The following is a 57,671-nucleotide window of genomic DNA, read 5'->3' on the forward strand; positions in this document are numbered from 1 at the left end:
ACTGTGCCGGCGGGATGCAGACCCCCACCTCGTTGGCTGCGCGAACCAAACAAACCGCCGTCGACGGCGATACCGAAGTTGCCGACAAGATCGCAACGGCGCTCGGAAACGAGCAGTTCAAGCTCGTCTACCAACCCATCATCAGCCTGATGGGCGATAACCAGGAGAACTACAGCGTCCTCGTCCGCCTCCTCGACGAGAAGGGCGAGTTGCTGGAGGCCAAGGATTTCATCGGGGCGGCGATCCGACGGGGCCTGATCGAGGAGATCGACAAATGGGCGATTCGCGACGCAGTCCGCGTGCTCGCCGAGCAACGCCGGGCCGGTCACAACCTTCGATTCTTCATCAATCTCGCCGAAGATACCTTCCGCAACCCGAGCATCATCCTGCATATCTGCGACTGTCTGCGCGAACTCGACGTGCGCGGCAACTGGCTTGCCTTTCAGTTTCAGGAAGAGTTGGTTGCGGAGAATCTTGCCAGTCTCGGCAAGTTGATCGAGGCCCTCAAGCAGATCAAATGCCGGGTCGCGATCAATCGTTTCGGCGCGACCAATCGGTCCGAGATGATCCTGCAGGCGCTTCCGGTCGATTTCGTCGTTCTGATGCCGGATTTTGCGCGTGCTCTTGCCGAGGATCCGGTCAAACAGCAGCGCCTCATGACCATCGCCGATCTCGCACGCGAGTTCAACGTCAAGAGCGTGGTGACGGGGGTGGAGGACGCGCGAGCCCTCACCGTTCTCTGGACGGCGGGGGTCGATTATGTCCAAGGCAATTTCCTGCAGCGTCCGTCGCCGACGCTCGACATTCAGCCCTAAACTGCGCCCGACCAAATATGCAATGTTCGGGAGATTGGATCGGTCTCCGAGCGAGCGGCAACTGCGGGAGTCGGCGCAGTTTAGACGATTAAATAAAATGAGACTCTAAACCGCGTCACCGCCGCTGAGCGGGGTGCAGCAACCTTTGGCTCACTCGGAACAGAACGAGCCTCTTCGGATGCGGTTTAGCCGGGGTTTTCTGCGGCCTCGTCCGCTCGGATCGGCGGGTCACACTCCAGATTAGCGACCCCGTGCGGAACATGGCCGGTTGCCACATGACGGCTCGCCGCGTCGCAATGCACGCGCTGATCGTCGAAAAAGATATCCGCGTCGAATGCCGCGAGAAACCGCCCCTTCGCGAGCCCGCCCAGAAAAAGGGCCTCGTCGATGCGGATATCCCAAGCCCGCAACGTGCGGATCACGCGCTCGTGCGAGGGCGCGCCGCGCGAGGTCACGAGCGCGGTGCGCAGCGGCGATGCCTCGGGGGGAAAGAGTGCCTGAAGTTGATGGATCGCGACCAGCAAACCCTTGAAAGGACCGCCGGGTAAAGGTTCATGCGCAGAGGCCAGCTCGGTCGCGTTGAAGGCCTCGAGCCCCTCGCGACGGAAGAGTCGTTCGGCGTCGTCCGAGAACAGTACCGCATCGCCGTCGAATGCGATTCGAACCTGATCGTCCTCCTCCGGACCCGCCGGAAAGGCCGCCGGCAGAACCGTCGCTGCGGCACACCCCGCAGTCAGGGCCGAGCGAACGTCTCTGGGATCCGCAGACAAAAACAGATGGGCACCGAAGGCGGAGACGTAGCGGTAAGGACTCGCTCCGCCCGTAAAGGCGGCCCGGGCGATATCCAGGCCGTGATGATGTGCCGAGGTTAGGACTCGCAACCCCGTATCCGAGCTGTTGCGTGAAATCAGGATAACCTCGACGCGACCGCGATCGCCCAGGGCGGCATTGAGGCTCATGAGCTTCTTGGCAAGCGCGAAGGCGACGCCGGGCTCGAGGATGTCGTTCTCGTGTGCGACCTGATAGTCGCGATAGGCATCGACACCCTGAGTCTCGAACACCTGGTGAGACTCGCTGAGGTCGAAGAGTGCGCGCGAGGAGATCGCAACGATCAATCGCACGGATTCGGGGAGGCCCGGGTGCACGGTCAACTCCAACCGTGATGGGTCTAACCGCCGTTGCAGGGATCGCGATCGATCACCAGGGCATGAACCAATTCATGAACTGCAACGGACGGCCGATGTTTTGATTCATCCCGGCCATGTCGTTGCGCATGGACGAGGTCGACATCGTCATCGCCTGCATCGAACGATCCATGGTCTGAATACTCGTCAACATCGGCTCCAGCGTATTCACGTCCCGCGCCATCGAGTCCACGCTCACCGCCATGGTGCGGACGTTTGCACTCATTTGTCCCATATTGTCCGAGATCGACTGCATGTTGCTGGCGAGCACCGTCATATTGGTATCGACACTGATGGCCAGATAGTGGACGTCCTTGGCGAGACTGAAGACCAGGTAGAACCCGTAGGCCGCGAGGATGATGAAGGCAAACAGGCTGGGATAGACGATCAGTTCCCAGCGTTTTGCACTGGTCTCGAAGGCCTGGGATAGGCGGTCGATCGCAAAGGCATGGAGTTGTGTCTCGGTGACGCCCGCCGCCCGCGCGTCGGCCTCGGCTTTGTCTTGCGGTGCTCCGCTGTCCGAGGAATCGCCCGCCCTCGGGATCTCGTTCTGCGCCATGATTCGGGCCGATGCTTGATCAGTGATGAAAAATGTAGACGGGTTCGGCGAATCACCGCCCGCCTGCTCAAGAGCTTAACAGAATTGCGGCACGCGACAAGGAGGAGCGGCCGTTACCGGTCCATCGGACTCGAAATGTGGCCGCCGAGCTGCCGAACGAAACGGCGGGCGTAAATGAAGCGTCTGCGGCGACAGATCAGCTGACGAGGTGCGGATAGAGCGTTGCCGCCAGTCCGAGGAACTCACGCGCTGCCTTCCCGCGTGACTCAAGCTCGAACACCGCCAATCCCTCGCTGAACGAGCGCCGAAACACGGTCCGTTGAGACAGTCTCGGCTTGATGAAGCGGATACCGGGAAGCGAGACCAGGGCAGCAGCGGCCTCGTTGGTCTCTCTTACCGCATGATGGGTATCGCCTCGATTGATGAATCCGATAATATCGGGAGGCGTTTCACGCTCGACCGAGGCGATCAACTGGATAAAACGCTGGGTCGACCAAATGTCCGCCTGCGACGGCGGCACCGGGACCACGACCCGATCGCACAGGGCAAGGGCCATGCGCAGGCTCTCCATGTCCGAGGTCCCGACATCGATCAAGGTTTCGTCGGCCCCTTTCAGTTGCTCCTGCGTCAGGGCACGCTTATCGGACGTTTTCAGAACCGGATCGAATCCCTCCTCCTTGCGCACGTCGATGACGTCGGTGAGGGTCGCCTGAGGGTCGGCATCGATCAGCTGGATCTTCGCGCCAGCCATCGACAGCCAGACCCCCAGATTGAAGGTCAGGGTACTCTTGCCCGAACCGCCTTTCAGACTTCCGACGATCGTAATCATGACGTCCTTCCGCGTCCGCGTTCATCTCCCGATACCGACCCGAGGAATCATTGTCCGGGCTGGGCTCCGGGCTGAGGCGTCTCCATACGCGTGTAACCTGCGGGAACCGCAAACAGATGATCCGGTTGGGGGCCGATCCGAATCGACTTGAGCTCGCGCACCCCACCCCCAGGGAATTCCTCGCGCACGGACAGTTTCAGCTCCGGATCGTACCACTGGAGCACCCGAGTCGGCTGCCGGTCGGGTGCGGTCGTGGTCATTTCCCATTTCTCCACCTCGCGCCCGTCGATGGTATCGGTACCGACCATCAGGAGCTCCATCTTCTCTCCATTGGACATCTCGTGTTTCAACGGAATCGCGCGCTCGGCGTCGATCCAGAGGGTCCCGGTCATGGATTGGCCCTCGTGGGTCATAACCATCTCCCATTTGACCGCCTTACGCCCCCCGACATCCTCCTCCCCGACACGGCTACAGGTCAGGCCCGGCATGCCTGCACAGGGATCGGTCTCCGCGGTCGCGGGCGGCACGGGCCCGCCGCTCCCCTCCGCGGGCCCGCCCTGCTCCAGATAGGTCTGACGATCGGGGAAAAGCACCCACATCATTCCGCGATTCTGATCGATGATCTGAACGACCTCCTGACCCTGCTGCGTCATCTCCTTGCGCATGCGACCGTCACCGACAAACATCTTGACGGTTTCGACCTGCCCCTCCGGCGCTTGACTGACCATGTCCGCAGAGAACTGGACACCCGCGATCTCCGCATGCGCCATGCCCGCCAGGGCGGATGCGAGCGCCATACCCAACAAAGCCTGCGTTTGCGTTCTCATCTGGTTTTATCCTCCCGTCGATCGGTGATCAGTCAATTCGACACCCCGCCCCTCTCGATCAGGGCGTTTACGGCTTTACGCCGCAGCCCGCCTCTTCAAGGCTATGAACGACCGGCCCTTCTGTCATCCGCGTCACCCCGTGTACCTCGCAGACGCGGTTTCGGGAAATCAGGCCCGCATCAAGGCCCCGGGGTCGGCTCGAAGCCGAAGGTGCGCGGGGGCGGCGTCAGTGCGTCCATCAAGCCTGCCGGAGCCGAGGGACGCCCTCTGCGGTCGCCGCGAACGGGCTCCAGCGGACGCCAGCCCGGCGTCTGCACGCGCTGCTCCGCCTCCCGGTCGTTCAGGGGCCGAAAGCGGTATCCCTGCACCACGTCCGACCCGCCCCAGCGACCCGACGAAGGCTGCGGGTCGCCGCGAAATCGATACTCCGGCTGCAGACCTTCCGATCCGGAAACATCGTTCCGATACGTCGGAAGCGGGGTGACGTCGCGCCAACCTCCGCGCACGTCCCGATCGTCCGTCTCTAAACGGAAGTCGGGGGCACCCCTCCAGGACGAGCCCGGATAGCGACCCGCCTCGTCGATAGAGTGGCCGTCGCGGTCATACCCCGTCGGCTCTCGAGCGTATTCCATCCAACGACCGTCGCGATCGACAAAGCCGTCCAGGCCGCGACTCTGCGCCGGTGCGACACCGTAGTTTCCATAGCCTGTCCCTGACCAGCTCCCTTGCCGATCGCCGGCGCGGTGCGCGTCGGGATATCCCGGATCGCGATCCTGCGCGGCCGATTGCGGCTCGTATCCACGCCGATAGTCAGGCTCGTCGCCCCATATCGGCTGTCGAGCCTGCTCCCAAGGCTCGGCCCCGAAGGCCGGCTGATGTGTTGTCGCGTAGGTCAAGAGAAGTATCAGCCAGGTGACAAGCGCGGCAAGCGTCATGTATCGCTCTCGTCGTCGATCTTCAATCGAATACCGCGCCGCGGCGCCTTCTTCTGAACGGCTTGGCTCGGTTTCGGTTTCTCTGCCGCCGCGGGCTTTTTCGCGGACGTCTTGCGGGCCGCCGGCTTCGCATCCGACGCCGTCGTGGCGCGTTTCTTCTTGGCAACGGTCCGAGCAGGCTCGGACGCCGCGCTGTCGCCCTTGGCCGGCGCTGCAGTCTCATCGGAGCTAGGCTCGGCTGGCGCTCTCGTCTCGGCCGGAACTGTCTTCGCGGCGGGACGCTCGGCCGGTGCACGCGCAGTCCGAGTCGGCTTGGGCTTGAGGGCGGTCTTGGCGGCATCGAAAAGCAGGATGAAGATGCCGCGAACCGCATAGAGCGCGAGAATGAAGAACTCCACCACCTTCCCGAAAAACCGGCTGACTCCGCCTCCGGAGCTCTTGCGCGGGGCGCTTCGAGGCGCGGCATCCGTCATACAGGGGAGACTGGTTCCGGGCGGAGCCGTCGCGAGCGCCACTCGACACATGTCGTCACCCGCGGCGACGCAGCCGAGCGGGATGACGATCAGGGTCAGGACGGTCGAGACCAATACGCCGGAGAGCAACGAAATCGCCATACCCTGAAAGATCGGGTCGGTGATGATAACGCTCGAGCCCGCGACCAACGCCAAGGCCGTGATGACGATCGGGCGCGTGCGGATCTTGCAGGAACGGATCATCGCTTCGGCAACCGGAACTCCCTTCTGAATCTCGTGGATCGCGAAATCGACGAGCAGAATCGAATTTCGCACGATGATGCCGGCCAGCGCGATCCAGCCGATCATCGAGGTCGCCGTGAACTCGCCCCCCAGACCGAAGCTGAACATGAGTGCATGCGCCGGGATGATCCCGAGGAGGGTCAGTGGGATCGGTGCCATGATCACCAGCGGGATGCGGAAGTTGCCGAACTCCCAAACCACCAGGATATAGATCAGGATAAGCGCAACGCCGAAGGCGGCGCCCATATCGCGGAAGGTCTCGTAGGTCACGGTCCATTCGCCCGCCCAGGTCCAAGCCAAGCGACTGCTGTCGGGCGGCGCACCGAGCCAGTAGATCGCGTCTTCCATCCCCTCGCCGCCCTGCGGCTTGGTCCCGTCCGGTGCCGTGTAGTCCTGCTGTTTGAGGGCACGTTCGACCTGAAACATGGCGTATACGGGTGCTGCAAGGCGCCCGCCGACATCGGCTACCACATACTCGACAGGACGCAAGTCTTTGTTGTAGATGATGTCTTCTTCCGGCGTCAGCTGGAATTCACCGAGCTCGCGCAGCGGAACCGTGTACCCCTGACTCGACTGAATCGGAAGATCACCTAGGCGATCGACCTGAGAGCGCTCGGCAAGAGGCACCTGAAGCACGATCTGCACGGGCTCATGGCCCATCTGACGCCCCGCCTGGGGCTTGATGTCGCCGATCGGCGACCCGCCAAGGGCCATCGCGAGATTGCGGTTGATGGTGTCGACCGAGATCCCCCGACGCACCGCCTTTTCCGTATCGACATTGAAACGCCAGTAATCGAAGGCGCCGCGCAGATAATTGTCGACATCCCGCGTACTCTCGGCCTGCTCGAAGATCCCGGTGAGCTCTCGCGCGAACTGACGTCGCAGCTCCGGAGACGGTCCGTAGACCTCGGCAACGACGGATTGAAGCACCGGCGGGCCGGGCGGCATCTCCACTACGGCAAGCGTTGCACCCGTACCCTCGACCATCTTGTCGAGCAGTTCGCGCGCCTCGACGGCGATCTCGTGACTGCTTCGATCCCGATCGTGCTTGTCGGTCAACTGGACCTGAAGCTCACCCTGCCAAGGGTCGGAGCGCAGATAGTAGTGACGGACCATCCCGTTGAAGTCGAACGGTCGCGCGGTCCCGGCATAGAGCTGAATGGCCGTCACCTCCGGCATGGTGCGCAGCTTCTCGGCCATACGGTGCGCGAGGTTCGCCGTCACCGGCAGCGCCGTTCCCTCGGGCATGTCGAGCACGACCGAGAATTCTGGCTTGTTGTCCAGCGGCAGCATCTTCACCGCCACCAGATTGAAGTAGAAGAACGATAGGGTGACGAGGAAGGTGCCCCAGAGGGCCAGCTTGAAAACCAAGCGCTTGCCGCGGTTCTCGATCAGCGGCGTCAGGATGCGCCGATAGAGCTTTTCGAGACCCTCGGCCTCCTTATGCTCGCGCTTCTCCGCGGACTCGAGATACTTCATCGAGGGACGCAGCCATTTGGAGATCGCCAGATAGGGCGTGAAGACAAAGGCTGCAAACAGCGAGATAAACATCGCCACCGAGCCCAACACCGGGATCGGCGCCATGTACGGACCCATCATGCCGCTCACGAACCCCATCGGCAGCAAGGCAGCGATAACGGTGAAGGTGGCGAGGATGGTCGGGTTGCCGACCTCCCGCACGGCGTCTATGGCCGTATCCTCGTCGGTACGTCCCTCTTCGAGCCAGCGCCGATAGATGTTTTCGACGACCACGATGGCGTCGTCGACCAGGATACCGATCGAGAAGATCAACGCGAAGAGACTCACCCTGTCGATCGTGTAGTTGGTGACCCAGGCCACGAAGACGGTCATGAAGAGCACGACCGGGATAACCAGCATCACGACGATGGCCGGACGTACCGCTCGGAAGGCGAGTAGAACCAGAACGACCACGAACATGGTCGCCTTGATCAATTTGAGGATTAACTCCGAGACCTTCTGGTCGGCGGACTGCCCGTAGTTACGCGTGATACTGACCTCGACGTTGGCCGGAATTCGAGAGCCCTTGAGCTCCTCGACGCGCTCGATGATGTCGTTGGCCACCGTCACGCCGTTGGTCAATTCCTTCTTGGCGACCGCGATGGTCACCGCCGGGCGGCCATCCGCCGGGTCGTCGATCTCGGATGCGGGCCCCGTGTAGAAGGCGACCAGCTCCGAGGCATCCTCGGGACCCTGGCTCACGCGAGCCACGTCGTGGATATAGATCGGCAGGTTGTTGAAGGTGCCGACCACCAAGCGATTGATGTCCTCGACCCCCGTCAAAAAGGCGCCGGTGGTGACCGAGAAGCGTGCACCGCTTGCCTCCAAACCACCCGCGACCTGCTCGGCGTTGGCGCCGACGAGGGTTTGGGCAACCTGGTCCAGACTGATTTGATATCCGGAAAGACGCTCCGGAAGGACATCGACAGTCACCACCTCGCGGCGTCCGCCGACGATGAAGGCATTGCCGGTATCCTTGACCTGCTTGACGGCCTGCAGCACATCCTGCGCAAGCAGACGCAACTGACCGTCGTCCACATCCGGAATCCCGTTGCTGTCGAGATCTCTGGACCAGAGCGTCAGCGTGACGATCGGAACATCGTCGATGCCCTTGGTCTTGATCAGCGGCGGCATGACCCCGGGCGGGATTTTGTCCATGTTCGAGGCGACCTTGTCGTTCACCTTGAGCAGAGAGGGCCCCATCTCCTCCCCGACCACGAACTCGACGGTGACGATTCCCTGACCGCGTTGAGACGCGGAATACACATGCTTGACACCCGGAATCTCGCTCATCATCCGCTCGAGCGGCTGCATCGCCATATTGGCGACCTGCTGGGCCGATGCGCCCGGGTACTGCACCATGATGTCGATCATGGGCACCGAGATCTGGGGGTCTTCCTGGCGCGGCGTCATGACGAGGCCGAGCAGACCCATCAACAGCATCGCGACGTAGAAGAGTGGAGACAGCGGGGAGCGGATAAAGAATCGGGCGGTGCGCCCGGCAATTCCGAGATTGTCCTCTTCGTAAGCAGGTTCCTTGCGATCCTGCGGAGGAGATGTGACGTCTTGGCTCATGTCGAATCCAGATTAACCGGGCCTGCGCCGCATCGCTGCGACATGGGTTGCGCAGGCGATCGCGGGGGCGATCGCCGGGGCCGAAGGGAAGGCGCGTCAGCGATCGGCGGGTGCCCCGCTCGCCCAACCGGCCGTGACCCGAGGGCCGGGATTCGTCAGCACACTCTCGCCGGCACGCAGCCCGCTGAGCACGGTCACCATCCCGCCGGAGAGCTCCTCGCCGACGCGGATCAGTCGCAACTGAGGCTCGCCTCGCTCGTTCACGACATAGACGCCCGGCAGACTGCCGTTATAGCGCACCGCGCTGCTCGGGATCACCGGGTTGGCCCGCGCAGGTGCACTGAGGTCGGGGACCAAGACCTTGGCGTACATCCCTGGCTCGGACACGCCTTGCGGGAGATCGAACTTGATCTTGACGGTGTGGCGCTGTGGATCCGCCATCGGGAAGATCTGCGCCACGCGGACCGGGACACGTCGATTGTCCGGATCCAGCTCGGCCTGCACCATCATCCCTTCACGCAAGCCGGGACGCAGCCGGGCCGGCACATCGACCTCGACTTGAAGGTATTCCACATCCGCATAGTTGAGCATGGGCTGCCCCGGTTGGACCGTGTCCCCAACCTCGATGAGCTTGCGCACGATCACACCGTCGAAGGGCGCGATGCTGCGGGCATCGCGGATCTTGGAATCGAGTGCTTGCAGCTCCGCTTGGAGTCGGAGCAGCGCGTTTTGCGCTTCTTGGATCTGAATCCCGGATGCGAAGAGATCGGCCGAGCGCTCCGCGGTGCGGTCGCGCTCCCCGACGAAGCTTTCGACCGGTTGCGTAAACATCTGGTCGAACAGGTTCGGCAGTCCCATCCCGCCCATCGCGGAGCGCGACTGCGGAGAGTAGATTTCTCTGGAGTATTGAACGCCGGCATTGCGCAGTTGAGCGTCGGCGCTCGCCATCTGTGCGAGCAGTGCGCGCCGGTTCGCGAGAAGCTCCTCGTCGCCGATTGCCACAAGGAGATCCTTTTCCTTGAAGGTATCGCCTTCGCGCCCGGCGATGAAGGTGACGCGCCCCGGAAGCTGGGCTGCAAGCGTCACCTCTTTATAGGGGACGACGCTCCCTCCCAGCGACACCGTCGGGGCGCCTTGCGCCTGTTGAACGACGAAGGTATCGCCCGAAGTGGTCTGCATCTGGGCCTGGACCAGGCCGGACGACACAGCCGCCGCAACGGCGAGCGTGCACGCAAAACGGGCGGTTCGAAACTCTATTGACATCGGATCGCACACCAAACGCTGGGTTTTTTTGTCGCACGTCCGATTGGCGCATGGGCGGTCGGACCTGCCGTGGACACCGGACAGCCTCGTGGGTCCGGCGCTCATCCGTTGCGGATCCGCGGCATCCGAGCCCGGGCGCTTTTTGGCCTGCTCAGTGCCGCGTTGTCTTTTCATTCTCCGGACGGCGCAGTGGCCCAGTATGCCTTCGACAACGCTCGACATTCAAGCCGACGAAAGCAGGTTCGACGCGACGACCACGGCAACACCGCATATAAAGACCGAAAACGGCCCAATTGACCGACGCTCGAGACCCCGGCGCGATTCGATTAACCCTGAACCCTTAACCCTACAAGGTCGCCGGCTATCCATCCCGCTGAACTTCAGTGTAACATCGGGCGCCATTGCGGCCGGGGGCCGTGTCGACCTGACCGCAGCAATCGATGCGGCCGGCCGACGATCGGATTGAGCATCTCCGACCCCGGTGACCCGATTGCTTCGTCCCCTCGCCCGGAAGCGACTTGTCCCGAAGCGAAGCATCACGACCCAGATCCAGGAGCCGACCCTATGCCGTCCACCGCCGAGGCCGTTCAACAGCGCATGCAGGAGCTGGAATCTCATCTCGAGCAAGAGAACCCAGTCCTGCTCAGTGCCGTGCAGAGCTTCCGGGCGATCGACCGCGTTGCTTACGGGACGGGGCTGCTCGACACCAATCAGTCGTTCGCGACCCAGATCCCCTGGTGGCCGCTGATCTCGATCCTGGGCACCTTCTCGGCAGGAAAATCGACCTTCATCAACTACTTTCTCGGGCAGAAACTGCAACGCACCGGTAATCAGGCCGTCGATGACCGCTTCACCGTCATCGTCTACAGTCCGGAAAAGGTGAGTCATTCGCTTCCGGGTGTCTCGCTCGACTCGGATCCGCGCTTCCCCTTCTATCAGATGTCGCATGACATCGAGCAGGTCGCCGGCGGCGAAGGTAAACGCATCGACGCTTATCTTCAGCTCAAGACCTGCTGCAGCGAACGTCTGCGCGGCAAGATCCTGATCGACTCCCCCGGCTTCGACGCCGACGCCCAGCGCACGGCGATCCTGCGCATCAGCGACCACATGATCGGTCTGTCCGACCTGGTGCTGGTGTTCTTCGACGCGCGTCACCCGGAACCGGGCGCGATGCGCGACACCCTCAAACACCTGGTGAAGGACACCATTCACCGCGCCGATTCCGGGAAGTTTCTCTACATCCTCAATCAGCTCGATACCGCCGCCAACGAGGACAACCCGGAAGACGTCGTTGCAGCCTGGCTGCGCGCGATCGGCGAAGCCGGCCTGACCGCAGGCCGCTTCTATACCATCTACAATCCGGACGCCGCGAACACCATCCAGGACGAGCACAAACGCAAGCGCTTCGAGAAAAAGCGCGACGAAGATCTCGGCGAGATCTTCCTGCGCATGGAACGCGTCGAGATCGAGCGCGCCTATCGGATCATCGCGGCCTTGCGCGAGACCGCCAATGCCTTCGGCCACGAGGCCGTACCCTTGCTGCAAAGCGCCGTGCGGCGCTGGCGGGCCCGCACCCTGCTCGCCGACTCGGCCCTCGTCGCCCTCGTCGGCGCCCTGTTTCTCTATTGGAGCATCGGCGCAGGCCATTGGGTCGGACTCTCCTACGAACCCGCCTGGTTGGACGTGCTCACCAGTCAGATCCCCTGGGGCCGCGATGCACTCATCGGGGTACTGGTCGTGCTGGCGATCGGGACCCATTTCGCGATCCGCAAGATTGCCGCGATGAGTGTCGAGCCCTGGCTGAGAAAACAGGTTGCACGCAAGAACCCACCGGGAAATCTGATGTCTGCTTTCCGATGGAACACCCGCTTTTATCGCCCGGTCATCATCGGCCGCCCGATCGGCTGGAGCGGCAAGGCCCGCGCGCAGATCAACGAGGTTCTTCAGAACTGCGAGAACTTCGTGCAGACGCTCAACGAGCGCTATACCAACCCCAAAGGTTTGAAGGAATCGCCGCATAAGCCGCACACCGTGCGCCTCCCCGAGGATCCGGCGGGCGTCCACGAAAAGAAGGAACGCTCCGCGGCTTGATCCAACCGCGAATACAGGTCATACGATGAGCATCCGAACACCCGAGCACGCATCGAGACCCGCCATCGAGGTCCCGCCGCACCCGCAATGGCCAGTGCTGAGCACGCAGGAGAAGGACGCGCTCAGGGACCGGATCAAGGCACTGCTCAAGGCGCAGGATGCAGTCTTGGTCGCCCACTACTATACGGATGCCGATCTCCAGGCCCTCGCGGAAGAGACCGGCGGATGCGTTTCCGATTCCTTGGAGATGGCCCGGTTCGGGGCCGCCAGCAGCGCGCAGACGCTGATGGTCTGCGGCGTTCGCTTTATGGGCGAGACGGCAAAGATCCTCAATCCCGAGAAGCGGATCCTCATGCCGGATCTTCGGGCCACCTGCTCCCTCGACGAAGGCTGTCCGGCCGACGCCTTCGGTGCCTTCTGCGATGCCCACCCCGACCACACCGTCGTGGTCTATGCCAACACCAGCGCCGAGGTGAAGGCAAGATCGGACTGGGTCGTCACCTCCAGCATCGCCCTACCCGTGGTCGCCTATCTCGCCGAGCAGGGTCGCAAGATTCTCTGGGCGCCCGACAAGCATCTGGGCCACTACGTTCAGCGCATGACCGGGGCGGACATGCTGCTCTGGGATGGCGCGTGCGTGGTGCACGAAGAGTTCAAATCGTTCGCGTTGGAGCGTGTCCGCAAGCTCCACCCAGAGGCGGCCGTGCTGGTTCATCCCGAATCTCCGGACGAGGTCGTCGATCAGGCCGACGTGGTCGGCTCGACCACCCAGCTCATCAAGGCCGTGGTCGAGATGCCGAACCGGGAGTTCATCGTCGCGACCGACGCCGGCATTTTCTGGAAGATGCACCAGCTCGCGCCCGAAAAGACACTGATCCCGGCGCCGACAGCCGGCGAAGGGGCAACCTGCGAAAGCTGTGCACATTGTCCGTGGATGGCAATGAATGCATTACAAAATTTAGAGCAGACCCTACTCAAGGGCGACCAAGAGATCCTGATCGATCCTGACCTCGGCGAGCGCGCTTTGGTGCCGATTCGCCGGATGCTCGAGTTCGCGCGCGAGCGCGGGTTCGGCACGCGACGCGACGCGGACTGAGACCCGATCGATCGGCTTTGCGTGGCCCCGGGCCGGTCCGGCAGACTCGACACGGGAAGTGATTTACCCGATGCGTGACGACGTTGGCAAGCTGGGTCAGGATGCCTTACCATCAGTTGCGAATCGTCAAACAATAAACACCCGTCCGGCGTCCACAACAATAACAGCCGCGGCGTCCTACGATGCCCACATCCGTCGCCGTCAAGAGGATGTCTATGTCCGAAGCCCGCAAATCCAAACGCAGGACATCACTTGTCGTCCTGGCATTGGTGTTTCTCGCGGGGATCGGTTTTGCCGGCGCAATGACCGGCGGCCTAGCGTATTCGAACCGCATGGAGCTCTGCGTCTCCTGTCACAGCCTGCAAGTCCCCTATGCGGAATATCGCGAGAGCGTCCATTTCAAGAACGCCTCCGGGGTTCAGGCGACCTGTGCGGACTGTCATGTGCCTCGGGAATTCTTCCCGAAGCTCCACGCGAAGTTGATGGCCGCTAAAGACGTGTACCACGAGATCATCGGGACGATCGACACCCCGGAGAAGTTCGAGGCGCACCGATGGACGATGGCGAATCGCGTCTGGGACCGCATGAAGGCGAACGATTCGCGCACCTGCAGGTCCTGCCATGAATTCTCCAACATGGACCTATCGGCCCAGGGTCGCTCCGCCCGCAGCAGGCACGGGGCGGCGGAAGATCGCGGTCAGACCTGCATCGACTGCCACAAGGGAATCGTACACGAGTTACCCGATGAACCGCCCGAGGAATCGGCAACGGCACAGGAGAGCGCATCCGTTGATCCGGACGCCGCCTGAGCGCCGCACAGCGAATGCGTCGAGGTCCGTTATGAGTCAGACTCCCCGTGCAAGGCGACATCCGCGATGGATCGCACTGTTGTTGCTCACGGTCGCGATGCTGCTCGCTCCGGTTCTTGCTACCGCCGCGACGAGCGATGATCCGAGCCCGGATCTCGGCAAAGAGCTGCGGCTCGCCGCGATGATCGGCGACATCGAGGCCGTCTCGGACCTGCTCGATCAGGCTGTGCCGGTGGATGCCGCAAACGAGTTCGGTAAAACGGCCCTGATGATCGCCGTGGAATCCGGCGATCTCGAGACGGTCGCACTGCTGCTGAGCCGTGGGGCCAACGTGAATGCCCGCACCGTGGCGAGCTGCACGCCGCTCACCTTTGCCGCCGAGCACGGCAATATCGGCATCACCGCAATCCTGATCGAGCGCGGAGCCAACGTACACGACCGCACCCGCAGCGGATGGGATCCTTTGATGATCGCCTCGCGCTACGGAATCACGGACATGGCAGAGCAGCTGCTCTTCCGAGGCGCCGACCCCAAGGCCTCGGACCGTGACGGTCGGACCGCCCTCATGTTGGCCGCCGCGCACGGACAGGTCCAGGTCGTCGACCTCTTGATCGACGCCGGCGCGGAGCTCGAATCCAAAGACAAGGAGGGCGAGACGGCATTGTTGATCGCAGCGGACGCGGGATACTGGCATGTCGTGAAGGCTCTGCTCGATGCGGGTGCCGATGTCAACGCACGCGACGGCCTCGGGGCGACACCGCTGATCCTGGCCGTCAGTCAGGGGCATCCGGATGCGGCAAAGCTCCTGTTGGAGCGCGGGGCTAATCCGAATCTTCAGGACGAAGACGGTACGTCCGCATTGATGGAAGCGGTCGTCACGGACCACGCAGCATTGATTCGACTTCTGTTGAACTATCGCGCCAACCCCGCCTTGACCAACCGCGACGGGCGCACCGCGGCGGACCTGGCGGAGCAACGCGGAAATCAGGAGGCCACCGCACTGCTGGTGCAGCGGCCGGACTCCTGAGTACGGCGCCCGAGCGACGACGTCGAGCGCACCACCAATGCACTTAGGGGTGCAACGAGAACGCCCCTTCTGCATCGCGGCAGGTTTGCCGCATGTGAACGAAACGACCTTTCAAGACCACTCGGAGGAAGCATGGCCACGATATCACCAAGATTGGCCCTTATCGCCGGCGCGTTCGCGCTCGGCCTATCGTCGGGCGCGAATGCCGACGCTACCGCATCGATGCTTGCCAATACCTGTGCCGGCTGTCACGGCACCCACGGTCAAAGTGCCGGTCCGGCATCGCCCATCATCGCAGGGATCAACCAGATCGTGTTCGTCGATATGATGGAGGGCTATAAGAGCGGGGACATCTACTCCACGATCATGGGCCGGATCGCCAAGGGCTACACGGAGGACGAGATCGAGAAGATGGCGGAATTCTTCAACTCCCAGGAGTTCAAGCCCGCCCAGCAGGAGTACGACACGGCGCTGGTCGATCAGGGGGCGAAGCTGCACGACAAGTACTGCGAGAACTGCCATGCCGAGGGCGGTATCCCGCTTCGCGACGAAGAAACCGGCGAAGACGCCGAGGACTATTACCTCCTCGCCGGCCAGTGGACGCCCTATCTCGAATTCACCATGTCGGACTTCCGGGAGGACCGTCGCGAGATCCCCAAGAAGATGAGAAGCAAGCTGGATGACCTTCTCGAGAAGGACGGAGACGCGGGTCTCGCCGCCGTGTTTGCCTTTTACGCGAGCCAGCAGTAACGCCACCGGAGGAAAGAACAAGATGAAGATCAACAGACGTGATTTCGTAAAGGTTGCCGGTGCCGCGACAGCTGTCGGACTGGTCGGTGCGCCACACCTGGCATTGGGCGCGACGCAGAAGGTCGTGATCGTCGGCGGTGGAACGGGCGGAGCGACTGCCGCCAGGTACATCAAGATGGCCGATTCGAGTATCGACGTTACCGTCATCGAGCCCGACAAGGAATACATCACCTGCTATCTGAGCAACGAGGTGCTCGGCGGCGATCGCGCCTTCGATTCGCTCAAGGTCGGATACGACGGTCTCAAAGCGCTCGGGATCAACGTCGTCCATGACACGGCCAGCGGCATCGACGCCGAGAAGAAGACCGTCAAGACTTCGGGCGGCACCGAGTTCGGTTACGACCGTTGCATCGTCGCGCCGGGTATTCAGATCCTGTTCGACAAGGTCGAAGGCTACAGTGAAGAGGCCGCCCAAAAGGCGCCGCATGCGTGGAAGGCCGGCGAGCAAACCCTGATCCTACGTAAACAACTCGAGGACATGGCAGACGGTGGCGTCGTGGTCATCTCCGCACCGGCCAACCCCTTCCGCTGCCCGCCCGGACCTTACGAGCGCGCCAGCCAGATCGCCCACTACTTCAAGGCCAACAAGCCCAAGTCGAAGGTGATCATCCTCGACTCCAAGCAGGCGTTCTCCAAGCAGGCACTCTTCACCCAAGCGTGGGAGCGGCTCTACGGCTTCGGGACCGACGACTCCCTGATCGAGTGGCGTCCAGGTCCGGACGCAGCCGTTAGCCTGGTGAAGGTCGACGAGATGATGGTGGAGACCGGTTTCGGAGACGAGATCAAAGCCGACATCATCAACATCATCCCGCCGCAGCGGGCCGGCGAGATCGCGCAGACCGCGGGTCTCGCCGACGACAGCGGCTGGTGCCCGGTGGAAGCCATCTCCTTCGAGTCCAAACTGCAAAAGGGCATTCATGTGATCGGCGATGCCTGTATCGCCGGTGCGATGCCCAAGTCCGGCTATGCGGCCAACAGCCAGGCCAAGGTCGCGGCTGCTGCGGTGGTCGCCATGCTCAAGGGCGAGGAGCCGGGGACGCCGTCCTACGTCAACACCTGCTACTCGATCGTCGGCACGGACTACGGTATCTCGGTCGCCGGTGTCTACCGTATGTCCGCAGACGGCAGCACGATCGACAGTGTCGAGGGCTCCGGCGGTGTCACACCGATCGATGCCCCGGATTGGGCGCATGCGCGCGAGGTGCAGTACGCCTACAGTTGGTACAAGAACATCGTGAAAGACTCATTCGGTTGAGGATGTCCAAGACAAACGACCGATCGCTTCCAACGTTGGGGTGATCTCACCGTGATGGAGTTAAAAGGGGCCGAAAGGCCCCTTTTTCTGGCTTGTCGTTTCCTGAACCGCGTCGACTCCAACATGCCTTAAAGCACGCGACGCCGAGCCGGTGCGACGACAGCGCCTGTTCTCGTAAGGAACGCGGTTCAGCCCTGCTGCATGAGGATGCGAAGATCCAGCACGGCCGCATTGGCGCGCGAGATATAGGACGCCATCACCAGGGAGTGATTGGCCACGAAGCCGTAGCCGTGCCCGTTGAGCACGATCGGGCTGACCATCGGTTTGCTCGCGCCCTCGAGATCGCGAATGATCTGCTGCATAGACATATCCGCATTCTTGGACGCGAGGATATCGGCGAAATCGATAGAGATGGCCTTCATCATGTGCAACAAGGCCCAGGTATAGCCGCGCGCTTCGTAAAAGGTGTTGTCGACCAGGTGCCAAGGCGTCGCCGAATCGCCGGAGCGAACCTGCGTCGCCTCGGGCTCAACATTGGTTCCATCGACGTTTTGCACCAGGGCAGCGGTCAGCTCGTGATCGCCCACGCTCGCACTCAAGCGCAGCGCAAGGCTGCCGAGCCGCTTCTCGACGATCGAGAGGTAGGCCGCGAGATTGTCGGCACGGGCGTAGAAGCGCACGCTTCGGTCTTGACCGGTGGCAAGATCGCGCATGAACAGACGCAAGGAATCGACGGCTTGGCGATACTCCTCTTCGGCCGACGGGAGGAGCCAGGACGAGGCATCGATCGCGAGCTTCACGTCGGCCTGCTTTGCATGTTCGCTCTCGATGGACTGGGTCTGGGAGCGGCTGAAATCGTTGCGAAGCGCACGCACGGAATCACGAAGTTCCTTGAGCGCCCCGTATTCCCATTTCGGCATGTTGTCCAGATACAGCCCCGGCGGGGTGAGATCGTTGTAGAGAAACCCACCGGGCTTGTCCAAGAGTGTCTCCCCCACGCCGATCGCCGCGGCGACGACGGCCGTCCCGGGCAGCGCCTTGCCTCCATAGGTCTCGATCTCTTGGCTCTGGAGCGCTGCGACGTCGAATTTAGCAGGCTGACGAGACCAGACGACGCCAAGCGCAAGCACCACGACGGCATAGAGAACAAATCCGATCGCCAGGATCCGTAATGCGGAGAATCGCGAACGCTTCCGGGCGTGTGGTCGCGTCTCCGTCGGACTCGACTGATCGGCTGTACTCGAATCATGGCCGGGATTCCGCGCGGGATCCCTGCGCTCGTCTGGACCCAGCGGAACCGTTGCCGGTTTCTCGTTCATACTGTCACTCCTTTAGGTTGCAATGAATTCAGCGGTTTGCCGACCGCGCGCCGAGAGGGCACATGAGGCCCTCTGGCGTGACGGCGGCGGACGTCGCCGTCCTCGGATGCCCGCCCCGGCTCGCACCGGGACGGGTGAATCGTATCGTCTCGGGTGCTGTTGTGCCGCCCGAGACGACAAAGGTCATGGCCTCGTCGACCGTCCAGTCCTGCGGAATAATTCGATCGACGGGGACGATCTCAAGGTATCCGCCGGTTGGGTTCGGCGCGGTCGGAACATAGACTGCCGCCAATTCGATACCGCTTTCCCGATCGATCATGGTGTGCGTGTGAAAGCCCACTGCCTTCATCTCGCTGTGGGGGAATTCGATCAACACGACCCTCCGCGGCGTCTCGATCCCGTCGCTTCGAAATGCCTCGACGAGCCTCTTCGTTGCTCCGTAGATTGTCGTCACGAAGGGGATGCGCCTGAGCCATCCCTCCAGCCCCGACAGGATCCTGCGCCCGATGAGATGTGTGACGGCCCAACCGAGCAGATACAACATCAGCAGCGTGAGCGAGATTGCGAGCGCCGAGGACAGCCAAGGAACCTCCGAGATCCAACGAGCAAACTCCGGCGATAGCGGCCGCACGGCGTTGGCGAGGATGATGACCTTAGGTCGCCCGATCCCCGAGAGTAGGTCCAGAAAAAAAATGAAGACAAAGGAGGTCACCATGAGGGGGATCACGGTCACCACCCCGGTGAGTAGATTTCTCCGGATATGTGTCATCGGTCTCCTGAGGCCGTTGCCGAGGGGTTGCGGCCAATTCGACCGCCGGGACCCCTTGGAGATCCGATTGCGCGAACCGCCGCGCGGGCGTCGTTCTAAGCCGCTCTCAAACACGGTTTAGATAGTGTGGTTTTCCCGGTTAACAATTCGTCTTTCGGATCGCTTCACATCGCCTTATCCTTAGGCCTAACGAGTTTCCAACCGATCCCCATTGGAGTCATCCAATCACCCCTAATATCATACCTTCCGCCGCGAAAAACAGGCTTCCAACCTGCACGATTCCGGTGGAAAATTATCGCGATGTGCTCGCCGGTCTCGGGCCAGGCATCAGCAACGGAATACAACGACTCGACCCTTGGAACCATGCATCTTCGAACCGTCTTCGCACACCCTCGGGCGTTCCTGGTCAGGACGGTCGGCTTCGCGTTCGTCTGGGTGGTCCTGGTCGGGCCGGATCCCGCCTCATGGACGATCGGTGGGCCTTTCGTCGTCGCGGCGACGCTGGCAAGCTTGAGACTGTCCGAGCCGCGGGACCGGAAGCTGTCACTGATTCGCTTGGCGGGGTTCGTTCCCTATTTCTTGCGGGAGTCACTCCGCGGCGGACTCGACGTGGCCGCGCGTGTCCTGGTCCCGAGGCTGCGTGTTCAGCCCGGAAATCAGGAGTATTCGGTCCGCCTGAAGAGCCCGGAGGCACGTTTGATCTTCATCGACAGCATCAGCCTCTTGCCCGGAACCCTGAGCGCGGATCTACTCGGAGATCGGCTGACGGTGCACGCCCTCGACGTCCGTACGGACGTCGAGGGCGACTTGATTGCACTCGAGCGACGTATCGCCGCGGTGTTCGGCGAATCGCTCGAACCAAGTCCGGACACAGCGAAGGCGCACAGATCTCCGGCGCCTCCCGAGGCGCGCACGTGAGCGCACTCCTCCTCATCGTCGCTCTCGTGTTGATGGCCGGTATTGCGGCCGGTTTGATCCGCGTCGCCGTAGGTCCGACCCCGTCGGACCGCATGATGGCTGCGCAGTTGATGGGCACATCCGGAATCGGCGTGATCCTGCTCCTCGCCCCGGTTCTCGCGGTCCCGGCACTGATCGATGTCGCGCTGATCTTTTCGCTGCTCGCCGCCGTCGCCGTGACGGCCTTCACCCGGCGGCGTCGCGCGGACAACGGAGACTGATTCGATGGATCCGATCCAACTCGTCTCAGGCGCCTCGCTGATGGTCGGCGCCTTCTTTTTCGTTGCCGGCACGGTCGGACTGATTCGACTGCCCGACCGCTTCAGTCGGCTCCACGCCCTGACCAAGGCCGACAATGTCGGCCTCGGGCTCGTCGTGCTCGGTCTAATGCCGCTGGCGCCCGACCTCTTCTACGGCGTCAAGCTCGTCTTGGTTTGGCTGCTCGTGGTGATCGCGGGTGCAACGGGCGCGCACCTCATCGCCAAGCGCGCCCTGCGCGGCGACGGCGAGGACGTTCTATGAACGCCCTTCTCACCGTCTTCGATCTGCTCTTGACCTTGACCTTGCTCGGCCTTGCCGTCGTCACCCTGACGAGCCGCGAGCCGCGGCGAGCCGTCATCCTATTTATCGCGTTCGGGCTACTGCTCGCGCTGGTCTGGGCACGACTTCGCGCGCCCGATCTAGCGCTCGCGGAGGCCGCGATCGGGGCCGGCCTCAGCGGAGCCTTGATGCTCGCCGCGGCCCGGCGGGCCTCGGGTCGTCAGGCCTCTCCGGACGACGGCCGCGAAGGGGACGAGGCGCCGTGATCCGGCCGGTAGAGCACATCCTCATCCCGCTCGGGCTGATCGCCGTCGGCGCCTTGCTCGGCTGGTCATTCTTTCTGGCGGTAACGGGCGAGGCGGGGGAGCGGCTCGCAGCAGTCGCACTGGCGCACGTCCCCGACAGCGGCGTATCCAACCCGGTGACCTCCGTCCTGCTGAACTTCCGAGCCTACGACACCCTACTCGAGCTCGCGGTGCTCTTGACCGCGTTGCTCGGCATCTGGTCCCTCGGGTCAGCCGATGCCGGCTTTCAGCCGGCGGCGAGCGTCCTCGAGGGCATGGTCGCCGGGTTTGTCCCGCTGTTGATCCTCTCTGCCGGATACATGCTGTGGGTCGGCGCCTATGCGCCGGGTGGCGCTTTTCAGGCCGGCGCGCTCCTAGGTGCGGCCGGCGTCATGCTTGCGCTTGCCGGACATCCGAACGCCGGACTTCCGTCCGAGGGCCGGCTTCGGCTCCTCGTCGCGCTCGGCGTCTTTGTCTTCGCGACGACGGGTCTGCTGCTCATGGTCGTTGGCGACGGCTTTCTGACCTACCCTGCGGGCCTCGCGAAATGGCTCATTCTGATGATCGAGACGGCCGCCACCCTGGCCATCGGTGCAACCCTCGCGGCGGCTTACTTGGGCGGCATCCCCGCCGCACACCCCAAAACCGGAGAGACGGCGTGACCAACCAGGTCCTTTTCGCCCAGCTCCTCTACGGCGGCTCCGGGATCCTGCTGATACTCCTCGGTCTCTGGTCGTTTCTCGTGCATGCGCCCTTGCTGCGCAAGCTGATTGCGATCAACGTAATGGGGGCCGGTGTCTTCCACATCCTGGTCGCCATTGCCTATCGCGGGATCGAAACCCCGCCGGATCCGGTCCCGCACGCCCTGGTACTGACCGGGATCGTGGTTGCCGTGAGCGCCACGGCGCTCGCCTTGGCGTTCGGCAAGCGGCTGGATCAAGACGCTGATCCAGGATGATCGACGCCCTCCCCCTCTCGGTCACCCTGCCGCTGCTGGGCGCTTTTGCGGTCACCGTCTGGCCCGCACATGCGCGCGCTCTGGGTCTCCTGGCCGCCGTGCTCACGGCCGCGAGCGCTCTGACCGTCACGGCGGCGGTTTGGACCGAGGGCGTCCTCAGGGCCGATCTCGGCGGCTGGGGAGCACCGCTGGGCATCGCCCTGGAGGCCGACGGACTCTCGGCGGCCTTCCTGTCGATGGCCAACACGGTGGCGCTCGCCATCAGTGTCTATGCCGGGGGCTACTTCAAGCGCGAGAGCGCGCGTCACTTCTGGCCCCTCTGGCTGCTGCTGTGGAGCGCATTGAACGGACTCTTCCTCGCGGCCGATCTGTTCAACCTCTACGTGACGCTGGAGCTTCTCGGCCTCTCCGCGGCGGCCTTAGGCGCGCTCACCGGAACGCGCGAGGCGGTCGCCGCGAATCTGCGTTACCTATTGGTCGGTCTACTCGGTTCCATGAGCTATCTGCTCGGCGTCGCCCTCGTTTACACCGCCTACGGGGTTCTGGATATCGGCCTGGTCGCCGAGGCCATCGAGCCCGGACCGGTTGCCTGGACCGCCATGACCCTGATGATCAGCGGACTGATCCTGAAGGCCGCCCTCTTCCCGATGCATTTTTGGCTCCCGCCCGCCCATGCCAACGCCCCGGCGCCGGTCAGCGCCGCCTTGTCGGCCCTGGTGGTCAAGGCCGCCTTCTATCTGGTCTTGCGCCTCTGGCTCGACGTCTTCGCGCCGGTGCTCAACGAGGCCGCTGCGAATCTCCTCGGCATCCTCGGCGCCGCCGCTGTCGTATGGGGGTCTTGGAGGGCGCTGCGTGCCGAGCGCCTGAAGCTCCTCGCGGCCTACTCGACCGTCGCCCAGATGGGCTATTTATTCATCGCCTTTCCCCTCCTGGCCGCGACCCCGCCCGGCTTGGCGCGGGACAATCTCCTTGCCGCCGTCGTCTTGCTTGCCCTGACCCACGGCTTTGCCAAGGCCGGTTTCTTCCTCGCCGCCGGGATGGTACAGAAGACCGCCGGCCACGATCGGATCGACGAGCTCGGCGGCGCCGCGCAGGCGCTGCCCGCGGCCACCTTTGCGATCGGCCTGGCCGGTGTCGCACTCATCGGTCTGCCGCCGAGCGGGACCTTTCTCGCGAAGTGGATGATGCTCGAGCAGGCGATGATCCTGGGGCTCTGGTGGTGGCTGGTCGTGATGATGATCGGCACCTTGCTCGCGGCCGCCTATATCTTTCGGGTCCTCAGCCGGGCCTTCAATCGCGAGCCCACGCCCTATCGTTTCGTCAACGACGCGCGCACCGAGTTGCCGGCACTCCTGCTCGGGCTGATCGCAACCTTCGGCCTCGGGATCGCCGCACAGCCACTGTGGGCCTTGCTCGAGCAGGGAGCATTCGGATGAGCTTCGACGCCTGGCTGCCGGCCGCAATCCTCCTCAGCTCGATGATCCCGGGCATGTTGATCTTCCTCTTAAGCGAGGAAAGTCATCGCTTGCGCACGGCTCTGAACATGACCGGCGCGTTGGTGAAATTGGGCCTGGTGATCTGGATGATCGGCGGCGTCTACGACGGACAGCGCTACGAGACCCGCTGGACGCTCTCCCCCGGCCTTGACCTGGTGCTCAGCGCCGACGCCTTGTCGGTGCTCTTCGTCGCCTTGTCCACGCTCCTGTGGTTGGTAACGACCATCTATGCGATCGGCTATCTGGAGCATTCACCAAATCGCAGCCGATTCTTCGGCTTCTTCAGCGTCTGTGTCTCGGCGACGGTCGGCATTGCCCTGTCCGGGAACCTCCTGACCTTCGTGATCTTCTACGAGATCCTGACCTTGGCGACCTATCCCTTAGTCGCGCACCGCGGCACACCCGATGCCGCGCACGGGGCCAAGGTCTATCTCGCCTATACGATGGGAGGCGGCGCTTTGCTCCTGGTCGGCGCGATCTGGCTGCAGGCGCTCGTCGGCCCGGTGGAATTCACGCAGGGCGGTATCCTGGGGGTGTCGCCCGAAGAGATCCGTATGGAGCTGATCCTGATCTTCTTCGTGCTGTTGGCCGGTCTCGGAGTGAAGGCGGCTTTGGTACCGCTGCATGGTTGGTTGCCGCAGGCGATGGTCGCTCCCGCTCCCGTGAGCGCCTTACTGCACGCGGTCGCGGTCGTCAAGGCCGGCGCATTCGGGATCGTGCGTGTGGTCTACGATGTCTACGGCGTGGAGTTCGCCTATGCCAACGGCCTGCTCCTAGCGCTCGGCATTCTGGCCTCCGTCACCATCATTTACGGATCGATGATGGCCCTGACCCAGGACAGCCTCAAGAAACGCCTTGCCTATTCGACCGTCAGTCAGGTGTCCTATATCGCACTCGGGGCCTCGATCTTCGGGCCCATCGCGACCATCGGCGGCATGGTCCACCTGGTCCACCAAGGTCTCATGAAGATTACGCTCTTCTTCTGCGCAGGGAACTATGCCGAGGCACTGGGCGTTCACAAGGTCAGCGAGATGGACGGCGTCGGGCGGCGGATGCCCTGGACCAGTCTCGCCTTCACGGTCGGTGCGCTCGGCATGATCGGGGTCCCGCCGGTCGCCGGCTTCGTGAGCAAGTGGTATCTCGGGCTCGGTGCCGCCGACGCCGGCTCAAACTGGGTCATCGGGGTCCTGATCGTCAGCAGCCTGCTGAACGCGGCCTATTTCCTGCCCATCCTGCACCGAGCCTGGTTCAGGCCGGCCCCGAAGCAGTGGCCGCAGGAGCACCGCCATGCCGGGCGATTGGAGATCGCGGGCGCCTTGCTGTGGCCCCCGGTGATCACCGCGGTGCTTGCGCTGAGCGCCGGCCTCTTCGCGGCTGCGCCCTTCTCGCCGCTCGAGTGGGCGAGCCTAATCGCCGAGCGGGAGTACGGGCGATGACCTGGCTCCTACCGCTCGTCGCCGCGATTCCGCTTCTTGCGGCGGCCTTCTCCATGCACCGGCTGTCCTGGTGGACCCCTGCAGTGGCCGCCCTGCCGGCGCTCGCCGCTGCGCTCCTGGTGCCGATCGGGGAGTCGCTCGAACTGCCCTGGCTCCTGCTCGGCGCGCAGCTCGGTCTCGACGAGATCGGCCGGATCTTTCTGATCTTCACCTCGATCCTCTGGACCGCGGCCGGAATCCACGCCGTTGCGAGCATGCGCGGCACGGCACACGTCGAACGCTTCAACACCTTCTTCCTGCTTGCGATGGCCGGCAACCTCTGGTTGATCGTCGGGCAAGACCTGGTCAGCTTCTATGTCGGTTTCGCGCTCATGGGGCTCTCCTCCTACGGCCTGGTGATCCACGAGGGCGACCGCAGCGCCCTGAAGGCCGGCAAGGTCTATCTCGTCTTGACCCTCGGAGCGGAGCTTGCCCTATTCGCGGCATTGGTCATGATCGCCTCCACCACCGGATCGATCGTGCCGACACCGGAGGATCTGGTCGAGCTCGACGATCTCGCAATCGCACTCCTGGTGGTCGGTCTCGCGGTCAAGGCCGGCCTAGTCCCGCTGCACGTCTGGCTTCCGCTCGCCCATCCCGCCGCGCCCATCCCGGCCAGCGCAGTGCTCAGCGGCGCGATGATCAAGGTCGCCCTACTCGGCTGGCTGAGATTCCTGCCGGTCGGCGAGATCGCATTACCGGGCTGGGGGGTGCTGTTCGTCTTTGCCGGACTGGCGACGGCCTTGTATTCCGCCCCGATCGGTATCGTTCAGTCCAACCCAAAGGTCCTGCTTGCCTACTCGAGCGTCGGCAAGATGGGGCTCATGGCGATCACCTTGGGACTCATGCTCATCGAGCCCGCGATGGCGCCAGTCGCGGCCATCGGCATGGCGCTCTACGCCGGTCATCATGCGCTGACGAAAGGCGGCCTCTTCCTCGGCGTTGGTCTTCGCAAGTCCGCCGGCGCGCAAGGGCTGGTTTTCGGAGGACTCGTGCTACTCGCCTTGTCGATGGCCGCCGTGCCGCTCACCAGCGGCGCGGTAGCCAAATACGGGATCAAGCCGATCTTCGTCGATTCCGATTGGGCGTGGCTGCAGGTCGCGGTCGCGCTGACCACCGCCCTCACCGCCTGGATGATGGTGCGGTTCGTCTGGATGATGTGGGGTTTGAAGCGCGTTCATGGAGCGGGTCTCGATGGGCTCCCGGATCAACGTCCCGACGGAAACGACGAACCTCGAGCTGAACGCACCTCAAATGGATTTTTTGATCTAAACCAAGTGGCGCAATGGTTTGGCTTCGGCCTTCGGCTCGATGCGTCCGGTGAGGGTTCGGATCATCGCGGGCGCGGTTCGACCCCGCCCCCGATACCGCGCGTCACTTGGGCGCTCCTGGGTTGGGTCCCGCTGATCGGCTTGGTAATCCTCTATCCTTTGTTTCTCGGATCACCGGGGTCCTGGCTGACCGATGTCCGGCTCATCGCATTGGCAGGCCTGCTGGCGCTTCCCGTCACCCTTCTCGCCGTGCGGCGGCCGGCGGCGCTCGCGACCCTGGTCGACAGCGTCAAACCCGGCGATCTACTCGTGCTGGTTCGCCCGCTCCTGATGAGCGCGCAGTGGACCCTGCGCTGGTCGATCCGCGGTTTTCGCAATGCCTCTGCGCCCGTGACTGCGCGACTGCATGAACGGGTGAGCGAGCTCGCCCGGCGTCCACCCTCCGATCTGGATCGCCGTCTGACCGCTTGGCCTCTGGCGGGCGGACTCTGGCTAGGCATCATGACGCTGTTGATCGTCTTCTCGCTGCTCGTGCCGACGCAGAGACCGACCTTTCCCCGAGTCGATCGCGACGAGGCGAGGCCCTTCTTGGCGCCGCCGGCGCCCTCCCCGGTATCGCCCGATGCTGCGCCGATCGAACCCGCTCCGCTGCCCCGCGTCACGGATCCGGACCCGAGCACACAGCCCAGCGCCGGGCCAACCACACGGCCGGGCACGTTCGCCCCGACCGGCGAGCCGGAGGCCATCTCGGCCGATGCGCCGAGTGAATCGGTCGACTCAGAGGCTGTAGACCTCGTCACGGCGGGGTCGCCTTCGCCGGAACCCGAGTCCGCCGAACGCCCGTGCGATCCCGAAGAGCCCTACATCTTCCGTGACGCCGCGAGCGGTCGCGAGGTTGTCTTGGCCCGATGTGTCTCCGTGGACGGCGCGCCCCGACGTGTCGATGCCCCGCCCCTCTCGAACGCTCTGGTTCTCCTGATCCAGACCCGCCTTGACGTGCTCGGCTTCGACCCCGGCGCAGCCGATGGCCTCATCGGTCCCCGTACCCGCGACGCGATCAGACGCTTCCAGACCGATCAGGGTGTTGCACCCACCGGCGCCATTACCTTCGATCTGCTCGATAGGCTGCGAGAGTCCGATTAGCAACCGTTCGAAACCAAGGGGTCCATCGCAGATCCTCTCTCATCGCGGGGGTTGGGGAGAGGGGGAGAACGAACCGGAATCGCCAAGTTGTTCCTGTAACGGTCACTGAGACCGAAGAGTCCGGTCTGCTGTGCGAAGCTCAGCGGCGGCATGCACAGCACACCGCCGCCGGGGCGATCGCTCCGGAGCTGCAGACGGATCGGATCGAAGAGTAGCCGATCAATCGACGTACACCACGGCATATCGTCCGCCGTAAGACTGATAGTAAGTCCCGCCGCAGCGATAGAGCGAGGTGCCGTCGATCACGACCGTGCGGCAGGCCGCCGGCAGCGTGGACACATAGACCGCCGAGCGGCGAATCGTCCGGCGCGTGGTGCGCCGAGCGACGCCGGCAACGCTCGCGGGCGTCATGGGACGACCCACGACCGCGTGCGCATCCTTGATCGCGATGCCGATCGGCAGCCAGCCATCGACGATGAGCGCGGCGGCGATGAGTCCGATCCCCATCGCAATGGAGTTGATTGGACGGCGTCTCTTCATCACGGAGCCTCCTCGATCATGAGCGCGCCCAGGTCGTCGACCGAGAGCGTTTCCAGTTGACGGGCACCCGCGGGGGCGACAAACGTGAAGCGATCGGCCGCGATCGTCGGCGCCGTATCCCAGTCGTGGAACCGAACAGTGTATTGCGGAGCGCCGGTGACCCATTTGCTGGTGATGATGTATTTCAGCGGCAGCGGTTGGTCGCCGGTACGGACCCAGATCTGCCAATCGACCTTGGCGGCCCGAAAGGCGAGATGATGCGCCTCGGTCCCGTCCACATAGGCGGTGCCGAGATAGGCGCCCGCTGTCACGTCGGTCATCAAACCCGGATAGGGGTCGGCATAGAAGAGATCGCCCGCCGGGGCGTCGAAACCCGTCGCGACGCGCAGCTCGGTCACAGCCTGGTCGATGGTCCCGGGGGCTTCGATCTGCGCATAGATCTGGAGGCGCTTGCCCTGCAGCGTCAGGGTCTGGCCGTCGAAGACGACCTCCATATCGGCCAGGGGTCCCTGCCGATGGGCATGGAAGTGATCGGGCCGCTCGACTAAGAGGCTTGCCGAGCTGCTCAGCTGCAGCTTCTGGCCGGCCAGATCGATGATCTCGTCATCCACGTCCGCCTGCACGCTGAAGGTGGCCAGACCGCCCAGATAGCTCGACATGGCGCGCAGGACTCGATCCGCTTCGGGATCGACGCGCTGCTCGGCCGCCGCGGCACCGCCCGCGAGCCCGAGGCTCAGAACGATCCCCGTCGCCTGGGCAAGCCCTCGAACGGTGGGTTGTCGTAAACATCGCTGGATCAATGGGTTGTCCTCTTGTGTTGATGATTCCGGAAGCGAAATGTGGAACCGCGGATGGACCGGAACAGGCTCGCGCCGGCGATCGAATCTTCCGGACCGACCGAACCTGGCTTGCCTTTCAAAAGCCCCGATCGCGCGGACGCAAGGGTATTCTCTTGCTCTCGGCTCGTCACGCGCCAATCGGCAATGTCGGCGGTCCCTTCCACCACCCTGGGCAGCGAGCGCGCCCGATTGGAGGGTGGGGAGGATCACCAGGGTGAGGGGGTGGCCGGCGCACCAGGGCAGACCCTGAGTGGATTCTCGAATTCGACCACCTGATCGTAGATCAGGCCCCGCTGATCCGCTCCGTCGAGCCCCGTGGAAGAAAGGGGGTAACAAGGCCATAGGGGACGGCGACGCGGATCATGTTGCGCTCCAGCATGCCGTCCAAGTCCCCGGGCGGGAAGCCTTCAAGGCGCGGATCGCCATCACAGATCTGGCCGAAAAGACACTGGATCGGCAGGCCTACATCCGGGAGCCGGACGCGACCGGGCACGCCCCCCCCCCGAGCGTCTGGTCCGGGGAGCGGATCGCGGGGTGCGGGTCCGGGTGCTGCTCGACGACATCAACTTCCAGAGCCGGGACAGGATATAGCCCGAATATTTCATAAAAAAGGGCGACTCTCGTTCAACCCATTGATAAAATGGCTGTTCCGCCAAGAACGCTTCGGAAGAAGCTAAACGAGGTCGCCCATGCCCGAGTCTACCCCGGAACAGCTGCGTTTTCCCCCGGTCGCCGGTTTCACGGTCCGCGGCGACTTCGACGGCGGCGCCATGTCGTCTGACTTTGGCCCCATGATTCTGCGCGGGGTTGATCGGCAGATCGGCCTGACCGAGCGGTTGAGCGCAGCGATCGATGATTGGCGCCATCCGTCCTACACCACCCATCCGATGCGTGAGCTGATCGCGCAACGGGTCTACCAGATCGCCTGTGCTTACGAAGACGGCAACGACGCCAATGCGCTGCGCCGTGATGCGCTGTTCAAGCTGGGGCTGGAGCGCAAGCCGCTGGATGCGACGACGGACCTGGCCAGCGGGCCGACCTTCTCGCGTTTGGAGAATGGGGTCGGCGCGCGCGACCTCTACCGCATGGCGCAGGCCTTCGTCGAGGCCTTCATCGCCAGCTACCCGAAGGCGCCGCAGGTGATCGTGCTCGATATGGACCACTCCGAAGACGCCACCCATGGCCAGCAGGAGTTCGCGTTCTACAATCATCACTACGGCAACCATTGCTACTTGCCGCTGTTTCTCTTCGAGGGCCTCTCGGGGAAGTTCATCACCGCGGTGCTGCGTCCCGGCAAGCGCCCCACCGGCGCCGAGAACGCGATGATCCTCAAGCGCGTGCTCAAGCGGCTGCGGGCCGCGTGGCCACGCACACGCATCATCCTGCGCGGCGACGGACACTTCTCCAACCCCGAGTTGATGGCCTTGGCGATGGCCGATCCGTTGACGGATTTCATCTTCGGCCTGGCGGGTAACCGGGCTCTCACGCCACGGGCCGAGCCGTTCTTGGCCGACGCCCGCAAGCTCCATGCGCTGCGCATCGAGAACGCCCGGCGCGCCGACGCCGACGTACCCGAGCGGACCCGCACCTACCACGAGGTTGACTACCGTGCCGGTTCCTGGCCCGGCGCGTGTCGGACCATCCTCAAAGCCGAGGTGACGGCGCGCGGCGACAACCTCCGCTTCGTCGTCACCTCCTTGGACTTGCCCAGTCCCGAGTGCGTCTACCGCGATCTGTACTGCGCGCGCGGCCAGGACGAGAACTTCATCAAAATGATCAAGAACGATCTGGCCAGCGATCGCACTTCCGACAGCACCTTCTTGGCCAATCAGATGCGCTTGTTCTTCTCCTGCGCCGCTTACGTCTTGCACCAAACGCTGCGCACCGAGGTCCTCGTCGGCACGGAACTGGCCAACGCCCAGCCTGCCACCGTGATCATCAAACTGTTCAAGCTCGCCGTGCGCGTGGTGCAGTACAAAGACCGCGTGCGCCTGCACCTGCCCTCGAGCTGTCCGGTCAAGACGCTGTTGCAGCAGGTCACCGAGAGGCTCTTCAACGCGCAGCCCGGGCGGCGCCCGCCTAGACGCACATACATCCCCGCACGGGGATTTCAGCACGCGCACGACGACTATGCCCACCTCGGGCAGGGCATCGTACGCCTGCGCGGCGACAAAACTACTCGTGCCCCGTTGATCAAGCCCGTTGCCGCTCGGTATTTCCACCATTCAACCCCCGCGGCGTCCCGGTCATCGCCCTCGGTGACGCCCAGCGCCGCGCAAATCCGCGAGGCCAGTGTCGGCTGTGTCGGTTTATGAAACATCCGGGATAGAAAGGTCCCGACCCGACCCGGATCTGCCGTGCGCGCCCCGTCCTGGGCGACCGTTCTGGACGCAGTGCCGTCGCTGACCGCCGAAGCAGCAATTCGGCAGACGTTCCACAAAGCGGACCTTGCGCGGCGATCTCCCGGAGACACTTTCACCCTCTCAGGCTCCAGAAATTCACGCTGGAACAACAGGCCGTTCCCAACCTGGAACAGACATGCCCTTCCGTAAAGATGCCAATCGCAGCCGGCGTCAGACCGCTGCCTGCGCGAGAGCCGAGCCCTTGTTTGGTGTCGGGCTGGCGGAGTTGGGCGCACCTGTTGTCGAGGCTATTACCTACATAGACTTCAGTATTGAGAGCGTTAAAGCGTCCCGTTCGCCTCCATAGAATTGCTCAAGTGCACGAGAAAATGGACTATTTTCTCCTGCCACCCTTTCAAATAAGGTCATACTTGAGCGGAACTTAAGATAATCTGGATAGCCGAAGATGCGTTCTGCAGTGATGTCACGGTGCTGATTTACGATTTCTGTGCATTCGATAAGCCTTTCACCAAGAACTGGGTGTAGCAGGTAGGCCCTAGCTTCGCCTTCATTCTGGATGGCAAAATGCTCAGACGTCGAACTGCGCCCGAGCCCCTTCACTTGCGGGAACACGTACCACATCCAATGGCCGCTTTTCTGGCCGTACTTCAACTCTTGGACGACGGCGCCTAGGTCATCCCCTTGAGCGGAGAGAAACCTCTGCAAATCATATTCTTCTGTCATGGCTGGTCTAATACCAGGAAAAAAGCCCGATGGCTGTTTTCAATACGCGCCCCGCGTCTCTTTCCGATATGGAGGGACGTTCCGCTGGTGCCAATTGGTAAACAACGATGTGGTATTCTTTTATGTGATGGCCAACTGGCTTGGATACGCCATCGCAGATCGCTAACACAAGCGCGAATAGCCCCACCTCCTTTTGTAAGCCACCGTGGCCAGTACCCATAACCGGGACGCAAACAGAATCCATCCGATGGTCTGCCGCAACTTTTTGTATCTCACTTACCGCCTGGAAAATATGCGACATTTCGGCGCGCAAGCCCTCACCAGCACGCTTGGTCGTTACTGAAAGAAACAAAACCGGCTGCTTCGACTGAAGCGGTTCCTTGAGAAAAACACCTCGACCGATTCCGAAACTCTTCTGCTTCAGCCCAGGCTCCTTTTCCACGTCTTGAGACTCGAAGGAGACAAGCTTGGTTTGAATTAGTTGCTGAATCTCCGCTGCCTGATTCGGAAATACACTTTGAACGTAGGCTCCAAGCGCGCTTTTCGAATCAAGATGGCCCTGTTACGTTTCCTGTGGGTCAGGGCTTGACTCCGGCCCTGCCGGTTCGCACCCTTTGGAGCACATTTCGTAAAACCTGTTGCTGGGCCTGTGGGCATGTGGGCGCGAGGCCCGAGAGTGTGGTCAACCGGTGGGCCGCGCCGACGAGGATCTCGCAATCGGCACGGCCTTGCTCGGCGCGGTCCAGGGGTTGTCCACACGGCCCGTAGGGCTCGGGCCGGTCCGCAGGACGCGTCCACATGTCCACAGGCCAACCGCCGGAGGTCGCTGCCGTGGATTCCGCTTCCTTGTTCACCGTCGCGGTGGGGTTGCAGACACCGTGGGAGGTCCGGGAGGTGGACTTCGATCCGCAGGCCGGACGCATCGATTTCACGGTCGGCTTCGCCCGCGGGGCGCGCTTTACCTGCCCGCACTGCGGGGCGGAGCACCAGCCGGTGCATGACACGCAGGCCGGGAATGGCGTCATCTGAACTTCTTCCAGTTCCAGGCGTACATTCAGGCCAAGGTGCCGCGGGTGCGCTGTGACGCCTGCGGCAAGACCACCCAAGTGGAGGTGCCGTGGGCGCGTCCCGGCAGCGGCTTCACCCAGTTGATGGAGGCGCTGATCGTCGCCTTGTGCCGGGCCATGACGGTACGCCAGGTCGCGCAGCTGCTGGGCGTGAGCGACATGCGCCTGTGGCGGGTGCTGGACCACTATGTCGAGCAGGCGCGCGCGCAGGAGGACTTCTCGCAGGTCACCGCCGTCGGTCTGGACGAGACCGCGGCGCGGCGGGGACATCACTACATCAGCCTCTTTCACGATCTGGAGGAACCGCGGCTGTTGTTCGCCACCGAGGGGCGCAAGGCCGAGGTGGTCGCGCAGTTCGCCGAGGACCTCGAGGCCCACGGCGGCTGCGCGGAGAACGTGCGCGACGTCTGCATCGACATGTCGGGGAGCTACCGCAGCGGGGTGCAGGAGCAGCTGCCGTGGGCGAACATCACCTTCGATGAATTCCACCTCATCCAGCTCGCCAATCAGGCCGTGGATGCGGTGCGCCGCGCGGAGGTCAAAGCCACGCCCGCGCTCAAGCGCAGCCGCTACATCTGGCTCAAGGATCAACAGGACTGGAGCCGTCGGCAGCTGCGCCAGTACCTCGATCTGCGCCGCCTCAACCTCAAGACCCACCGGGCCTACCGCATCAAGGAGAGCCTGCGCGAGATCTTCCGCCTGGCCGACTCCCGCGAGGAGGCCGAGGCGTTGCTCACCCGCTGGTACAGCTGGGCCCGGCGCTGCCGCCTCGAACCGATGAAGGACTTCGCCAAGACCGTCAAGAACCATTGGGACGGCATCCTCAACGCCTTTGATTCCAAGCTCACCAACGGCCGCGTCGAGGCGGCGAACGGGCAGATCCAGGCCGCCAAGGCCAAGGCCCGCGGCTACGGCACCGTGCGCCATCTCATCACCATCGCCTACCTGGTCGCGGGCAAGCTCACGCATCTGCCGGCCTGCCCGTTTGCAAACAAACAGTGTGCAAAGGCGTTAGCATGATCCGGGGATACCTGGACGGGTTACCCACATCAAACGTAAAAGAGCCTCAAAGATACACTCATCGTCGAAGTATTCATTAGCGGGAAGCACAACCATGCAGCCGGGTATGGCGGCAGCCACTTCCTGAATCTTTCCAAATGAAATACTGATCCGGCTTCGGCCACATGTTGCGCGGAGGCCGCCATCGACCTTGCGTATTGCCGCTGACTTAAACCAACCCAAGGTCAAGCGATCTTGAGCATAGAAGAACAAAGACGACAGAACTAAAGTGCCCCCAATAGAGAATGGAATCCATAGTACTCTGCTTAGCGGGGCGACTTGGAGTTTTGATATATCTGCTATATCGAAAATAGAAAGAACGATAAGGATTATCCCGGAAACGAGTAGGATAACAAGAAAACTCTGCTTCTCCAGGAAGGCGAACATAGGGGAGCGATTAGAGTCGGTCTGGCATCACGATTGTGTTGCAGTCTCCTGGCTGCCGAACGCGCGGCATCAGGCGTGTCTTTGCGAATCCTACTTTGTAGCCATGCGAGAGTGTCGACCATCAGCATGCACAGCAGAAGGTTGTAGGCGCGTGGATGGATGCCCACGGGGCGCAGCTGACTGAAATTTGCCGTCCTGGGCGGGAGGTGTCAACGTCTGCTTGTGCCCGGGAACGGCCGGTCGCCAGCCAGAAGGCTCGGTTCTCGCACGAGTAGATGGTAGCCCGACCACCTCCGCAGGTCGATGTCCGCTTTCTGCGGAACTGTCCATGCTCTCCTCGCGTCGGCCGGTGGCCGCAATGCGCGTGATGCAGTCGCCGAGACTCCGCGGCCAACAGGTTGGACCTGGCCGACTGCGTGCCCAAGGGAAGCATGTCGGCCATTGGTTCACTTCTGGTCTTGGCGCGAACTCGGGCCGATACGGGCCTCCACAATCTCGGTAGGCCGCGGGGATGACCATGAACGGGTCGTCGCGCTCGCGATAGCCCTTGGCCTTCTGGCGCTTGGGCAGCGTCACCTTTTGACGCGGCAACTCCTCATACGGGACCCGGCCCAAGAGGTGGCTGATGATGTTCAGGCGCGCCCACTTCTTATCGTCCGAGGGGGCGACGTACCAGGGTGCCCAAACGGTGTCGGTCGCCGCAAACATGGTGTCGCGCGCCCGCGAACAATCGTACCAACGGCTGTAGGACTTGAGATCCATCGGCGTGAGCTTCCAGACCTTGCGACCGTCCTCGATGCGGCCCTCCAATCGGCGGGTCTGCTCCTCGGAACTGACCTCAAGCCAAGATTTGACGAGGATGATCCCGGAGTCGACCATCGCACGCTCGACCAGTGGGGTCATTTCCAGGAAGCGGCTCGTTTGGTCTTCCGTACAGAAGCCCATCACCCGCTCGACGCCGGCACGTTTGTACCAGCTGCGATCGAAGATGATCACCTCCCCGGCCGCCGGGAAATACCGCATATAGCGTTGGAGATACATCTGGCTCTGCTCGCGCTCGGTCGGCGCCGAGAGGACGACGACCCGCAAGACCCGCGGACTGACCCGCTAGGTGATCGCCTTGATGGTGCCGCCCTTGCCCGCGCCGTCGCGACCCTCGAACACGATACAGACCTTGAGCCCCTGGTGGCGAACCGATTCCTGAAGCTTGACCAGCTCGACATGCAAGTTGGCCAACTCCCTGAGGTAATTCTTGTTCTTGAGCTTCTTAGGCTTTTTGGACTTCCGGGCAGCCTCGGAAACAGCTTGGTCGTCGTCGGTCTCGGCGCTGTTTTTTTTCGTCGCTCATGCGTGCTGGCGCCTTTGGTGTGGCCGCCGTTTCAGACGGCCTGATTGGACGGCGCACCGACCACACGGCTCGGTGATTGCGAACTCGTTCTCAAAGATAGCGCTCCGCGGCGGCCACGAAGTCCTCCCGCGGTGGAATCTCGCCGGGCGTGATCATCAGCGGCAGCATGACAAGCCGTCGACCGAGCGCGTTGTGCAACTCACCCAGAACGATCCGGCGAGCCGACGGATCCCCTACAGCGCGCCGGATATTCATCGCATCGAGCGAGAGGTCGATCTCTTTTGCCCAGAACCGGCGCTCGGACCTTCCGGGAGACCACCATGACCGATACCTCGCACCAAGACGGTGTGATCGTTGCCATTCTCGAACGCTTCGAGAAGTCTCGACTGCCGCGCGCGCTCGACATCAAAGCGAAGGTCGAGCGCGGCGAGAGGCTCGACGACGCCGACCTCGCCCATCTCAATGCAGTGCTGGAGGATGCGGAAGGCATCAAGCGCTTCGTGGACCAGCGTCCGGATGTGCAGGGGATCTACACACGCGCCGTGGCGCTATACCAGGAGATCACCAAGAAGGCATTGGAGAACGAGCAAACGGCCTAGAGGCGCCCTCTCGCCGAACCCGAACCCGAGGCAGGGAAGTGCCGAGGCGTGACTACGGCGAATGATGCACCTCGGTCCCCGTCGCGACGGCATGGCTGCCGGGGAACCGCTCGGCGCTCGTCACCTCAGCCGTTGCCGGCCTCGAGCGCGCAGGACTCACCCGTGCCGATCCAGAAATCGAGACTTTTGTGCAGGAAATCGTCCCACGGCATGTAGTGCGAGCCATCGCAAGAGAAATTCAGCCCGACGATACCGTTATAGATGTTGAGCGACCCCGAGCGCAGATAGATGTTCTCGTCCATGAAGCGCAACGCCCGGAAGGTGCGGAAGACCTCGATGACCCGATCCAACGGAATGGCCGCATCGACCGGATACGGGCGCTGTGGATAGGCGAGGCAAGTACCCGGATCGGCGAGATCCTCGTAGTCGAGGATCCTGAACCGGAAGGGGTCGTCAACAAGCCAGAGCGTTGCGCGCGAGCTGGAGAAATGCAGCTTGCCGTGGAAAACGCCATGCGCGGCGATCAGCTCCACGATGAGGTCGAGGATCTCGTCGATGTGTCCGTCCATCAGGCTCTCGACGCGCTGCTGATCGAACAAGCCGCCGCGGATCGCCGGATCGCCTTTGAGCTGGAGCCATTGCTCCGGCTGCTCGTAGAGCTCGCGGGTCAGCGGAAGCTCGCGCAGATCGAAGTCGGCACCGAGATAGCCCAGCAGTGTGCCCTCCTCGTCCTCGATGCGCTGGATGGCGGTGAGCGAAGGGCGGCGCGCATTGCGGCTGATGTAGGCGGGCGAGAGCGAGAAACGCTCGCCGGCGAGCGCCTCGATCATGTAGGGGCGCTCGCGCCGATCCCGTCCACAATGCTCCGGAAGCAGGCCCTGCGGGGAGACGTTCGCAGTCAATTGGCGGGCGTCGCGGTCGAGCACGTAGAGATACTTACAGGATGCCAGCGTCGGCAGTGCCGCGAGCAGGATCCGCTCCAAAGCCGTGCGATCCTGCCACGCCAAGCGACAAGGGTCGACGAGCCGTGCGAGCGATGTCGCCAGGCGGCCCTGCAAAAGGATGCGTTGACGTGCCACGACCGTTTTGAGCGCTTGGCTCATCGCAAGGGTCTCCCGGTACGTAGTGAAGGGCGGATTCTATCCGGAATCGTCCGGATGGTCCGATCGCAATTGAGTCCCCGATCAGGAACGTCGAGAAATACGAATCAAATCCCGACCGAATCGGAAGGATTAGGCATTTGGATTCCCCTCCAAATCAACGACATTTGACGAGCGGATAAAAACCCAGGAGGAGACTCAAGATGCGTATCCCGACAGCAACCGAAATTTCCAACGTCATCGATGCGGCAAAGCGTCTTCGCGAACGAGTCGCGTCGATGGATGCAGGAAAGGTCGCCACACGAGCAGTCGGTGGTGCGGTCGTTCTGACCGCATCCTTTTTGGTCGTCGCGGACCCTCACGCCACCCCGGCTCCCGATTCCAGCGCGGTCGTCTCGGCGCGAATCGCTCCCGTGGGTACCGTGCAGCTCGCCGTCCCGATCATCGTCTCGGCGGTCCAGTAGGTCTCAGCTCGAGACAGAACCACCTCGGCACGCCAATCCGAAATACCTCGCTCGCCAAGGCGCGAAGGTAACCACCCCCTTCGCGCTTTTTTCGTTTGGCCATTGGCCGAGCTCTACAGGACTTCCCCCTGCAGCACCCGCTCGAAGGTAAGCTGACCCTCCTTGAAATCGACCTCGATGAGATCGCCAGGCCCGAATTTCCCCGAGAGGATCTCTTGGGCCAGCGGATTCTCGAGCTGTGCGCGGATCGCGCGCTTGAGCGGACGCGCCCCGTAGACCGGATCGAAGCCGGCCTCTCCGAGATGATCCAGGGCGGCATCGCTGACCTCGAGTGCCATATCGCGATCGGCAAGGCGTTTTTGCAGATAATCGATCTGAATCCGCGCGATCGCCCGGATCTGCGCCGGCTGCAGCGGATGGAAGACCACGATCTCGTCGAGCCGGTTGATGAACTCGGGGCGGAAGGCGACGCGCACGATGTCCATCACGGCGTCTTTCATCTCGGCATAGTTGGCCTCGCCCGCAACCTGCTGGATCACGTCAGAGCCTAGGTTCGAAGTCATAACAATGACGCTGTTGCGAAAATCCACCGTGCGCCCCTGCCCGTCCGTCAGGCGTCCGTCGTCGAGCACCTGGAGCAGGACGTTGAAGACATCCGGGTGTGCCTTCTCGACCTCGTCGAGCAAGATGAGACTGTAGGGACGACGCCGAATCGCCTCGGTCAGATAGCCGCCCTCCTCGTAGCCGACGTAGCCCGGCGGCGCACCGATGAGACGCGCGACAGAGTGTTTCTCCATGAATTCCGACATGTCGATGCGGACCATCGCCTCTTCGGTGTCGAACAGGAAGGCCGCGAGCGCCTTACAGAGCTCGGTCTTGCCAACGCCGGTCGGACCGAGAAACAGGAAGGACCCGATCGGCCGTCCCGGATCCGAAAGCCCCGCGCGCGAGCGCCGGATGGCGTCGCTCACCGCACGCACCGCCTCGGCCTGGCCGACCACGCGTTTCTCGATCTCCTGCTCCATGCGCAGGAGCTTATCGCGCTCGCCTTCGAGCATGCGCGAGACCGGGATGCCGGTCCATTTGGAGACGATCTCGGCGATCTCCTCCTCCGTGACCTTGTTGCGCAGGAGTCGGTTCTCGCCCTGTTCGGCATCGGCGGCCGAGGCGAGCTGCTTCTCCAGCTCCGGGATACGCCCGTATTGGAGCTCCGACATACGCCCCAGATCTCCGGCACGGCGCGCCGTCTCCATCTCCACACGTGCCCGGTCGAGCGCCTCCTTGATATGCGCCGTCCCCTGCACCGCCGCCTTCTCGGACTTCCAGATCTCGTCGAGATCGGAGAACTCGCGCTCGGCGCGCTCGATCTGACTTTCCAGATCGGTCAGGCGCTTCTTGGATGCCTCGTCCGACTCCTTCTTGAGCGCGACCTGCTCGATCTTCAGTTGGATGAGACGCCGATTGAGACGGTCCATCTCCTCGGGCATGGAATCGATCTCCATGCGGATCTGCGATGCCGCCTCGTCGATCAGATCGATTGCCTTGTCGGGCAACTGGCGATCGGCGATATAGCGATGCGAGAGCACGGCCGCAGCAACGATGGCCGGGTCTGTGATCTCCACTGCGTGATGGACCTCATAGCGTTCCTTGAGTCCCCGCAGGATAGCAATGGTGTCCTCGACATTGGGCTCGTCCACCAGAACCTTTTGAAAGCGCCGCTCCAGCGCGGCGTCCTTTTCGACATACTTGCGGTACTCGTCGAGCGTTGTCGCACCCACGCAATGCAGCTCGCCGCGCGCCAACGCCGGCTTGAGCATGTTGCCCGCGTCCATCGACCCCTCGGCCTTGCCGGCGCCAACCATCGTATGCAGCTCGTCGATAAAGAGGATGATGTTGCCTTCCTGCCGGGCGATGTCGTTCAGGACCGCCTTGAGGCGCTCCTCGAACTCGCCGCGGAACTTGGCCCCGGCGATCAAGGCGGCCATGTCGAGCGACAGCAGGCGCCGACCCTTGAGACCTTCCGGCACCTCGCCGTTGACGATGCGCTGCGCGAGTCCTTCGACGATCGCGGTCTTGCCCACGCCGGGCTCGCCGATCAGCACCGGGTTGTTCTTCGTCCGGCGCTGTAGGACTTGAATGGTGCGTCGGATCTCATCGTCGCGTCCGATCACAGGGTCGAGCTTGCCCTGCTCGGCTCGCTCGGTCATATCGATGGTGAACTTCTCGAGCGCTTGACGCTGCTCTTCGGCGTTGGGGTCGTCCACGCTCTGACCGCCGCGCACCGCCTCGATCGCCTTCTCGATCGCGCCCTTGCTCGCGCCGGCATCACGCATCGCGGAGCCCAAGACCCCACGGTCCTCGAGCGCGGCCAACACGAAGAGCTCCGAGGAAATGTACTGATCGCTGCGCTGCTGGGCGAGCTTGTCGGTCTGGTTCAGGAGTCTGTTCAGCTCGTTGCCGACATGGACGTCGCCGCCCGCACCCTCCACGGTCGGTAAGCGATCGAGTTGATCACCCAGCGCCGAGCGCAACCGATTCACGTTCACGTCGGCGCGTGTCAACAAATGGCGCACCGAGCCGCCCTCCTGATCCAACAACGCAATCATCAGGTGAAGCGGCTCGATGAACTGGTGATCTCGTCCCACGGCCAGGCTCTGCGCATCCGCCAAGGCCATCTGAAATTTCGCGGTCAGCTTGTCCATTCTCACGGTGAATGACTCCTGAGTTTTTATAAGGTCATTGCGGAGGTGGGGAATCGGCCCCGGGCAATCAAGCCGGGCCAGCCTCCAGCCTGAGGATGCCGGCATTCCCTCGGTCCGATCAAGCCGAAAACCACCATCGGATCGTAGCTGAGAACTGAAAGCCGAGAGCCAGAGTCACGGGGCTGGAGGCTGGAGGCTGGGGCCCCGCCGCTGTATCATCGCAACGTGAACCTTAGAGACCTCAAATACATCCTCGCCGTCGCCGAGACACGCCACTTCGGGCGTGCCGCCGAACGCTGCTTCGTGAGTCAGCCGACCCTGAGCGGGCAGATCAAGAAGCTCGAGGAGGAGCTCGATGTGGTGATCTTCGAACGGACGAATCGCTCCGTCGAGATCACACCGGTCGGCGAAGCGATCCTCGGACACGCGCGGCTGGCTTTGGAGCAGGCACAGGCCATCGAACAGGTCGCGCGTGCGCATCAAGACCCGCTCGCCGGGCCGCTGCGAATCGGAGCCATTCCGACCCTCAGCCCCTACTTGATCCCCCAGATTCTGGTGCCGCTGAAACGTACCTATCCGAATCTGAAGCTGATCCTGTCCGAGGAGATCACGGATCTGCTCCTCGGCCGTCTCGTACGGCATGAGATCGACGCCGCGCTCCTCGCCACACCGGTCGACGACACCGATCTGGACACGATGCCGCTGTTCGACGAACCCTTCTGGCTCGCCCATCCGCGCAACGATCCCTTGTACGAAAAGGACGAGATCACGGCGAAAGACTTGGAAGAGGTCGATCTACTGCTGCTGGCCGACGGGCATTGTCTCACCCATCAGGTCATGGAGGTTTGCCGTCTCGCGGAGCGGCCGACGAAAGGCGAGATGGCGGACTTGCGCGCCGCGAGCCTGGAGACCTTACTGCAACTCGTTGGCGCCGGATTCGGTTGCACACTCGTGCCGGCGCTGGCAATTCGGGGCGCCTGGATGACCGACAGCGGCATCATCGCGCGCCCGCTGGGCAATCTCCCGGATGCGTTCCGCCGCATTTCCTTGGTCTACCGGCGCAGCTTCCCGAGACTTGCGGCTCTGCAAGCCTTCGCCGACGTGATCCGGCAGAACCTTCCGAACACGGTGAGACGTCTAAGCTGATCCCGATCAGCGAATCATCCGTTTTTTGCAGCTCGCCAAGCACATTCCGATCGTCGAGATTCGCAACGAATTCGTTCCCGTTCGGTACCTTTTGTCTTGCAAAGTGCGACGCTGCACGCACGTTCACCCGACATGAGTGTGCGACAGCGCGTTGCGGAAAAGAATCATGAGTGTTGCGATGCCGACAAAAATGCCTCCATGCGCTAGACTTCATGTGGGGTCAACGACGAATCGCATCGTTTTGGGTGTTGCGAAACGGATACAGGCCCCGAGTTGCCAGGGGTTGCGGAGAGATGGCAAGGCTTGTGCGTCATCCAGTGCAAGTCGTCATCGTCCATCTTCGGACCCGTCGCTAGGGGATACGCGCCATGAGCACACAACGATCACTCGCATTTTGGGAACTTTGCCGTCAGGGACTTCCTCTACTTGCGGATGCGGCCAGCGACTGCTGGGAGCGCGGCAAACAGTTCGAGCTGAGGAACGACATTGCGGTCACGCGATCGCTGAAGGTCCTCATCGAACGGTGCAACTGGGAAATCGAACGCACGACCGCCCGGGCGGCCTGATTCGCAGCCACCGGACGAGCCGCCGAATCCGGCCCGACTCTCGGCGCACGGACGCGCTCGGCCAGCGCTCGGTGCCGCGATGAGTGATCTTGAAGGGTATTTGGTCGTCGAGACGCGTGCAGATCGGCCCGGTCTCGTACGCGTCTTCAGTACACCTCAGAACCCGACGCCGATGGACGGCGCGGCAAGCGAGCCCTCACGGCCTTGTATCCGCTACGCCGCCTTTTTCCCCGCACTCCTCGTCGCCCGGATGCACGCACAAACAGCGCTGCGTCGCAGCATGCTCGATGCAGAGGCCGGTCTCTACCGAACCGATCCGGTGACCGCGGTCGCAGCCGTCGATGCAATCGATTTGAGACACCGAAGGGTCTATATCGAACCCGAGATCGAATCCGACCCGGGCTTCTCCGCCGCGCGCGAGAAACGGCGCAAGCGTCAGCGTTTGGCGAACCGAATCTGGACGGCTGTCGGAATCTTGGCGCTCGTCCTGCTGTTCCTGTTCGCGCAGATCCCGGTCTTCTGAGCACGACATCATGCGTATCGTCGAGGTGATCGCCGATCGGAAGCACGCCAAAACCCTCGCCGGCATGGCGAAGTTCTACGGCGCCGAGGATTACTGGTGGGGCGGCGACGGAGCCGACGGGCGCTGCAGCATCCGTATGCTGGTCCCGGACGACCGTCGGCAGGCCATGATCGACTCCCTCCAGGATCTTTTCAAAGCCAACGACCGGGCAAGAATCGTCGTTCAATCGATCGACGCGGTCTTGACCCACGAGGGACACGCCGACCAGGACGTCAAGGAGGAAAAATCCAAGACCGTCGCAGCGACCCGCGAGGAGCTCTACAGCCAGATCGCTAAAGGCGCCCAGCTCGACAGCAACTTTCTGGTGTTGACCTTTCTCTCGACCTTGGTGGCCGCCATCGGCTTAGTCGAGAACAACATCGCGGTCGTGATCGGCGCGATGGTCATCGCACCGCTGCTCGGACCCAACATCGCGCTGGCGTTCGCCACCTCGCTCGGCGACAAGGAACTGACGTGGCGAGCGTTCAAGACCAACGGGGCAGGCATCGGTCTATCGATGCTGATCTCAATTGCGATCGCCTTGATCCTGCCGATCGGTCTCGACAGCCCCGAGATCCTGTCCCGCACGAATGTCGATCTCGGCGGCGTCGTCTTGGGACTGGCCTCGGGAGCGGCGGCGGTGCTCTCGCTGACGACCGGCCTGTCCTCGACCCTGGTCGGGGTCATGGTCGCCGTCGCCCTGCTGCCGCCTACGGCGACACTGGGAATGATGCTCGGCACCGGACGCTGGGAAGAGGCGCTCGGCGCCTTTCTGCTGCTGGTCGTCAATATCGTCTGCGTACTGCTCTCGGCGAAGGTCGTCTTCCTGCTGAAAGGGGTACGACCCCGCTCCTGGACCGATCGTAATCGTGCGAAACAGTCGATGGCGATCTATCTTTCGCTCTGGGCCGTACTTCTCGCATTGCTGATTGCCGTCATCCTGATCCGGGCCGCCGGTTGGCACGCTGCCTGGTAGGGCCGCGGAGGCGGCCGCCCCAGCGTATCCCGCCCCGGCCGGGCTCAGTCGTCCGAGAGTGGGGCGAATAAGAGATCGAGGTCATCCGGACTCAAGGTGCCCGTTGCGGCACCGCCACCCGCGAGCATGGCGTCGGCGAGGGCCTGTTTGCGTGCCTGCAGATCGGCCACACGCTGCTCGACAGTGCCCTCGGTCAACAGCTTGTAGACAAACACAGGCTTGTCCTGACCGATGCGATGAGCCCGGTCGGTCGCTTGGCGCTCGGCCGCCGGGTTCCACCAGGGGTCATAGTGGATCACGGTGTCCGCTGCGGTGAGATTCAGCCCCGTGCCGCCGGCCTTGAGGCTGATCAGAAACAGGGGCACCTCACCCGCCTGGAAACGATCGACCGGACGGTCGCGATTGCGGGTGCGTCCGGTCAGCTTCACGAAGTCCTGATCCTCGCACAGGCCGCCCTTGGTCAGCTCCTCCTCGATCAAGGCCAGCATGCTCGTGAATTGGGAGAAGAGCAGCACTCGCCGCCCCTCCTCGAGCAGCTCGGGCAGCAGGGTCATCAGAAGATCCAGCTTGGCCGAGCCTTTCACCCTGCGCGCACTCTCGAGCGACACCAGACGCGGATCGCAGCAGACCTGACGCAGCTTGAGCAGGGCGTCCAGGATGATGATCCCGCTGCGCGCGAGCCCCTTGCGGGCGACCTCCTCGCGCACCTTCTCGTGCAGGGCCAGCCGCAGGGTCTCGTAGAGGTCGCGCTGATCGTCTGCGAGGGGGACCTCTCGAATGATCTCGGTCTTCGGCGGCAGCTCGGCGGCGACCGTTTCCTTGGTGCGGCGCAAGAGGAAGGGGGCGACCCGCCGACGCAGCTCGTCCTGCCGCACATCGTCGCCATGACGCTCGATAGGAATTCGGAACAGCCGCCGAAAGCGGCGCTCGTCTCCGAGCAGCTCGGGCATCAGAAAATCGAGCAGTGACCAAAGCTCACCGAGGTGGTTTTCCATGGGCGTGCCGGTCAGGCAGAGCCGATGCCGGGCGTTCAACCCGCGGGCCGCCTGCGCCGCTTTGCTGCGTGGATTTTTGATGTTCTGGGCTTCGTCCAGGATGAGTAGATGGAAATCCCGCTTCGCAAGTGGGTCCAGATCACGGGGCAACAGCGGATAGCTCGTCAACACCAGGTCATGCTCCGGGATCGCCGCGAAACGCGTGTGTCGCGTCGCGCCGTGCAGCGACAGGACACGCAGCGCCGGGGCGAAACGCTCGGCCTCGCGGCGCCAGTTGAAGAGCAGACTCGTGGGCGCGACCACCAGGCTCGGGCGATCCGCTCGCCCGCTCTCCTTCTCGACCAGCAGATGGGCCAGGGTTTGCACCGTCTTGCCGAGACCCATGTCGTCGGCGAGGATGCCGCCGAGCCCGTATTCGCGCAAAAACTGCAGCCAGTCGAGTCCTTGGCGTTGATAGGGGCGAAGCTCGACGGTCAGTCCCAACGGTAGCGCGATGGTCTCCAGGCCTTTGAAGTCACGGAGCCGTCGACCCCATTCGCGCACCGCATCCCCGCCCCGCCAGCGCAGCCCCGGGGCCGCCGCCTCCAGCTCCGCGAGCTGGGCCGCATGGACCCGCGACAGACGCAAGCGGCCCTTGCTCGCCTGTGAGCCCGGCGAACCCTCGGGGTCGTACAGCTCGATCAAGGTCGAGAGGATGGGCCGCAGGCGCTCCACCGGCATCAGGATCAGCCGCCCGTCCGGCAACCTCAGCTGCAAGCGTGTCTCAGCGTCCATCGCGGCGAGGGTCCGCGTCGAGAGATCCACCTGGTAGCGCCCGATCAGTTCCACCAGCAGTGGAAGCAGGTCGACCCGTTGCCCGTCGACCTCCACGCCCAATCCGACGTCGAGCCAGTGCCCCCCCTCGCCCTCTGCGATGTCCATCTCCCAGTCGCCGATTTCGGCGATCCGAAAGTGGAAGCCCTCCTCGATCTCGATCAGCCAACCCTGTGCGGCGAGGTCGGGCAACTCGTTCTGCATAAAATCGATCCAGGATTCCGGGTCGGCACGTTCGAGCCAGAGACCATGGGCATCGGATGTCTCCGCAGTGCGATGGAAGCCCGACGCCTCGAGCAGGTCGATCGCCGCCCGTTCGGCATCGGGTCGCCGCTCGACATCCACAAGCACGCCCTGCTCCACGCGGCGCAGCACCGGCGCGCGATCGCGCGGATCGACCGAGGTGTCGCCGTAGGCGAAATCGAGCACCGCATGATGGGCCCACTCGGGCGGACGCTGGATGCCCCAGTACCGCCCCACGCTGCTCGCCGCAAGGTCGACGCTGCGCAGGCGCAGACGGGGGACGGGGATCTCCGTGCGGCTGCGACGTCGCTCGGGGCTCTTGGGCAGGTGAACAACCCGACCCTTGAAACGCTCCCGCGCAGCCGCCTCCAGCGCCTCGACCGACTCGGGCGCAACCACCGGGGCTGCAGCCAAGACGCCGGCCTCGCGGTCATCGAGGCCGGTCTCGATCGGGCCGCAGTCGCCGGTACTTGGATCCAAATACCAGGGCGGCGACATCGGCAGCAGCAAGAGACCCTGGCGGCCGGCCTCGAGGATCACGTGCAGCCGAGCATCGTCGCCGAGGCGCCACTCCAGGCGCCCCGCAAGCGGGCCCGCGTCACGCAGGACCGGACCGTCGATCGAGCGCAGATAACCGCGCCCGGTCCGTGTAATGGCCGCCATGACATCGGCACCGGTCAGCGTATCCAAATAGGAGGCAGTCGGATCGCCGCCACCTCGCGCGACGGAGAGCAACCCCATGATGCGTTGGTCTTCCGGACCGATGAAGCTCGCCTTGGAGTGGCCGAGGAGATTGAAATCCTGCGGTTTGCCGTAGCCGCCGGCGAGCAGCTGTCGCACCTTTGCCGCACGCACTCGTGTGCGCCTGACCCCGAGGTGCTCCTGAGGATCGATGAAATAGAGGATCCGATGGGGCTCTTCGTCCGGAACGCCCGTCGCACGCTCGATCTGATCGAGCCAGCTCTTTAATTGAAACGGCAGCGCGCGCGCCGCAGCCGGCAAGGTAGCGCTCTTGGGCCGCGTCCCCAAGGACAACAACACGGCCGCCACGTGCTTGCAGTTGTACCCCACCGGACAGGAGCATTGTCCGACGACCGTGAGGGCTCCGTCGGCCCGTTCACCGAGTTGCACGATGCACTGATAGATCCGCCCGGCCGAGCCCCGCACCCGCCCCGTCACCAGCCCGCGCTCGACATCGTGATCCGCGCTCAATACGCGCCGATCTTTGAGATAGCGCCGACCCCGCTCCAGGTAGGTCGACTGAATCGCGTGTTTCAAGGTTTCGGGATCGAGGTGCAGGGGAGCGGAAGGCATCGCGTGTCTTGAGGGCTACAACGAGAAAGCCGCGAGCCTACAACCTCGAGGAGTGGAGTGGAAGGCGCGGCCTGAGTTCGCGGCCGGCATGCGCGGACTTCGTTCGCGTGTCGCCGCACCGCGGCGGGCGCAGTCTTCGCTCTCCCTCGTCCCCGCTTCCGGTTGAAAATCGACGAGGGCGCGCAAGTGCAAAGTTCAGTCGCGCCCGACCCAATCCGGGCGCAGAGTCGATCCTATGCCGCCCGGGCGTGTCGGACCTCGCCGCGATTCCCCCAGGTGTCAGGATAGATGTCGCCTCCCTTTGGGAGAATGTGTGGGAGGATGGGGCATCACCGACCCGGGGCTTTGCGCCCTCCGGGGTCAGCCGGGAAGGAGCCCGAAGGGCGACTGACGGCTGACCCCGGAGGGCGCGGCGCAAGCGCCCCGAGGCATGAGAAGGCGAGCGACATGACAACCTATTCGAGCGAACTGAAAGACAGCATCCTGACGAAGCTACTGCCGCCCAACAACGTCGGCGTCCCGCAGTTGGCCGCGCAAACCGGCATCCCGCGCGACACCCTCTACGGCTGGCGGCGCGAGGCGTTGGGTCGGGCGCGTCGACCACGGGCATCGACGGTGCCTGCCGGGACGCTCGGCAGCGAGGAGAAGTTTGCCGTGGTGATGGAGACCGCCACCCTCAATGAGTTGGAGCTGGGCGCGTACTGTCGGCGCAAGGGCCTGTTCGCCGAGCAGATCAGCGCGTGGCGCACGACCTGCCAGCAGGCCAATGCGCCGCTGACGAGCACGACCGAGCGGGCCGAGCGGCGCGCCGAGCAGGCGGAGATCGTGCGCCTGGGTCGGGAGTTGCAGCGCAAGGACCGGGCCTTGGCCGAAGCCGCCACGTTGCTGGTGCTCCAAAAAAAAGTCCGGGCGATCTGGGAGGAGCCAGAGGACGCTCGCTCGCCTATGAGCGGCGCGTACAAGTGAGCGAGTACATCGCCCAAGCCTGTGCCGAGGGCGCCCGCCTGAGTCGCGCCTGCGCCGCCGTGGGGCTGTCCGAGCGCACCCTGCAGCGCTGGCGTCGCGACGGGGCGATCGGCGGCGACGGGCGCACGCGCGAGCACCGGACCGAAGGCGCGGTACGCACCCCGGCCAATCGGCTCTCGCCCCACGAGCGACAAGCCGTCCTCACAGCCGCCAACGCGCCCAGGTTCGCGAGCTTGAGTCCGCATCAGATCGTCCCGGCGCTGGCCGACGAGGGCTGCTACCTGGGATCCGAGTCGACCTTCTACCGCGTGCTGCGCGACGCCGGGCAGCTCGCCCGCCGCGGTCGCGCCAAGGCGCCGACACGGGTGCGCCCGCAGCCGCTGGAGGCGACCGGGCCGAATCGGGTTTGGAGCTGGGACATCACCTACCTGGCCAGTACCGTGCAGGGGATGTTCTTCTATCTGTACCTGATCATGGATGTCTACAGCCGCAAGATCGTCGGCTGGGAGGTCTACCCGCAGGAGTCCGCCGCGCACGCCGCCAGCGTCCTGCACAAGGCCTACCTGCGCGAAGGCGTGCACCCGGGCACACTGGTCCTGCACTCGGACAACGGCTCGCCGATGAAAGGCGCCACCATGCTGGTGATGCTCCAGCGCCTCGGGGTCGTGCCGTCCTTCAGTCGCCCGGCCGTGAGCAACGACAACCCCTACTCGGAGTCGCTGTTCAACACCGTCAAGGGTCGCCCGGACTTCCCTCCGATCCCTTCGACGGCGTCGAGGCGGCACGCCGCTGGATGACGACATTCACCGCCTGGTACAACACCATCCACCTGCACAGCGCGCTGAAGTTCGTCACCCCGGCACAGCGCCATCGCGGCGAGGATGTCGACCTGCTGGCACGGCGCGACGCGCTCTATCAAGCCGCCAGAGACGACAACCCGACGCGCTGGTCCGGACCCACCCGCAATTGGACGCCGCCCGCTTCGGTCTTGCTCAACCCGGGAAAACCCCCTCGTGAACAGGAGAAGGCCGACACGAACATGACATGATTGATGCGACAACTACCTTGACACTTACCGATTCACCGCGGACAGGACGGCGCCCAGAGAGGCAGCCACGGTATCCCGGTCGATGGCCGCGCCGGCGATGCGCTGCGATCCGAGCTCGAGCTGGACATAGGCGATCGCTTCGGCATCCGTGCCCTCGCCGATTGCATGCTCCTGATAGTCCAAGATGCGCACCGGCTGGCCGCTCCAACGCGACCAGGCATCCACGAAGGCCGCCATGGCCCCCTCCCCTTCACCGCGCAGCCGATGCTCCCCTTCCGGTCCCGCGACGCGGGCCTCGATGACGTCGTACCCGTTGCGATCGAGCCGATAACCGAGCAGCCGGACCGGGGCTTGATCACCGACGAAACGATCCATGAAGATGCGGTGGATGCTCTCGGCATCCATCTCTCCGCCGCGCCGCTCGCTCTGCGCTTGAACCAATCGAGCCAGCTCGACCTGTATCCAGCGCGGCAGGTTGAGGCCGAAGTCGCGCTCCATGACGAAGGCGACGCCGCCCTTCCCGGACTGGCTATTGACCCGGATGACCGCCTGATAGCTGCGCCCCAGATCGCGCGGGTCGATGGGCAGATAGGCGACCTGCCAGGGCTCCTCGTGGCTCTGACGCATCAAACACTTGCGGATCGCGTCCTGATGACTGCCGGAGAAGGCGGTGTAGACCAGCTCGCCCACCCAGGGATGGCGTGGGTGTAGCGGCGTCCCGGTGCATTCCTCCACCACCCGGACGATCTCGTCCGGGTCGCTCAGGTCCAGACCCGGATCGATGCCCTGGCTGTAGAGGTTCATCGCCAGGGTCACGATGTCCAGATTGCCCGTGCGCTCGCCATTTCCGAGCAGGGTCCCCTCGACCCGATCCGCACCCGCCAACAGAGCCAGCTCCGCCGCGGCCGCGGCTCCGCCCCGGTCATTATGGGTGTGCACCGAGAGAACGATCGTGTCGCGCCGCGAGAGATGCGTTGCGAAGTACTCGACCTGATCGGCGAAGACATTCGGGCTCGCGACCTCGACCGTCGCCGGAAGATTGATGATGCACGGCCGCTGCGGGGTCGGCTGCCAGACGTCCAAGACGGCCTCGCAGACCTCGACGGCATAGTCCGGCTCGGTGGCCGTGAAGCTCTCCGGCGAATACTGGAAGGTCCAGCGTGTTTCGGGCCGTCGCGCCGCCTCGCGCAAGACCCACGCTGCACCTTGACGCGCGATCTCCGTCACGCCCGCGCGATCCTGACCGAACACCCATTCACGCTGTATCGGCGAGGTCGAATTGTATAGATGGACGATCGCGCGCGGCACACCGTCCAACGCGTCGAAGGTTCTGCGGATCAGATCTTCGCGCGCCTGGACCAAAACCTGGACTGTGACGTCCTCGGGGATCTTGTCCTCCTCGATCAACCCGCGCACGAAGTCGAAGTCGGGCTGGCTCGCAGCCGGAAAGCCGATCTCGATCTCCTTGAAGCCAAGCTTGACCAGCAAAGCCCAGAGACGACGTTTCTGGGCCACCCCCATCGGCTCCAACAGGGCTTGGTTGCCATCGCGCAGATCCACGCTCGCCCAGATCGGAGCCTGCTCGACGACACGGCTCGGCCAACGGCGGTTCGGTAGATCCACCACCGGACTACGACGATATTTTCGGGCATCAAAACGGGTCATGATCTTCTCCGGGAGCCGATTTCGGGTGTGCTGGATACGCTCCGCAAACGCAGGAGTGGGAGCCTCATGGGCAGGTGCCTCGTGAGCCCTTACCCGGGTCGCGGCTGGTTTGCCGACGGAGATAGAATAGGCCCTTTAGGCACGTAGATGATTGCAAACATGTCCTATATTAGGATCATATGCGCAATGTTCTGCCGCTTTTTACATATTATTCGGCAGATCAAGAATCGCCATCGCGGACGACTGACCCGACGGAGCAACCCCCATGAAGCTGGACCGTTACGATCGCCGGATCCTCGAAGCGCTACAACGCGACGGACGCATCAGCAATCAAGAGCTGGCCGACCGCATCGGCCTCTCGCCATCACCCTGTCTGCGGCGCGTGCGAGCGCTCGAGGAGTCGGGCGTTATCTGCGGCTATGCGGCCCTGCTCGATGCCAAGACACTCGGGCTTAACCTCATGGCGCTCCTGAGCATCTCGATGGACAAGCACACTCCGGAGCGCTTCGAGCGTTTCGACGCCGCCGTTGCGGCCATCCCCGAGGTGCAGGAGTGTCTCTTGATCACCGGACGCGATGCCGACTACCAGCTCAAGGTCGTCGTACGCGATATGGATGCCTACCAGGACCTGCTGCTCAACAAGATCACGCGCATCGAAGGGGTGACCGGCGTGCACTCGAGCTTCGTCCTGCGGCGCGTGGTCGAGCGCGCAAGCCTCCCGTTGGGTTGAGGCCGACCGACGCAAGGGGATCAGGATGAAGGGCAGCAGAAGGGGGCCGTAGGACGAGCGAGAAGTTGGACCGCAACCCCTGCCGTGCCCTGCTCTTTCGTGCTCGCTTTGCGCATCGTCCGCTGCGACGCAGACGACCTTGCCGCCCCCGGCACGCCGAATGCATCAATCTCCAGCGAAAGCCTCATCTATCGGAGGCGAGGAGAAAACCATGAACGATCGACAACTCCAAACCCAGTCGCAGAGAGGGACGAAACAGGATCACGAGCGCGCACGCCGGCTCCGCGGGGTCCTGACGGAAGCGTCACTTCAAAACGAAAACGTCCTTTACGCATCCACAAGAGGCATTAGTCAGAATAACGGGTCGTTCGGATTTCGCCCTGCTTATCTCGATGGCGCAAGCGGCGAGGCGGTGCTGTCATGCTTTTCGAACGGTACCCCGGCGCCCGTGCACCTGCTCGATGGGCTGCCCGAGTCCTGGATCCTGAACCGAGATCACGCGGGTCACGTGACTGCGACTCGCCCCGGCATCATCTCCGGATTCATCCGCGACGGTCGGTTCTATACGCGGGAAGAGGCCATCACGGCCACAGCTCACTAGACCGTCACACACCGACTCGACAACGGTTCTCCGCCGGTGCAGGGACGCACCACCTCCCGCCGTAAAAGCCACCCCCGTTCAGCATAACCTGAGCCCCGTCTCTTCTACGGAGATGCAAAGGGATCCCGGGGTCAATTCAGCGGTTCCCCGACCGCTTTCCGTTGCACTCTCGGATGTGCCCGGACATTCCAATCACGAAGAGACTCGGATCGCGCATAACATGCGATCGTCACGCGAAGGTCTTATCCTGTTCGACAATTTGGCGGAAACGGCGTCCGAAGCAACCTTCATCGGGCTCCGCACCGCCGACCAAGTCGTCTTTCTTGACCGACCGAAACGAGACCGAGCGAATCATGATGACCGGCATCGAGCAGCGTTTCTCCTGTCCGGCCGAGGCCTACGAGGCGTCGGACGATCACCCACTGAACTCAAGCGCCGTCGCCACACTAGGCGACATCATCCAGGCCCGCTTGAGCCGGCGCGACCTGCTGCGCGGTGCGCTCGCCGCGAGCACGCTGAGTGGTCTCGCGGCCGGCCCTTTGGCGCTGCTTTCGTCCACCGCGAGACCGACGGAAGGCGAGCGCGAGACCGCGAAGACATGCTTCGATTTCAATGAGATTGCCCATGGTGTCGACCAGACTCATCATGTGGCACCCGGTTATCGCGCCGAGATCCTGATCCGTTGGGGCGATCCCGTCCTCCCGGGCGCACCGGCCTTCGACCCGGATCGCCAAAGCGCGAACGCACAGATCCGCCAGTTCGGCTACAACAACGACTATGTCGGCTATGTGCCCTTGCCGCCCGGATCGGGAAGCTCCGACCACGGCCTGCTGTGCATCAATCACGAGTACACCGCCGCCGAGGTGATGTTCCCCGACGCAGGCGTGGCGACCGCGGAGCACGTCGAGATCGAGATGGCGTGCAACGGCGGATCCATCATCGAGATCAAGAAGAGCGAGGGGCGCTGGTCGGTTGTCCCCGACAGCACGTACGCCCGCCGGATCTCCGCGCTGGACACCGAGATGGCACTCTCCGGACCGGCCGCCGGACACGACCGCATGAAGACCAGCGCAGATCCGAGCGGAACCCGGGTGATCGGGACACTCAACAACTGCGCCGGGGGCATCACCCCGTGGGGCACCTACTTGATGGCCGAGGAGAACTTCCAGGGCTATTTCTCGGGCGATCTCGATCGGCATTCGGAGGTCGACACTGCCGAAGGCTTCGCAGAGCATCCTGAGAAACGCAACTACGCACGCTACGGCGTGCCTTCCGGCCACTTCGCCTGGGGCCGGTTCCACAAGCGTTTCGACGTCAATGCGGAGCCCAACGAGGCAAACCGCTTCGGCTGGATTGTCGAGGTCGACCCGCTCGACCCGGCATCCATGCCCGTCAAGCGCACCGCGCTCGGGCGGTTCAAGCACGAGGGTGCCGAATCCATCGTGAATGCCGACCGACGCCTCGTGCTCTATTCGGGCGACGACCAACGCTTCGAGTATCTCTATCGTTTCGTGACCGAGGGGACATTCGACCCGAGTAATCGCGCGGCAAACCGCAACCTATTGGACACGGGCACGCTCTCGGTCGCACGCTTCGAGCCGAACGGCACGCTCCTTTGGCTCCCGCTCGTCTTCGGCCAAGCCGGTCTAACCCCGGAGCACGGCTTCCACTCCCAGGCCGATGTCCTGATCGAGACTCGCCGGGCCGCAGACCTGCTCGGGGCGACGCCGATGGACCGACCAGAGGACGTAGAGCCGAACCCGCACAACGGCCGCGTCTATGTGATGCTCACCAACAACAAGGAACGCTCCGGCGAGCAGGTGGATCCGGCGAACCCGCGAGGCGCCAACCTTTGGGGTCATCTTCTGGAGCTGATCCCGCCCGCCGGCGATCATACGGCAGCGCGTTTCGGGTGGGAGGTTCTGGTCAAGGCCGGTGACCCGCGAGACCCGGCGACGGCTGCACTCTGGAATCCGGCGACGAGCGAGAACGGCTGGTTCGCCTGCCCGGACAACTGCGCGGTGGACCATCAGGGCCGGCTCTGGATCGCAACCGACCAGGGCAACGCCTGGCCGCGTACATCGGGAAGTGCCGACGGGCTCTGGGCGCTTGAAACCGACGGCCAAGGCCGTGGCACCGGCCGCATGTTTTTCCGAGTGCCCGTGGGCGCCGAGCTCTGCGGACCTTGCTTCACGCCGGATGGACGCACACTCTTTCTCGCCGTGCAGCACCCGGCAACCGACGGCACGTTCGGCGATCCGGGGTTCGAACGCCCTTCGACCTTCGAAGACCCCGCTAGCCGCTGGCCGGACTTCGACCCCGCGCTGCCCCCTCGCCCCTCGGTCGTTGTGGTCACACGGGATGATGGAGGCCCGATCGGAGGCTGAGCGAGAAGAGAGCCGCCGAGGCCGTTTATCCTAGATCCCGACGGGTGAGGCTTCAGATGTCCAAGATCGTCAACCGCGTCAAACGATTGCATGGTGAGTGACGCGGTCGCCTGCCGGATCTGTTCGATTCGCTCACTGGCCGTCACCCCGGCGTTTGGTCAAGCGAAGGCGCCTTCGGATCGGGGTCGTCGGGTGGCCGGACCACCGCATCGGCCACTTGCTTCGGATCGGGCGCCTCCGCGACCTTGTCCAGGTCGCCCAGGACGGATTCGACATCGGGGAGAAGATCGGCGAGCTCGACCCCGTAGACCTCCCAGATCGAGATGAAGAGCGAGGCGATCAGAGGTCCGATAAAGAGCCCGTTGAAACCGAACATGAAGATGCCGCCGAGCGTGCTCAGAAAGATCATCAGCTCGTGCATCTTGGTGTCGCGCCCGACCAGGATAGGTCGAAGCACGTTGTCGAGGCTCCCGACCACCAGCGCACAGAAGAGAGCCAGTCCGATCGCGCTTCCCATATGCCCCTGCACGGCCAACACGATGCACGCCGGCACCCAAACAAGCGCGGAACCGACGGCCGGGATAATCGACAAAACCACCATCACGGTGCCCCAGAACACCGCGTTCTCGATGCCCGCAATGGCGAAGGCGACGCCGGCCAGTCCGCCTTGCAGGAGTCCGATCAACAGCGTCCCCTTGAGGGTAGCACGGGTCACCGAGGTGAACTTCTGCAGCATCACCCGCTCGTCGGCGCTCTTGAGCGGCAGGTAGTAAAGGATCTTACTGACAAGCTTGTGCCCGTCGATCTGCAGAAAATACATGCTGTAGAGCATCACGAACGCCATGAAGAAGAAGTTCAGGGTGCCCACGGTCAAAGACGACAGCCCCCCGACGACGAACTTGCTGGCGATCGTAGCCGCCTCGCCGAGACGTTCGATCAAAAGCGAGCGCAGGGGCAGCAAATTCTCGTAGAACGGCAAACGACGCATGCCCTCCAGAAAGGCATCCGGATCGGCAAGCCGCTCCTTGAGCCAAGGCACGAAGGTTTGGGTGACATCGAGCGCCTGCCCGACCACGACTGCGACCAGCAGCGACAGCGGGATCAACACGACGACCGCCACCGCCAGAAGCGTCGCGAGCGACGCCAGACGCGGACTGCCCCTCAAACGCGGCTGCAGCCAGAGAAACAGCGGGCGGGCCATCGCACTGAAGAGTCCAGCGAGAAAGAGCGCCATCAGAAACTGTTGAATCATCGCCAGAAAGAGCGCGGAGATCCCGAGCGCCATCAAAATGACGACCCATTTATTGACAAGGTCTTGGTTCATAAAACTTACTTATCCTTTTGAAAGAGCTGGTGCAGCACCCGATACGCGGTCAGAGAGATCCGACACTGCGCAACGGCCCGAATGTGGCTTCGAGCCGGGCGGCGGGCCGCTGGATCCATGACGCCAGATGAGCCTGACCGGTCTCCTCGAGTCGACGGCATCCGTCTCCCGGCAACAGGAGCGGGATCGCCCACGGGGGCCGAAAGACCAAGGCGTTCATCGGCGTCGCCCAATCATCGATGATCGCCATCCAGGGCCATTGCAGCGCGTAGGGCTCCTCGGGTCCGAACGCCAAGCAGTTGGTCTCGGTGCTGGCCGTCGCATTCATCAGCCCATGTGTCGCCGTCCACCAAGCGGCGGACTTCGCCGTCCCGAGCAATCCGATGGTCAGCGCTGCGACAACCACCAGTCGCGCTAGGCGAGGGATGCAGGGAACATCTGTACGCGCCGACGGGCGCCCGGCGATCCCGACCGCAAGCCCCATCAAGAGCAACGCGACCGGCAAGATCAGCCCAGCCTTGAGCTTGATACCCTCACCGAAGAGGATATCAACGCCAACGGCAACGCCTATGAGGGGCAGCAGCAGAAAGGCCGGCCACAGCAGGCCGCTCTGGGCGACCCGGCGACCTCGCCCCCACCCGGAACAGAGGCTTAGCGCCGCCAAGACCCCCGAGACCACCACCCAGCTCAACAGTACGCCCTGAGACAGGGTCTCGGGGAGCAGGTAGCGGACGGCGGCGTCCGGCTCGGCCAGCGAGCGCTCGTAGCCGGTGGCGCCGATCAGTGTCGAGATCATGCGCAAGAGGGCCGAGACGGCAAAGGCCGCGGCAAGGCCGCTCCAAGCCCGGGTCCAGATGTGATCGATTGCGCGATCGGACCGGGCATTCATGAGTGCGACGAGACACAAAAATCCCGCCAAAGCAAAGCCCAGCGGATGGAGGAGGAGCAGCAAAGGGGCCAGGATTGCACCGTAGGTCAAGGTCAGACGGCGATTCGGCGCAAGCGCCCCGAGGAGAACGAACGGCCAGACGAGGTACAGGCTGAAAAGCAACTCCGAGACCGCGGAGAAATTGATCTGGTTGGCGACCAGAAAGAGCAGCGGCAGCAGAATCAACTCCGGCCGGCGGTTGCGCACAATGGACCAGCACACCAGCAAAGACGCCACGGGTAGAGCGACATAAGTGAAGGAAAAGAGGTGACGCAGCAGCCCGACATCATCGGTCAGCCGTGTCGCAGCCAAGGTCGGGAGCTGGGCAAGAACCGAGCCGAGCCGAAGATTCGGAAAGACCGGAACGCCGTCGAGCGCAAGCTTGAAGAAGTAGTAGGCGCCGTCGCCGAAGAGCGGCAGACCGACCAGCGCGATCGGGATATAGGCCAGCACGACGAACGCAAGACCGAGCTGGAGTGCCCGTCGCTCGGAGAGGAGACAGCTGCCGACCGCGTGCAGCGCGTGCTCGGGTGTACTCGCAGCGGCAGAGGCTTCGGCTCTCGGCATGGGATCGGGTCGACTCCGATGGGGCGATGGACAAGACAGGGCGACGGACGCCCCGTCTATCGTACCGTGAGTCGAGGATCGTTTGGCGG

Annotated in this window: 46 protein-coding genes and 5 pseudogenes (2 of these 51 running past the window's edge); 28 read left to right on the forward strand and 23 right to left on the reverse strand. The window is 63.4% G+C overall.

Going from position 1 to position 57,671, the window contains the following annotated elements; translation table 11 throughout:
- Window positions 1-815, forward strand: the 3' portion of a protein-coding gene (locus LT988_RS00560; RefSeq protein WP_232408340.1) for an EAL domain-containing protein. It extends 1,303 nt beyond the left edge of the window; the window shows 815 of its 2,118 coding nt (coding positions 1,304-2,118); its start codon lies off the left edge, out of view; the stop codon is at window positions 813-815.
- A 185-nt stretch (window positions 816-1,000) separates the two neighbouring features.
- On the opposite strand, the gene LT988_RS00565 is transcribed toward LT988_RS00560, so the two are convergent.
- The 7 genes from LT988_RS00565 to LT988_RS00595 form a co-directional block, all read right to left on the reverse strand.
- Entirely contained in the window at window positions 1,001-1,960 is a 960-nt protein-coding gene (locus LT988_RS00565) for a 5'-nucleotidase (RefSeq protein ID WP_232408341.1), read from the reverse strand.
- 52 nt (window positions 1,961-2,012) lie between these two features.
- Window positions 2,013-2,558, reverse strand: a complete 546-nt coding sequence (locus tag LT988_RS00570; RefSeq protein WP_232408342.1) for a hypothetical protein — start codon at window positions 2,556-2,558, stop codon at window positions 2,013-2,015.
- 196 nt (window positions 2,559-2,754) lie between these two features.
- Window positions 2,755-3,387 carry a nucleotide-binding protein gene (locus LT988_RS00575; RefSeq protein WP_232408343.1) on the reverse strand — a complete coding sequence of 211 codons (633 nt, stop codon included), beginning with the start codon at window positions 3,385-3,387 and terminating at the stop codon, window positions 2,755-2,757.
- Window positions 3,388-3,434: 47 nt separating this feature from the next.
- The gene (locus LT988_RS00580) at window positions 3,435-4,214 is read right to left on the reverse strand and encodes a LolA-like protein (protein ID WP_232408344.1); all 780 of its coding nucleotides are present in this window, start codon (window positions 4,212-4,214) and stop codon (window positions 3,435-3,437) included.
- Window positions 4,215-4,393: 179 nt separating this feature from the next.
- Window positions 4,394-5,149 (reverse strand): hypothetical protein, encoded by a 756-nt coding sequence (locus LT988_RS00585; protein ID WP_232408345.1) that lies wholly within the window; start codon window positions 5,147-5,149, stop codon window positions 4,394-4,396.
- Window positions 5,146-8,997: an efflux RND transporter permease subunit gene (locus LT988_RS00590; RefSeq protein WP_232408346.1), complete on the reverse strand. Its 3,852-nt coding sequence runs from the start codon at window positions 8,995-8,997 to the stop codon at window positions 5,146-5,148. Before LT988_RS00590 ends, LT988_RS00585 begins: the two co-directional genes overlap by 4 nt.
- Window positions 8,998-9,093: 96 nt before the next feature.
- Entirely contained in the window at window positions 9,094-10,176 is a 1,083-nt protein-coding gene (locus LT988_RS00595; protein WP_232408347.1) for an efflux RND transporter periplasmic adaptor subunit, read from the reverse strand.
- Between the two features lie 648 nt (window positions 10,177-10,824).
- Here LT988_RS00595 and LT988_RS00600 point away from each other — a divergent pair.
- The 6 genes from LT988_RS00600 to LT988_RS00625 all read left to right on the forward strand — a co-directional run bounded on the left by LT988_RS00600 (window position 10,825) and on the right by LT988_RS00625 (window position 17,348).
- Window positions 10,825-12,351, forward strand: coding sequence for a dynamin family protein (locus LT988_RS00600; RefSeq protein ID WP_232408348.1), 1,527 nt, complete (start codon window positions 10,825-10,827; stop codon window positions 12,349-12,351).
- A 25-nt stretch (window positions 12,352-12,376) separates the two neighbouring features.
- Window positions 12,377-13,447: a quinolinate synthase NadA gene (gene nadA, locus LT988_RS00605; RefSeq protein ID WP_232408349.1), complete on the forward strand. Its 1,071-nt coding sequence runs from the start codon at window positions 12,377-12,379 to the stop codon at window positions 13,445-13,447.
- 215 nt (window positions 13,448-13,662) lie between these two features.
- Entirely contained in the window at window positions 13,663-14,256 is a 594-nt protein-coding gene (locus LT988_RS00610; RefSeq protein WP_232408350.1) for a NapC/NirT family cytochrome c, read from the forward strand.
- 31 nt (window positions 14,257-14,287) lie between these two features.
- Window positions 14,288-15,283 (forward strand): ankyrin repeat domain-containing protein, encoded by a 996-nt coding sequence (locus tag LT988_RS00615; protein ID WP_232408351.1) that lies wholly within the window; start codon window positions 14,288-14,290, stop codon window positions 15,281-15,283.
- 132 nt (window positions 15,284-15,415) lie between these two features.
- Window positions 15,416-16,033 (forward strand): c-type cytochrome, encoded by a 618-nt coding sequence (locus tag LT988_RS00620; RefSeq protein ID WP_232408352.1) that lies wholly within the window; start codon window positions 15,416-15,418, stop codon window positions 16,031-16,033.
- A 22-nt stretch (window positions 16,034-16,055) separates the two neighbouring features.
- Complete coding sequence (locus tag LT988_RS00625) at window positions 16,056-17,348, forward strand: FCSD flavin-binding domain-containing protein (protein ID WP_232408353.1); 1,293 nt, start codon at window positions 16,056-16,058, stop codon at window positions 17,346-17,348.
- 188 nt (window positions 17,349-17,536) lie between these two features.
- Here the strand turns inward: LT988_RS00625 and LT988_RS00630 are convergent, their stop codons facing one another.
- Both LT988_RS00630 and LT988_RS00635 read right to left on the reverse strand, forming a co-directional pair.
- A complete protein-coding gene (locus LT988_RS00630) occupies window positions 17,537-18,667 on the reverse strand; it encodes a DUF2333 family protein (RefSeq protein ID WP_232408354.1) in 1,131 nt (376 codons plus the stop codon).
- A 28-nt stretch (window positions 18,668-18,695) separates the two neighbouring features.
- Window positions 18,696-19,436, reverse strand: a complete 741-nt coding sequence (locus LT988_RS00635; protein WP_232408355.1) for a DUF502 domain-containing protein — start codon at window positions 19,434-19,436, stop codon at window positions 18,696-18,698.
- A gap of 363 nt (window positions 19,437-19,799) precedes the next feature.
- On the opposite strand from LT988_RS00635, the gene LT988_RS00640 reads away from it, so the two are divergent.
- Genes LT988_RS00640 through LT988_RS00675 form a run of 9 tightly spaced genes read left to right on the forward strand, consistent with a single transcriptional unit; the run spans window position 19,800 to window position 27,560 of the window.
- On the forward strand, window positions 19,800-20,354 hold the full coding sequence (locus LT988_RS00640; RefSeq protein WP_232408356.1) for a Na+/H+ antiporter subunit E: 555 nt from the start codon (window positions 19,800-19,802) through the stop codon (window positions 20,352-20,354).
- Entirely contained in the window at window positions 20,351-20,614 is a 264-nt protein-coding gene (locus LT988_RS00645) for a monovalent cation/H+ antiporter complex subunit F (protein WP_232408357.1), read from the forward strand. Before LT988_RS00640 ends, LT988_RS00645 begins: the two co-directional genes overlap by 4 nt.
- A gap of 4 nt (window positions 20,615-20,618) precedes the next feature.
- Window positions 20,619-20,915: a cation:proton antiporter gene (locus LT988_RS00650; RefSeq protein ID WP_232408358.1), complete on the forward strand. Its 297-nt coding sequence runs from the start codon at window positions 20,619-20,621 to the stop codon at window positions 20,913-20,915.
- Window positions 20,912-21,199, forward strand: a complete 288-nt coding sequence (locus LT988_RS25455) for a Na(+)/H(+) antiporter subunit B (RefSeq protein WP_408648030.1) — start codon at window positions 20,912-20,914, stop codon at window positions 21,197-21,199. The genes LT988_RS00650 and LT988_RS25455 overlap by 4 nt, the downstream gene beginning before the upstream one ends.
- Window positions 21,196-21,879, forward strand: coding sequence for an MnhB domain-containing protein (locus LT988_RS00655; protein WP_408648031.1), 684 nt, complete (start codon window positions 21,196-21,198; stop codon window positions 21,877-21,879). The genes LT988_RS25455 and LT988_RS00655 overlap by 4 nt, the downstream gene beginning before the upstream one ends.
- A complete protein-coding gene (locus LT988_RS00660; protein ID WP_232408359.1) occupies window positions 21,876-22,175 on the forward strand; it encodes an NADH-quinone oxidoreductase subunit K in 300 nt (99 codons plus the stop codon). The genes LT988_RS00655 and LT988_RS00660 overlap by 4 nt, the downstream gene beginning before the upstream one ends.
- Window positions 22,172-23,611 carry a complex I subunit 5 family protein gene (locus tag LT988_RS00665; protein WP_232408360.1) on the forward strand — a complete coding sequence of 480 codons (1,440 nt, stop codon included), beginning with the start codon at window positions 22,172-22,174 and terminating at the stop codon, window positions 23,609-23,611. Before LT988_RS00660 ends, LT988_RS00665 begins: the two co-directional genes overlap by 4 nt.
- Entirely contained in the window at window positions 23,608-25,107 is a 1,500-nt protein-coding gene (locus LT988_RS00670) for a proton-conducting transporter transmembrane domain-containing protein (protein WP_232408361.1), read from the forward strand. The genes LT988_RS00665 and LT988_RS00670 overlap by 4 nt, the downstream gene beginning before the upstream one ends.
- Complete coding sequence (locus LT988_RS00675; RefSeq protein ID WP_232408362.1) at window positions 25,104-27,560, forward strand: proton-conducting transporter transmembrane domain-containing protein; 2,457 nt, start codon at window positions 25,104-25,106, stop codon at window positions 27,558-27,560. Before LT988_RS00670 ends, LT988_RS00675 begins: the two co-directional genes overlap by 4 nt.
- A gap of 219 nt (window positions 27,561-27,779) precedes the next feature.
- On the opposite strand, the gene LT988_RS00680 is transcribed toward LT988_RS00675, so the two are convergent.
- From LT988_RS00680 to LT988_RS00690, 3 genes are all read right to left on the reverse strand, one after another.
- On the reverse strand, window positions 27,780-28,100 hold the full coding sequence (locus LT988_RS00680) for a DUF6515 family protein (protein ID WP_232408363.1): 321 nt from the start codon (window positions 28,098-28,100) through the stop codon (window positions 27,780-27,782).
- Window positions 28,100-28,900: a DUF2092 domain-containing protein gene (locus tag LT988_RS00685; protein ID WP_232408364.1), complete on the reverse strand. Its 801-nt coding sequence runs from the start codon at window positions 28,898-28,900 to the stop codon at window positions 28,100-28,102. The genes LT988_RS00680 and LT988_RS00685 overlap by 1 nt, the downstream gene beginning before the upstream one ends.
- Window positions 28,901-29,222: 322 nt before the next feature.
- Entirely contained in the window at window positions 29,223-29,432 is a 210-nt protein-coding gene (locus LT988_RS00690) for a hypothetical protein (protein ID WP_232408365.1), read from the reverse strand.
- Window positions 29,433-29,628: 196 nt separating this feature from the next.
- On the opposite strand from LT988_RS00690, the pseudogene LT988_RS00695 reads away from it, so the two are divergent.
- Window positions 29,629-31,017: pseudogene (locus LT988_RS00695) on the forward strand (IS1380-like element ISTro1 family transposase); the annotation flags it as partial.
- A 579-nt stretch (window positions 31,018-31,596) separates the two neighbouring features.
- Here the strand turns inward: LT988_RS00695 and LT988_RS00700 are convergent.
- Window positions 31,597-32,025, reverse strand: coding sequence for a DUF1810 domain-containing protein (locus tag LT988_RS00700; RefSeq protein WP_232408366.1), 429 nt, complete (start codon window positions 32,023-32,025; stop codon window positions 31,597-31,599).
- Window positions 32,026-32,032: 7 nt separating this feature from the next.
- Window positions 32,033-32,560 (reverse strand): annotated as a pseudogene (locus LT988_RS00705) (macro domain-containing protein); the annotation flags it as partial.
- 263 nt (window positions 32,561-32,823) lie between these two features.
- Here LT988_RS00705 and LT988_RS00715 point away from each other — a divergent pair.
- Window positions 32,824-34,112: pseudogene (locus tag LT988_RS00715) on the forward strand (ISL3 family transposase).
- 516 nt (window positions 34,113-34,628) lie between these two features.
- Here LT988_RS00715 and ppk2 read toward each other — a convergent pair.
- Window positions 34,629-35,789: pseudogene (gene ppk2 / locus LT988_RS00720) on the reverse strand (polyphosphate kinase 2); the annotation flags it as partial.
- A gap of 187 nt (window positions 35,790-35,976) precedes the next feature.
- A complete protein-coding gene (locus tag LT988_RS00725) occupies window positions 35,977-36,141 on the reverse strand; it encodes a hypothetical protein (RefSeq protein ID WP_232408368.1) in 165 nt (54 codons plus the stop codon).
- A gap of 65 nt (window positions 36,142-36,206) precedes the next feature.
- On the opposite strand from LT988_RS00725, the gene LT988_RS00730 reads away from it, so the two are divergent.
- The gene (locus LT988_RS00730) at window positions 36,207-36,485 is read left to right on the forward strand and encodes a hypothetical protein (protein WP_232408369.1); all 279 of its coding nucleotides are present in this window, start codon (window positions 36,207-36,209) and stop codon (window positions 36,483-36,485) included.
- 125 nt (window positions 36,486-36,610) lie between these two features.
- Here the strand turns inward: LT988_RS00730 and LT988_RS00735 are convergent, their stop codons facing one another.
- The gene (locus LT988_RS00735; RefSeq protein ID WP_232408370.1) at window positions 36,611-37,588 is read right to left on the reverse strand and encodes a PDC sensor domain-containing protein; all 978 of its coding nucleotides are present in this window, start codon (window positions 37,586-37,588) and stop codon (window positions 36,611-36,613) included.
- A gap of 200 nt (window positions 37,589-37,788) precedes the next feature.
- Here LT988_RS00735 and LT988_RS00740 point away from each other — a divergent pair, with 200 nt between their 5' ends.
- The gene (locus LT988_RS00740) at window positions 37,789-38,049 is read left to right on the forward strand and encodes a hypothetical protein (RefSeq protein ID WP_232408371.1); all 261 of its coding nucleotides are present in this window, start codon (window positions 37,789-37,791) and stop codon (window positions 38,047-38,049) included.
- 113 nt (window positions 38,050-38,162) lie between these two features.
- On the opposite strand, the gene clpB is transcribed toward LT988_RS00740, so the two are convergent.
- Window positions 38,163-40,757 (reverse strand): ATP-dependent chaperone ClpB, encoded by a 2,595-nt coding sequence (gene clpB / locus LT988_RS00745; protein ID WP_332460511.1) that lies wholly within the window; start codon window positions 40,755-40,757, stop codon window positions 38,163-38,165.
- A 219-nt stretch (window positions 40,758-40,976) separates the two neighbouring features.
- On the opposite strand from clpB, the gene LT988_RS00750 reads away from it, so the two are divergent.
- The 4 genes from LT988_RS00750 to LT988_RS00765 all read left to right on the forward strand — a co-directional run bounded on the left by LT988_RS00750 (window position 40,977) and on the right by LT988_RS00765 (window position 44,001).
- Window positions 40,977-41,897, forward strand: coding sequence for a LysR substrate-binding domain-containing protein (locus LT988_RS00750; RefSeq protein WP_232408373.1), 921 nt, complete (start codon window positions 40,977-40,979; stop codon window positions 41,895-41,897).
- 368 nt (window positions 41,898-42,265) lie between these two features.
- A complete protein-coding gene (locus LT988_RS00755; RefSeq protein ID WP_232408374.1) occupies window positions 42,266-42,463 on the forward strand; it encodes a hypothetical protein in 198 nt (65 codons plus the stop codon).
- A 79-nt stretch (window positions 42,464-42,542) separates the two neighbouring features.
- Entirely contained in the window at window positions 42,543-42,986 is a 444-nt protein-coding gene (locus LT988_RS00760) for a hypothetical protein (protein WP_232408375.1), read from the forward strand.
- 10 nt (window positions 42,987-42,996) lie between these two features.
- Window positions 42,997-44,001 carry a TIGR00341 family protein gene (locus LT988_RS00765; RefSeq protein ID WP_232408376.1) on the forward strand — a complete coding sequence of 335 codons (1,005 nt, stop codon included), beginning with the start codon at window positions 42,997-42,999 and terminating at the stop codon, window positions 43,999-44,001.
- Between the two features lie 44 nt (window positions 44,002-44,045).
- Here LT988_RS00765 and LT988_RS00770 read toward each other — a convergent pair whose 3' ends face one another.
- Window positions 44,046-47,366 (reverse strand): DEAD/DEAH box helicase, encoded by a 3,321-nt coding sequence (locus LT988_RS00770; protein ID WP_232408377.1) that lies wholly within the window; start codon window positions 47,364-47,366, stop codon window positions 44,046-44,048.
- 447 nt (window positions 47,367-47,813) lie between these two features.
- On the opposite strand from LT988_RS00770, the pseudogene LT988_RS00775 reads away from it, so the two are divergent.
- Window positions 47,814-49,380: pseudogene (locus LT988_RS00775) on the forward strand (IS3 family transposase).
- Between the two features lie 24 nt (window positions 49,381-49,404).
- Here the strand turns inward: LT988_RS00775 and leuA are convergent.
- Window positions 49,405-51,045: a 2-isopropylmalate synthase gene (gene leuA / locus LT988_RS00780; protein WP_232408378.1), complete on the reverse strand. Its 1,641-nt coding sequence runs from the start codon at window positions 51,043-51,045 to the stop codon at window positions 49,405-49,407.
- 265 nt (window positions 51,046-51,310) lie between these two features.
- Here leuA and LT988_RS00785 point away from each other — a divergent pair, with 265 nt between their 5' ends.
- The 3 genes from LT988_RS00785 to LT988_RS00795 all read left to right on the forward strand — a co-directional run bounded on the left by LT988_RS00785 (window position 51,311) and on the right by LT988_RS00795 (window position 54,763).
- Window positions 51,311-51,775 carry an Lrp/AsnC family transcriptional regulator gene (locus tag LT988_RS00785; protein WP_232408379.1) on the forward strand — a complete coding sequence of 155 codons (465 nt, stop codon included), beginning with the start codon at window positions 51,311-51,313 and terminating at the stop codon, window positions 51,773-51,775.
- 211 nt (window positions 51,776-51,986) lie between these two features.
- Complete coding sequence (locus LT988_RS00790; RefSeq protein ID WP_232408380.1) at window positions 51,987-52,376, forward strand: hypothetical protein; 390 nt, start codon at window positions 51,987-51,989, stop codon at window positions 52,374-52,376.
- A gap of 353 nt (window positions 52,377-52,729) precedes the next feature.
- Complete coding sequence (locus LT988_RS00795; protein ID WP_232408381.1) at window positions 52,730-54,763, forward strand: PhoX family protein; 2,034 nt, start codon at window positions 52,730-52,732, stop codon at window positions 54,761-54,763.
- A 142-nt stretch (window positions 54,764-54,905) separates the two neighbouring features.
- On the opposite strand, the gene LT988_RS00800 is transcribed toward LT988_RS00795, so the two are convergent.
- The 3 genes in view from LT988_RS00800 to LT988_RS00810 are tightly spaced (at most 56 nt apart) and all read right to left on the reverse strand, a layout consistent with a single transcriptional unit that may run on beyond the window.
- Entirely contained in the window at window positions 54,906-56,087 is a 1,182-nt protein-coding gene (locus tag LT988_RS00800) for an AI-2E family transporter (RefSeq protein WP_232408382.1), read from the reverse strand.
- 49 nt (window positions 56,088-56,136) lie between these two features.
- Entirely contained in the window at window positions 56,137-57,582 is a 1,446-nt protein-coding gene (locus LT988_RS00805) for a hypothetical protein (RefSeq protein WP_232408383.1), read from the reverse strand.
- Between the two features lie 56 nt (window positions 57,583-57,638).
- Window positions 57,639-57,671 carry the final stretch of a hypothetical protein gene (locus LT988_RS00810; RefSeq protein WP_232408384.1) on the reverse strand. Its footprint extends 621 nt past the window's final position, so only the last 33 of its 654 coding nucleotides appear in the window; its start codon lies beyond the right edge, outside the window; the stop codon is at window positions 57,639-57,641.

Origin of the sequence: Thiocapsa bogorovii, assembly GCF_021228795.1 — a bacterium.
GTDB classification, from domain to species: domain Bacteria; phylum Pseudomonadota; class Gammaproteobacteria; order Chromatiales; family Chromatiaceae; genus Thiocapsa; species Thiocapsa bogorovii.

Coding starts and splice junctions, on each gene's coding strand:
- LT988_RS00765 (WP_232408376.1), top strand. CDS start 42,997: ATGCGTATCGTCGAGGTGATCGCCGATCGGAAGCACGCCAAAACCCTC.
- LT988_RS00755 (WP_232408374.1), top strand. CDS start 42,266: ATGAGCACACAACGATCACTCGCATTTTGGGAACTTTGCCGTCAGGGA.
- LT988_RS00735 (WP_232408370.1), bottom strand. CDS start 37,588: ATGAGCCAAGCGCTCAAAACGGTCGTGGCACGTCAACGCATCCTTTTG.
- LT988_RS00575 (WP_232408343.1), bottom strand. CDS start 3,387: ATGATTACGATCGTCGGAAGTCTGAAAGGCGGTTCGGGCAAGAGTACC.
- LT988_RS00625 (WP_232408353.1), top strand. CDS start 16,056: ATGAAGATCAACAGACGTGATTTCGTAAAGGTTGCCGGTGCCGCGACA.
- LT988_RS00790 (WP_232408380.1), top strand. CDS start 51,987: ATGAACGATCGACAACTCCAAACCCAGTCGCAGAGAGGGACGAAACAG.
- LT988_RS00585 (WP_232408345.1), bottom strand. CDS start 5,149: ATGACGCTTGCCGCGCTTGTCACCTGGCTGATACTTCTCTTGACCTAC.
- LT988_RS00610 (WP_232408350.1), top strand. CDS start 13,663: ATGTCCGAAGCCCGCAAATCCAAACGCAGGACATCACTTGTCGTCCTG.
- LT988_RS00635 (WP_232408355.1), bottom strand. CDS start 19,436: ATGACACATATCCGGAGAAATCTACTCACCGGGGTGGTGACCGTGATC.
- LT988_RS00600 (WP_232408348.1), top strand. CDS start 10,825: ATGCCGTCCACCGCCGAGGCCGTTCAACAGCGCATGCAGGAGCTGGAA.
- LT988_RS00620 (WP_232408352.1), top strand. CDS start 15,416: ATGGCCACGATATCACCAAGATTGGCCCTTATCGCCGGCGCGTTCGCG.
- LT988_RS00580 (WP_232408344.1), bottom strand. CDS start 4,214: ATGAGAACGCAAACGCAGGCTTTGTTGGGTATGGCGCTCGCATCCGCC.
- LT988_RS00700 (WP_232408366.1), bottom strand. CDS start 32,025: ATGACAGAAGAATATGATTTGCAGAGGTTTCTCTCCGCTCAAGGGGAT.
- LT988_RS00770 (WP_232408377.1), bottom strand. CDS start 47,366: ATGCCTTCCGCTCCCCTGCACCTCGATCCCGAAACCTTGAAACACGCG.
- nadA (WP_232408349.1), top strand. CDS start 12,377: ATGAGCATCCGAACACCCGAGCACGCATCGAGACCCGCCATCGAGGTC.
- LT988_RS00795 (WP_232408381.1), top strand. CDS start 52,730: ATGATGACCGGCATCGAGCAGCGTTTCTCCTGTCCGGCCGAGGCCTAC.
- LT988_RS00800 (WP_232408382.1), bottom strand. CDS start 56,087: ATGAACCAAGACCTTGTCAATAAATGGGTCGTCATTTTGATGGCGCTC.
- LT988_RS00595 (WP_232408347.1), bottom strand. CDS start 10,176: ATGCAGACCACTTCGGGCGATACCTTCGTCGTTCAACAGGCGCAAGGC.
- LT988_RS00665 (WP_232408360.1), top strand. CDS start 22,172: ATGATCGACGCCCTCCCCCTCTCGGTCACCCTGCCGCTGCTGGGCGCT.
- LT988_RS00650 (WP_232408358.1), top strand. CDS start 20,619: ATGGATCCGATCCAACTCGTCTCAGGCGCCTCGCTGATGGTCGGCGCC.
- LT988_RS00670 (WP_232408361.1), top strand. CDS start 23,608: ATGAGCTTCGACGCCTGGCTGCCGGCCGCAATCCTCCTCAGCTCGATG.
- LT988_RS00640 (WP_232408356.1), top strand. CDS start 19,800: ATGCATCTTCGAACCGTCTTCGCACACCCTCGGGCGTTCCTGGTCAGG.
- leuA (WP_232408378.1), bottom strand. CDS start 51,045: ATGACCCGTTTTGATGCCCGAAAATATCGTCGTAGTCCGGTGGTGGAT.
- LT988_RS00730 (WP_232408369.1), top strand. CDS start 36,207: ATGACCGATACCTCGCACCAAGACGGTGTGATCGTTGCCATTCTCGAA.
- LT988_RS00570 (WP_232408342.1), bottom strand. CDS start 2,558: ATGGCGCAGAACGAGATCCCGAGGGCGGGCGATTCCTCGGACAGCGGA.
- LT988_RS00760 (WP_232408375.1), top strand. CDS start 42,543: ATGAGTGATCTTGAAGGGTATTTGGTCGTCGAGACGCGTGCAGATCGG.
- LT988_RS00740 (WP_232408371.1), top strand. CDS start 37,789: ATGCGTATCCCGACAGCAACCGAAATTTCCAACGTCATCGATGCGGCA.
- LT988_RS00615 (WP_232408351.1), top strand. CDS start 14,288: ATGAGTCAGACTCCCCGTGCAAGGCGACATCCGCGATGGATCGCACTG.
- LT988_RS00675 (WP_232408362.1), top strand. CDS start 25,104: ATGACCTGGCTCCTACCGCTCGTCGCCGCGATTCCGCTTCTTGCGGCG.
- LT988_RS00785 (WP_232408379.1), top strand. CDS start 51,311: ATGAAGCTGGACCGTTACGATCGCCGGATCCTCGAAGCGCTACAACGC.
- LT988_RS00805 (WP_232408383.1), bottom strand. CDS start 57,582: ATGCCGAGAGCCGAAGCCTCTGCCGCTGCGAGTACACCCGAGCACGCG.
- LT988_RS00725 (WP_232408368.1), bottom strand. CDS start 36,141: ATGAATATCCGGCGCGCTGTAGGGGATCCGTCGGCTCGCCGGATCGTT.
- LT988_RS00680 (WP_232408363.1), bottom strand. CDS start 28,100: ATGAAGAGACGCCGTCCAATCAACTCCATTGCGATGGGGATCGGACTC.
- LT988_RS00630 (WP_232408354.1), bottom strand. CDS start 18,667: ATGAACGAGAAACCGGCAACGGTTCCGCTGGGTCCAGACGAGCGCAGG.
- LT988_RS00590 (WP_232408346.1), bottom strand. CDS start 8,997: ATGAGCCAAGACGTCACATCTCCTCCGCAGGATCGCAAGGAACCTGCT.
- LT988_RS25455 (WP_408648030.1), top strand. CDS start 20,912: ATGAACGCCCTTCTCACCGTCTTCGATCTGCTCTTGACCTTGACCTTG.